This is a genomic window from Micromonospora noduli, assembly GCF_003264365.1.
GTDB classification, from domain to species: Bacteria; Actinomycetota; Actinomycetes; order Mycobacteriales; family Micromonosporaceae; genus Micromonospora; species Micromonospora noduli.
Genome location: NZ_PYAK01000042.1, coordinates 1 through 51,378 on the forward strand (window position 1 = coordinate 1; position 51,378 = coordinate 51,378).

At 71.7% G+C, this 51,378-nt stretch carries 44 protein-coding genes; 20 read left to right on the forward strand and 24 right to left on the reverse strand.

The window, feature by feature from the left end:
* On the reverse strand, window positions 1-2,376 hold a 2,376-nt coding region (locus GUI43_RS24600), incomplete at its 3' end, for a Tex family protein (protein ID WP_249037839.1).
* A 155-nt stretch (window positions 2,377-2,531) separates the two neighbouring features.
* Here GUI43_RS24600 and GUI43_RS24605 point away from each other — a divergent pair.
* Window positions 2,532-4,043 carry a deoxyguanosinetriphosphate triphosphohydrolase family protein gene (locus GUI43_RS24605; RefSeq protein ID WP_112584707.1) on the forward strand — a complete coding sequence of 504 codons (1,512 nt, stop codon included), beginning with the start codon at window positions 2,532-2,534 and terminating at the stop codon, window positions 4,041-4,043.
* 106 nt (window positions 4,044-4,149) lie between these two features.
* Here GUI43_RS24605 and GUI43_RS24610 read toward each other — a convergent pair whose 3' ends face one another.
* The 7 genes from GUI43_RS24610 to GUI43_RS24640 all read right to left on the reverse strand — a co-directional run bounded on the left by GUI43_RS24610 (window position 4,150) and on the right by GUI43_RS24640 (window position 12,682).
* Window positions 4,150-5,298 carry an MBL fold metallo-hydrolase gene (locus GUI43_RS24610; RefSeq protein ID WP_112699886.1) on the reverse strand — a complete coding sequence of 383 codons (1,149 nt, stop codon included), beginning with the start codon at window positions 5,296-5,298 and terminating at the stop codon, window positions 4,150-4,152.
* Between the two features lie 124 nt (window positions 5,299-5,422).
* Window positions 5,423-6,427: a serine hydrolase gene (locus GUI43_RS24615; RefSeq protein WP_181541905.1), complete on the reverse strand. Its 1,005-nt coding sequence runs from the start codon at window positions 6,425-6,427 to the stop codon at window positions 5,423-5,425.
* Window positions 6,428-6,539: 112 nt separating this feature from the next.
* On the reverse strand, window positions 6,540-7,460 hold the full coding sequence (locus tag GUI43_RS24620) for an SDR family NAD(P)-dependent oxidoreductase (protein ID WP_249037840.1): 921 nt from the start codon (window positions 7,458-7,460) through the stop codon (window positions 6,540-6,542).
* A 182-nt stretch (window positions 7,461-7,642) separates the two neighbouring features.
* Window positions 7,643-8,827 carry a zinc-dependent alcohol dehydrogenase gene (locus GUI43_RS24625; protein ID WP_112584674.1) on the reverse strand — a complete coding sequence of 395 codons (1,185 nt, stop codon included), beginning with the start codon at window positions 8,825-8,827 and terminating at the stop codon, window positions 7,643-7,645.
* Window positions 8,828-9,298: 471 nt separating this feature from the next.
* Window positions 9,299-10,063 carry a succinate dehydrogenase/fumarate reductase iron-sulfur subunit gene (locus GUI43_RS24630; RefSeq protein WP_112584673.1) on the reverse strand — a complete coding sequence of 255 codons (765 nt, stop codon included), beginning with the start codon at window positions 10,061-10,063 and terminating at the stop codon, window positions 9,299-9,301.
* Window positions 10,060-11,997, reverse strand: a complete 1,938-nt coding sequence (locus tag GUI43_RS24635) for a fumarate reductase/succinate dehydrogenase flavoprotein subunit (RefSeq protein ID WP_112584672.1) — start codon at window positions 11,995-11,997, stop codon at window positions 10,060-10,062. The genes GUI43_RS24630 and GUI43_RS24635 overlap by 4 nt, the downstream gene beginning before the upstream one ends.
* A 1-nt stretch (window position 11,998) precedes the next feature.
* The gene (locus GUI43_RS24640; protein WP_084597936.1) at window positions 11,999-12,682 is read right to left on the reverse strand and encodes a succinate dehydrogenase cytochrome b subunit; all 684 of its coding nucleotides are present in this window, start codon (window positions 12,680-12,682) and stop codon (window positions 11,999-12,001) included.
* A gap of 83 nt (window positions 12,683-12,765) precedes the next feature.
* On the opposite strand from GUI43_RS24640, the gene GUI43_RS24645 reads away from it, so the two are divergent.
* Both GUI43_RS24645 and rfbB read left to right on the forward strand, forming a co-directional pair.
* Window positions 12,766-13,695, forward strand: coding sequence for a LysR family transcriptional regulator (locus GUI43_RS24645; RefSeq protein WP_112584671.1), 930 nt, complete (start codon window positions 12,766-12,768; stop codon window positions 13,693-13,695).
* Between the two features lie 253 nt (window positions 13,696-13,948).
* Window positions 13,949-14,989 (forward strand): dTDP-glucose 4,6-dehydratase, encoded by a 1,041-nt coding sequence (gene rfbB / locus GUI43_RS24650; RefSeq protein ID WP_112584670.1) that lies wholly within the window; start codon window positions 13,949-13,951, stop codon window positions 14,987-14,989.
* A gap of 40 nt (window positions 14,990-15,029) precedes the next feature.
* Here the strand turns inward: rfbB and hrpA are convergent, their stop codons facing one another.
* The gene (hrpA, locus tag GUI43_RS24655; protein WP_112699888.1) at window positions 15,030-19,100 is read right to left on the reverse strand and encodes an ATP-dependent RNA helicase HrpA; all 4,071 of its coding nucleotides are present in this window, start codon (window positions 19,098-19,100) and stop codon (window positions 15,030-15,032) included.
* Window positions 19,101-19,243: 143 nt separating this feature from the next.
* On the opposite strand from hrpA, the gene GUI43_RS24660 reads away from it, so the two are divergent.
* Window positions 19,244-19,636: a cytidine deaminase family protein gene (locus GUI43_RS24660; protein WP_112699889.1), complete on the forward strand. Its 393-nt coding sequence runs from the start codon at window positions 19,244-19,246 to the stop codon at window positions 19,634-19,636.
* 11 nt (window positions 19,637-19,647) lie between these two features.
* Here the strand turns inward: GUI43_RS24660 and GUI43_RS24665 are convergent, their stop codons facing one another.
* The gene (locus GUI43_RS24665; RefSeq protein WP_112584667.1) at window positions 19,648-20,007 is read right to left on the reverse strand and encodes a YciI family protein; all 360 of its coding nucleotides are present in this window, start codon (window positions 20,005-20,007) and stop codon (window positions 19,648-19,650) included.
* A gap of 141 nt (window positions 20,008-20,148) precedes the next feature.
* Between GUI43_RS24665 and GUI43_RS24670 the strand changes: the two genes are divergently transcribed.
* The 4 genes from GUI43_RS24670 to GUI43_RS24685 are packed head-to-tail and all read left to right on the forward strand — an operon-like array spanning window position 20,149 to window position 24,188.
* Window positions 20,149-21,195 (forward strand): FecCD family ABC transporter permease, encoded by a 1,047-nt coding sequence (locus GUI43_RS24670; protein ID WP_112584666.1) that lies wholly within the window; start codon window positions 20,149-20,151, stop codon window positions 21,193-21,195.
* Complete coding sequence (locus GUI43_RS24675; RefSeq protein WP_249037841.1) at window positions 21,192-22,328, forward strand: FecCD family ABC transporter permease; 1,137 nt, start codon at window positions 21,192-21,194, stop codon at window positions 22,326-22,328. Before GUI43_RS24670 ends, GUI43_RS24675 begins: the two co-directional genes overlap by 4 nt.
* A 19-nt stretch (window positions 22,329-22,347) precedes the next feature.
* Complete coding sequence (locus tag GUI43_RS24680) at window positions 22,348-23,241, forward strand: ABC transporter ATP-binding protein (RefSeq protein ID WP_112584665.1); 894 nt, start codon at window positions 22,348-22,350, stop codon at window positions 23,239-23,241.
* On the forward strand, window positions 23,241-24,188 hold the full coding sequence (locus GUI43_RS24685) for an ABC transporter substrate-binding protein (RefSeq protein ID WP_112699890.1): 948 nt from the start codon (window positions 23,241-23,243) through the stop codon (window positions 24,186-24,188). The genes GUI43_RS24680 and GUI43_RS24685 overlap by 1 nt, the downstream gene beginning before the upstream one ends.
* 135 nt (window positions 24,189-24,323) lie before the next feature.
* Here GUI43_RS24685 and GUI43_RS24690 read toward each other — a convergent pair whose 3' ends face one another.
* From GUI43_RS24690 to trmB, 4 genes are all read right to left on the reverse strand, one after another.
* The gene (locus GUI43_RS24690) at window positions 24,324-25,217 is read right to left on the reverse strand and encodes a type IV toxin-antitoxin system AbiEi family antitoxin (RefSeq protein ID WP_146765952.1); all 894 of its coding nucleotides are present in this window, start codon (window positions 25,215-25,217) and stop codon (window positions 24,324-24,326) included.
* 213 nt (window positions 25,218-25,430) lie between these two features.
* Window positions 25,431-26,075 (reverse strand): hypothetical protein, encoded by a 645-nt coding sequence (locus tag GUI43_RS24695; RefSeq protein WP_112584662.1) that lies wholly within the window; start codon window positions 26,073-26,075, stop codon window positions 25,431-25,433.
* Window positions 26,076-26,231: 156 nt separating this feature from the next.
* Window positions 26,232-28,745: a DEAD/DEAH box helicase gene (locus GUI43_RS24700; RefSeq protein WP_112584661.1), complete on the reverse strand. Its 2,514-nt coding sequence runs from the start codon at window positions 28,743-28,745 to the stop codon at window positions 26,232-26,234.
* A 112-nt stretch (window positions 28,746-28,857) separates the two neighbouring features.
* On the reverse strand, window positions 28,858-29,565 hold the full coding sequence (trmB, locus tag GUI43_RS24705; RefSeq protein WP_428842228.1) for a tRNA (guanosine(46)-N7)-methyltransferase TrmB: 708 nt from the start codon (window positions 29,563-29,565) through the stop codon (window positions 28,858-28,860).
* Window positions 29,566-29,695: 130 nt separating this feature from the next.
* Here trmB and GUI43_RS24710 point away from each other — a divergent pair, with 130 nt between their 5' ends.
* Window positions 29,696-30,466, forward strand: a complete 771-nt coding sequence (locus GUI43_RS24710; RefSeq protein ID WP_211326756.1) for a hypothetical protein — start codon at window positions 29,696-29,698, stop codon at window positions 30,464-30,466.
* A 250-nt stretch (window positions 30,467-30,716) separates the two neighbouring features.
* Window positions 30,717-31,382: a class F sortase gene (locus tag GUI43_RS24715; protein WP_112699893.1), complete on the forward strand. Its 666-nt coding sequence runs from the start codon at window positions 30,717-30,719 to the stop codon at window positions 31,380-31,382.
* A gap of 19 nt (window positions 31,383-31,401) precedes the next feature.
* On the opposite strand, the gene GUI43_RS24720 is transcribed toward GUI43_RS24715, so the two are convergent.
* The 4 genes from GUI43_RS24720 to GUI43_RS24735 form a co-directional block, all read right to left on the reverse strand.
* Window positions 31,402-32,277, reverse strand: coding sequence for an alpha/beta fold hydrolase (locus tag GUI43_RS24720; RefSeq protein WP_112699905.1), 876 nt, complete (start codon window positions 32,275-32,277; stop codon window positions 31,402-31,404).
* Window positions 32,278-32,528: 251 nt separating this feature from the next.
* Complete coding sequence (locus tag GUI43_RS24725) at window positions 32,529-32,846, reverse strand: antibiotic biosynthesis monooxygenase family protein (RefSeq protein ID WP_112699894.1); 318 nt, start codon at window positions 32,844-32,846, stop codon at window positions 32,529-32,531.
* Between the two features lie 17 nt (window positions 32,847-32,863).
* Window positions 32,864-33,661, reverse strand: coding sequence for an exodeoxyribonuclease III (locus GUI43_RS24730; protein ID WP_112584656.1), 798 nt, complete (start codon window positions 33,659-33,661; stop codon window positions 32,864-32,866).
* 37 nt (window positions 33,662-33,698) lie between these two features.
* Window positions 33,699-34,619: a proteasome assembly chaperone family protein gene (locus GUI43_RS24735; protein ID WP_091401570.1), complete on the reverse strand. Its 921-nt coding sequence runs from the start codon at window positions 34,617-34,619 to the stop codon at window positions 33,699-33,701.
* Between the two features lie 420 nt (window positions 34,620-35,039).
* Between GUI43_RS24735 and GUI43_RS24740 the strand changes: the two genes are divergently transcribed.
* From GUI43_RS24740 to GUI43_RS24745, 3 genes are all read left to right on the forward strand, one after another.
* Window positions 35,040-35,900, forward strand: coding sequence for a peptidase M23 (locus GUI43_RS24740; RefSeq protein WP_112699895.1), 861 nt, complete (start codon window positions 35,040-35,042; stop codon window positions 35,898-35,900).
* Window positions 35,901-36,006: 106 nt separating this feature from the next.
* On the forward strand, window positions 36,007-36,153 hold the full coding sequence (locus tag GUI43_RS33985) for a hypothetical protein (protein WP_167457721.1): 147 nt from the start codon (window positions 36,007-36,009) through the stop codon (window positions 36,151-36,153).
* Window positions 36,154-36,202: 49 nt separating this feature from the next.
* On the forward strand, window positions 36,203-36,958 hold the full coding sequence (locus tag GUI43_RS24745) for an EcsC family protein (protein ID WP_112699896.1): 756 nt from the start codon (window positions 36,203-36,205) through the stop codon (window positions 36,956-36,958).
* A 19-nt stretch (window positions 36,959-36,977) separates the two neighbouring features.
* On the opposite strand, the gene GUI43_RS24750 is transcribed toward GUI43_RS24745, so the two are convergent.
* Window positions 36,978-37,829 (reverse strand): GDSL-type esterase/lipase family protein, encoded by an 852-nt coding sequence (locus tag GUI43_RS24750; RefSeq protein WP_112584653.1) that lies wholly within the window; start codon window positions 37,827-37,829, stop codon window positions 36,978-36,980.
* 120 nt (window positions 37,830-37,949) lie between these two features.
* On the reverse strand, window positions 37,950-38,543 hold the full coding sequence (locus GUI43_RS24755) for an antibiotic biosynthesis monooxygenase (protein ID WP_112584652.1): 594 nt from the start codon (window positions 38,541-38,543) through the stop codon (window positions 37,950-37,952).
* A gap of 122 nt (window positions 38,544-38,665) precedes the next feature.
* On the opposite strand from GUI43_RS24755, the gene GUI43_RS24760 reads away from it, so the two are divergent.
* The 5 genes from GUI43_RS24760 to GUI43_RS24780 are packed head-to-tail and all read left to right on the forward strand — an operon-like array spanning window position 38,666 to window position 43,232.
* Entirely contained in the window at window positions 38,666-38,929 is a 264-nt protein-coding gene (locus tag GUI43_RS24760) for a DUF6343 family protein (RefSeq protein WP_091401582.1), read from the forward strand.
* A gap of 12 nt (window positions 38,930-38,941) precedes the next feature.
* Window positions 38,942-40,357, forward strand: coding sequence for an NADP-dependent succinic semialdehyde dehydrogenase (locus tag GUI43_RS24765; protein ID WP_112699897.1), 1,416 nt, complete (start codon window positions 38,942-38,944; stop codon window positions 40,355-40,357).
* Between the two features lie 52 nt (window positions 40,358-40,409).
* Window positions 40,410-41,375, forward strand: a complete 966-nt coding sequence (locus GUI43_RS24770) for a TIGR03885 family FMN-dependent LLM class oxidoreductase (protein WP_112699898.1) — start codon at window positions 40,410-40,412, stop codon at window positions 41,373-41,375.
* A gap of 31 nt (window positions 41,376-41,406) precedes the next feature.
* Entirely contained in the window at window positions 41,407-42,978 is a 1,572-nt protein-coding gene (locus GUI43_RS24775) for a Na+/H+ antiporter (RefSeq protein ID WP_112584649.1), read from the forward strand.
* Window positions 42,975-43,232, forward strand: coding sequence for a UBP-type zinc finger domain-containing protein (locus GUI43_RS24780; RefSeq protein WP_091401591.1), 258 nt, complete (start codon window positions 42,975-42,977; stop codon window positions 43,230-43,232). The genes GUI43_RS24775 and GUI43_RS24780 overlap by 4 nt, the downstream gene beginning before the upstream one ends.
* Window positions 43,233-43,236: 4 nt before the next feature.
* Here GUI43_RS24780 and GUI43_RS24785 read toward each other — a convergent pair whose 3' ends face one another.
* Complete coding sequence (locus GUI43_RS24785; RefSeq protein WP_112699899.1) at window positions 43,237-44,487, reverse strand: HNH endonuclease signature motif containing protein; 1,251 nt, start codon at window positions 44,485-44,487, stop codon at window positions 43,237-43,239.
* Between the two features lie 210 nt (window positions 44,488-44,697).
* Window positions 44,698-45,627, reverse strand: a complete 930-nt coding sequence (locus tag GUI43_RS24790; protein ID WP_112699900.1) for a hypothetical protein — start codon at window positions 45,625-45,627, stop codon at window positions 44,698-44,700.
* 280 nt (window positions 45,628-45,907) lie between these two features.
* Between GUI43_RS24790 and GUI43_RS24795 the strand changes: the two genes are divergently transcribed.
* On the forward strand, window positions 45,908-46,564 hold the full coding sequence (locus GUI43_RS24795) for an HAD family hydrolase (protein WP_112699901.1): 657 nt from the start codon (window positions 45,908-45,910) through the stop codon (window positions 46,562-46,564).
* A gap of 66 nt (window positions 46,565-46,630) precedes the next feature.
* On the opposite strand, the gene GUI43_RS24800 is transcribed toward GUI43_RS24795, so the two are convergent.
* Window positions 46,631-49,240 (reverse strand): glycoside hydrolase family 9 protein, encoded by a 2,610-nt coding sequence (locus GUI43_RS24800; protein WP_112699902.1) that lies wholly within the window; start codon window positions 49,238-49,240, stop codon window positions 46,631-46,633.
* A gap of 275 nt (window positions 49,241-49,515) precedes the next feature.
* On the opposite strand from GUI43_RS24800, the gene GUI43_RS24805 reads away from it, so the two are divergent.
* Window positions 49,516-50,241 carry a PP2C family protein-serine/threonine phosphatase gene (locus GUI43_RS24805; RefSeq protein ID WP_112583436.1) on the forward strand — a complete coding sequence of 242 codons (726 nt, stop codon included), beginning with the start codon at window positions 49,516-49,518 and terminating at the stop codon, window positions 50,239-50,241.
* 8 nt (window positions 50,242-50,249) lie between these two features.
* Here GUI43_RS24805 and GUI43_RS24810 read toward each other — a convergent pair.
* On the reverse strand, window positions 50,250-51,378 hold a 1,129-nt coding region (locus GUI43_RS24810; protein ID WP_283016242.1), incomplete at its 5' end, for an ATP-dependent helicase C-terminal domain-containing protein.

Genomic DNA, 51,378 nt, shown 5'->3' on the forward strand with positions numbered 1-51,378 from the left:
CCCGCCACGACCGCCCTGTCCGCCGCCGCGACCGCCCTGCCCGCCACGACCGTCCTGCTGCCCGGTGCCGCGACCACCCTGCGGGCCACCGGATGCGCTCTGCCCGCCGCGACCACCCTGCGGCGCGCGCTGCGCCGGGCCGCCACGCCCCTCCTGGCTCGTCCGACCACCGCCGCCACCACCGGCGGCGGGCTCGTCGTCCAGGCGCAGGGTCAGCGAGATCCGCTTGCGGGGTACGTCCACGTCGAGCACCCGGACCTTGACCACGTCGCCGGACTTCACCACCTCGCGAGGGTCCTTCACGAAGGTCCGGGACATCGCCGAGACGTGCACCAGCCCGTCCTGGTGCACCCCGACGTCGACGAACGCGCCGAACGCGGCCACGTTGGTGACCACGCCCTCCAGCACCATCCCCGTCGTCAGGTCGCTGATCTTCTCCACCCCCTCGACGAAGGTGGCGGTGCGGAACTCCGGGCGGGGGTCCCGGCCGGGCTTCTCCAGCTCGGCGAGGATGTCGGTGACGGTGGGGAGGCCGAACCGGTCGTCGACGAAGTCGGTGGCCCGCAGCCCGCGCAGGATGCCGCTCTTGCCGATCACCGAGCGCAGGTCCTGCCCGGTGGTGGAGAGGATGCGGCGCACCACCGGGTAGGCCTCGGGGTGCACGCTGGAGGAGTCCAGCGGGTCGTCGCCACCGGGGATGCGCAGGAAGCCGGCGCACTGCTCGAACGCCTTCGGCCCGAGCCGGGCCACCTTCTTCAGCTCGGTACGCGTACGGAACGGCCCGTTGGCGTCCCGGTGCAGCACGATGTTCTCGGCCAGGCCGGCGCCGATCCCGGAGACCCGGGTCAGCAGTGGCGCGGAGGCGGTGTTGACGTCCACCCCGACCGCGTTCACGCAGTCCTCCACTACCGCGTCCAGCGACCGGGACAGCTTCACCTCGGACAGGTCGTGCTGGTACTGACCGACGCCGATCGAGCGCGGGTCGATCTTGACCAGCTCCGCGAGGGGGTCCTGGAGGCGGCGGGCGATGGAGACCGCGCCGCGCAGCGACACGTCCATCCCGGGCAGCTCCTGCGAGGCGTACGCCGAGGCGGAGTAGACCGACGCGCCGGCCTCGGAGACCATCACCTTGGTCAGGTTGAGCTGCGGATGCCGGGCGATCAGATCACCGGCGAGCTTGTCGGTCTCACGGGACGCCGTGCCGTTGCCGATCGCGATCAGCTCCACCCCGTGCGCCCCGGCCAGCCGGGCGAGGGTCTCCACCGACGCGTCCCACTGCCGGCGCGGCTCGTGCGGATAGATCGTGTCGGTGGCGACCACCTTGCCGGTGGCGTCCACCACGGCCACCTTCACGCCGGTCCGCAGGCCCGGGTCCAGGCCCATGGTGGGCCGGGTGCCGGCCGGCGCGGCGAGCAGCAGGTCCCGCAGGTTGGTGGCGAAGACCCGCACCGCCTCCTCCTCGGCCGCCTGCCACAGCCGCATCCGCAGGTCCGCGCCGAGGTGGATGAGGATCCGGGTACGCCACGCCCAGCGGACCGTGTCGGTCAGCCAACGGTCGGCCGGGCGGCCCGCGTCGGACACTCCGAACCGGCCGGCGATGGCCGCCTCGTACCGGGTCGGGCCGGTCGGTACGGCGTCCGCCTCGCCCGCCTCCTCCGACTCCATGGTCAGGTCGAGCACGCCCTCCTTCTCGCCCCGGAACATCGCCAGGATCCGGTGCGAGGGCAGCTTCGGGTACGGCTCGGAGAAGTCGAAGTAGTCGGCGAACTTCGCGCCGGCCGCCTCCTGACCCTCGCGTACCCGGGAAACCAGCCGGCCCCGCGACCACATCTGCTCGCGCAGCGTGCCGATCAGGTCGGCGTCCTCCGCGAAGGTCTCGATGAGGATGGCCCGGGCGCCCTCCAGCGCGGCGGCGACGTCGGCGACGCCCTTCTCCTCATCGACGAACCCGGCGGCGGTGGCCCGTGGGTCCTGACCCGGGTCGGCCAGCAGCGTCTCGGCCAACGGCGCCAACCCGGCCTCGCGGGCGATCTGCGCACGGGTTCGCCGCTTCGGCTTGTACGGGAGGTAGATGTCCTCCAGCCGGGACTTCGAGTCGGCGGCCATGATCTGCGCTTCCAGGGCCTCGTCCAACTTGCCCTGGCCGCGGATCGACTCCAGCACCGCGGCCCGCCGCTCGTCGAGCTCGCGCAGGTAGCGCAGCCGCTCCTCCAGGGTGCGCAGCTGGGTGTCGTCGAGCAGGCCGGTGGCCTCCTTGCGGTAGCGGGCGATGAACGGCACTGTGGCGCCGCCGTCGAGCAGCTCCACGGCCGCCCGCACCTGACGCTCGGCCACGCCGAGCTCGTCGGCGATCCGCTGATGAACAGACTGGGTCACGATCTCGATCCGCCTTCGGGAGTGGGTACGCCTGCATTCTGCCGGGCGGGTCGGGGCGCTGTCGCCGCGCCCGGCCGGGCCGGGTTGACCGAACCAGCGCGTCCGGCCGGGGTGACCGGCGGCGGTCCCGTCGGGCCTGCGCTAGCGTGGCGATCATGGAATCTGCTGCGGAGCCGCGCGCCCGGCGGCTCTTCGGCGGCAGCGCCCGGGCCCTCGGAGACCTCACGGCCAACCCGTTCCGGGCCGACCGGGACCGGATCGTCGGCTCGCCGTTCTTCGCCCGCCTCGGTGGTGTCACCCAGGTGATCAGCCCGGTCGGCTCCGGGCTGCTGGTGCACAACCGGCTCACCCACAGCCTCAAGGTGGCCCAGGTGGCCCGGGCGGTCGCCGAACGGTTGAGCGCCGACGAACGGTGGCGTGACCTGCTGGACAAGCTCGGCGGCTGCGACCCAGACGTGGTGGAGGCGGCAGCGCTCGCCCACGACCTCGGCCACCCACCGTTCGGGCACCTGGGGGAGCGGGTGCTGGACCGGCTGGCCCGCCAGCGCCTCGGCCTCTCCGACGGTTTCGAGGGCAACGCACAGTCGTACCGCATCGTCACCAGCACCGAGATCCGCGGCGCGGCCACCACCGGGTTGGACCTGACCGCTGCGGTCCGCGCGGCCATGCTGAAGTACCCGTGGACCCGCCTGGACCACCCCGACCCGCACCCGCGCACCATGGACCCGCCGCCGCGCGGCGCCACCCCGCCGCCGGACGACCCGGAGAGCGGCTCGTCGAAGTTCGGCGCGTACCGGACCGAGCTGGACGACCTGCGGCAGGCCAGGGCGCCGTTCGCCGGTCGCATTCCGGACTGGCAGCAGACCGTGGAGGCGTCCGTGATGGACACCGCCGACGACATCGCGTACGCCATCCACGACGTGGAGGACTTCTACCGGGTCGGGGTGCTCCAGCAGGGTTCGGTCTCCGCGGAGTTGATGGCCTGGCAGCGCGAGAGCGGGCAGCTGCGGGCGATCACCGACGCGGCGCTGGCCACTGCTGCCCGGCGACCCGGGGCAGCGATTGAGCGGCTACGCCGGCAACTGCACCGCAAGGACGCCTGGATCGCCGACGACGACGCGTTCGCCGCCGCCGTCGAGCACGTCCGCGAGGAGTTGGTGGACGGGCTGCTCGCGATGCCGTTCGACGGCTCGATCGAGGCCGAGCAGTACGTGGCCCGGTTCTCCGCCCGCTGGTCCACCCGCTTCGTCGAGGCGATCACTGTCACCGAACAGCCGTCGGTGCGTTCCGGGCACGTCCTGCTGGGCTGCGCGCAGTGGCACGAGGTGCAGGTACTCAAGTTCGTCCACCACCGGTTCGTGCTGGCCCGCCCGGATCTCGCCCTGCACCAGCGCGGCCAGGCCCGGCTGCTGGGCACCCTGGTCGAGGCGCTCTGGGAGTGGCTGCTCGACCCGGAGGAGGAGTCCCGGCTGCCCCGGCGGCTGCACGACCTGGTCGAGCTGGCCGAGGCGGAGCTGCACCCGCGTACCCCGGACCGGATCGGGCGTGCCCGGGGCCGAGCCATCGTGGACTTCGTCGCCCAGCTCACCGACGGTCAGGCGGTGGCCATGCTGGACGCGCTCTCCGGCCGGTCGGGCGCACTCTGGACCGACGCGTTCGTGCTCTGACCTGACTCAGGCGATGCCTGCCTGGCCCGGCTCAGGCGATGCCTGCCTGGCCCGGCTCAGGCGATGCCTGCCTGGCCCGGCTCAGGCGATGCCTGCTTCGCCTGGCTCAGGCGACGGACTGCCACCAGCCGTCGACGGCGGGCGGGTCGTCGACCACCACCCGCTCGCCCGGCCGGGGAACGGCGAGCCGCACGTCGCGGGCCTTCGCCTCGGCCCACAGCCGGTCGACCGGCTCGGACCAGTCGTGCAGGGCCAGGTTGAACGTCGCCCAGTGCACCGGCACGAACAGCCCACCGCGCAGGTCGAGGTGGGCGCTGACCGCCTCCTCCGGGAACATGTGGATCGTCGGCCACGCCCGGTCGTACGCGCCGATCTGCATCAGCGTCACGTCGAACGGCCCGTGCTCGGCACCGATCTCGGCGTACCCGTCGAAGTAGCCGGAGTCGCCGGTGTAGAAGACCTTGCGGTGCGCCCCGGCCACCACCCACGAGCTCCAGAGCGTGCCGTCGCGGCGCAGCCCTCGTCCGGAGAAGTGCTGGGCGGCGGTGGCGGTGATCTCCAAGCCGGCCACCCGGTGCGACTCGGACCAGTCCAGCTCGATGATCCGTTCGGCGGGTACGCCCCAGCGGTCCAGGTGTGCGCCCACGCCGAGCGGCACCAGGAACGGCGCGGACTGCCCGGCGAGCAGCGCCCGCACGGTGGCCATGTCGAGGTGGTCGTAGTGGTCGTGCGAAATCAGGATGGCGTCCAGCGGGGGCAGCTCGTCGATGCCCACCGGTGGCTCGTGCAGCCGGCGCGGGCCGACCAGGCCCGAGGGAGAGCACCGCTCGCTCCAGACCGGGTCGAGCAGCACCCGCCGGCCCTCGATCTCGATCAGGGTCGAGGCGTGGCCGTACCAGACGATGTTGAGCTCGCCGGCGCTGTCGGCGGCCTCCGGCCCGCCGGCGCTGGGGCGCAGCAGCGGGACGGCTGCGGTCGGACGCCGCTTCTGCTTGCCGAAGATCAGCTCGCGGACCAGGTTGCGCCCCGGCTCGGCGATCATCGTGCGGGTGCCGGCCCGGTTGTGGAAGGTGCCCTCGCGGAACTGCGGCGAGCGGGCCGCCCGTTCGGCCCGCGCCCCGCTGAGCCGGCCACCCAGGGCCGCCGGCACATCCCGGGCGACCCACGCCAGGCCGGCCAGCGCGGCCAGGCCAGCGGCACCCCGCATCCGTCGCCCGAGCGACCGTTCGACGTCCGTGTTCTGCGCTCGTGCCATTGCCGTCCCTCCGACGTGTCCGCCCTACACGGTAGTCACCCGGACCGACCCGTGCCTCGGTGGTCGCCACGCCGGGTCGGTCGCCGGCAGCGGCGACCGACCCGGGACGGACTCACTGGGTGCCCTAGCCGCCGTTGCTGGGACGTCGGGCGGTGATCCGGAACGTCCTGCCCACGCCCGCGATCCGGTCCACAGCGGCCAGGAACTTCGGGCCCATGGCGGCCCGGGCCTGCACCGCCGGGTGGGTCGCCCCGAAGTCCTCCGGGTTGGCCTGCCCGTCGGCGAAGAGGGCGTAGGTGAGCACCGCCGCGCCGGAGCGGTCGAAGATCACCCCGGCCTCGTGCCGGGCGTCGGCGTACCAGCCGGCCTTGGTGGCGATCCGGGCCCGCTCGTCGGAGGACATGGTGCGCCGGATGCCGTCGGTGAACGCCACCGGGGAGCGCAGGATGCCCAACAGGTACGTCGTCGAGGCGGGGGAGAGCAGCGTGCCAGCGACCAGGGCGCGCAGCAGGTCGTGCGTCTCCCGGGGCGTGCTGGTGCCGAGGAAGAACCGGTTTGGGTTCGCCACCGGCTGCACCTGGGTGTTCGGGAAGCCCTTGGCGACCAGGATGGAGTTGATCTCGGCGGCCGGGGCGACCAGCCCGCACAGCCGCACCGCCGTGTCGTCCGAGACGGTCAGCAGGTTGGCCAGCACGTGCCCGATGGTCACCAGGCTCGGGTACGCGCCGTCCAGGCTGAAGATGCCGTCACCGCCCGGCACGACGATCGCCGCGCTCACCTCGACCTGCTGGTCCAGGGTGAGCAGCCCCCGGTCGACCTTGTCGAGCACCGCCGTGGCGACGGCGATCTTGTTGACGCTGTACGCCTCGATCCGCCGGTCCGCGTCGGTCTCGACCGCGACCACCGGCGCACCGGCCGGGTCGGCGACGCTGACGTACGCCTGCCAGTTGCCGCCGGCCTCGGCGCTGTGCTTGGTGAAGACGGAGGCGACCCGGCGGGCGGCCCGAGCGGGGGTGGTCGGCGACGCCTCGGTGGTCTCGGCGGCGCTCGCCGGGGCGGCAGCGCCCAGCACCGTGCCGGCGGTGGCCACCGTGCCCAACCCGAGTGCCGTTCTGCGGTTCAGTCGCATGGTCAATCGTCTCCCCGATCGTGGTGTGCCAGAGCGCTTGCTGGCCCACCACCCTAGGCGAGTTGATCGATGCACGATGCCCCCGAATTTGTCCCGAACAGTCCCGAACAGGTCAACCGAACCGTCGACGCAGCGCGGCGCCCACCGCAACCACCGGCCCGGACACGAGTTGCCGCAGGTCGGGCAGGTGGCCGCCGCGTACCGCCTCGCCTGCCGGGTTCGCGGCGAAGACCGAACCGTCGTGCGCGGCGACCGACCGTCCACTCAGGCCCGCCGCCCGCATCAACGGCCCGACCAGGATGTCGTAGACCCCCGGCAGTACGGTGAACCCGGCCCGCAGCACCACGTTGAGCCGGCCCACCGACACCTCCCGGCGCGGCCGGTCCACACAGTCCACGATGGTCCGGGCCACCCGCTGCGGGCCGGCGACCGGCGGCGGAGGTCGCCCGATCCGACCCAGATAGTTGGCCGCCTGCTGGTACACCGGTGTGTCCACGCTGCCCGGGTTGACCAGACACAGCCGGATCTCCGGGCTGTCACGCAACTCCTGCTGCACCGTCCGGACCAGACCCTGCAACCCCCACTTGCTCGCCACGTACGCGCTCATGTACGGCGCGGTGATGTGCCCGAGCACCGAACCGGTGAGGATCACCGTGCCGGCCCCGGTGGCCCGGAAGTGTCGCAGCGCCACCCGCACCGAGCCGGCGGCGCCGAGCAGGTCGGTCCGCACCACCTGGTCGAAGACCCGTTCCGGCAACTCGTCGAAGCGGCCGTAGGCCATCACCGCCGCCGTGTGCACCCACACGTCGATGCGGCCGAAGCGGTCGATCGCGGCGCCCGCGAGCGCGTCCAGCGCGTCCGGCTCGGTCACGTCGGTCGGCACGGTCAGCACGTCGACGTCGGCGCACTCCTTGCGTACCTCGGCCAGGGTCGTGGTGGCGCGAGCGGCGAGGACCAGGCGGTCGCCGCGCTCGGCGAACGCCCGGGCCGTCGCCCGGCCGATCCCGCTGCTCGCGCCAACGATCACGACCACCCGGCTCACGGTGCCACTTGAATTCGTGACTGCGGGGCTCGCAACCCCGGCTCACTCCTCGCACTCACGGTGCCACTTGAATTCGTGACTGCGGGGCTCGCAACCCCGGCTCACTCCTCGCACTCATGGCACCGGCTGCATTCGTGACTGCGGGGCTCGCAACCCCGGCTCACTCCTCGCACTCATGGTTCGAGCACGACCTTGATGCAGCCGTCCTCCTTCTTCTGGAACATCTCGTACGCCTGCGGCGCCCGGGCCAGCGGCAACCGGTGGGTACGCAGGTCCTCCACGCCCAGCGGGTCGTCGTCGCCGGAGAGCAGCGGCAGGATCTCGTCGGTCCACCGGCGCACGTGACACTGCCCCATCCGCAGTTGGATGCCCCGGTCGAACATCTCCATCAGCGGCATCGGGTCCGCCTCGCCGCCGTACACCCCGGAGAGCGACACGGTGCCGCCACGACGAACCGCCTTGAGCGCGGCGTGCAGCACGGACAGCCGGTCCACCCCCACCCGGTCGGTCATCGTCTGGGCCAGCTTGTCCGGCAACAGCCCGGCGGCGGTCTGGGCCAACTTCCCGGCCGGCGAACCGTGCGCCTCCATCCCGACCGCGTCGATCACCGCGTCCGGGCCGCGCCCGTCGACCAGATCGATCAACGCGCCCGGCACGTCGGACAGCTGGCTCACGTCGAGCACCTCGATGCCGTGCCGGCGGGCCAACTCCAGCCGCTCGGGAACCAGGTCCAGCCCGATCACCCGGCCCGCGCCGAGGTGGCGGCCGATCCGCGCGCAGAACTGCCCGACCGGGCCCAGGCCGAAGACCGCCAGGGTGCCACCGTGTGGGGTGTCCGCGTACTTCACCGCCTGCCAGGCGGTGGGCAGAATGTCGGACAGGTAGAGGTAGCGCTCGTCCGCGCCGGTCTGCGGGATCTTGATCGGCCCGAACTGGGCCTGCGGGACGCGCAGGTACTCGGCCTGCCCACCCGGCACCGAACCGTAGAGCGAGGTGTAGCCGAACAGGGACGCTCCCTTGCCCTCGCTGGTGACCTGAGTGGTCTCGCACTGCGCGTAGAGCTGGCGCTCGCACATCCAGCAGCTGCCGCAGGCGATGTTGAACGGCACCACCACCCGGTCGCCCGGCTTGAGCCCGGTCACCTCCGACCCGACCTCCTCGACGATGCCCATCGGCTCGTGGCCCAGGACGTCACCCGGCTTCAGGTACGGCCCGAGCACCTCGTAGAGGTGCAGGTCAGAACCGCAGATAGCGGTCGAGGTGATCTTCACGATCGCATCGGTCGGCTCCTCGATCCGAGGGTCCGGGACCTCCTCGACCCGTACGTCCCGCTTGCCCTGCCAGGTGAGCGCCTTCATGTCCCTCATCCCTTCTCACTGCCGTCTCAAGAGACTGCTACCCGGGCTCGGGCACTTGAACCGGCGGCGTGTCCCTGGCGTGGGTGGTTGCGGCTTGATCCACTCGGGTTCCTTGAAGTCGCGGTATCCGACGCCCGGTGACAGGCCGACTTCCTGAAACCCGAGTGGATCATGCGATGCGAGACGGGTGAGGCGGCTGCGCGACGGGCCGGGCGCGCGGGCCGGGCGCGATGGGCCGGGCGCCACGGGGAGGCCGGGCGCGACGGGTGCGGAGCGGTCGGCGTACCCCAGCAGGAGCGCAAGGTGCGGACGAGGCGTGACCAGGGTCAGGGCTGGGTGACCGTCCCCGGCGCAGGGATCAAGCCTGACCGCCCGGAGCCGGGGACGGTCGCCCCAGCCCTCACCGCGAGCAGAGACCGCCGTACCCCCGGGAAAGCGGGATACGGCGGTCTGGCGTGGTACGGCGGACCGTCAGGAACCGGGGGTGTTGTTGGCTCCCTTGGCGGTGGCCGCGAGGTAGTCGCGGTTGAGCCGGCCGATGGTGTTCAGCGGGATGCCCTTCGGGCAGGCCGGGGTGCATTCGCCGGCGTTGGTGCAGCCGCCGAAGCCGGCCTCGTCGTGCGCGTCGACCATGCCGATCACCCGGGTGTAGCGCTCGGGCTGGCCCTGCGGCAGCAGCGAGAGCTGGGTGAGCTTGGCGGCGGTGAAGAGCATGCCGGAGCCGTTCGGGCAGGCTGCCACGCAGGCGCCGCAGCCGATGCAGGCCGCCGACTCGAAGGCGGCGTCGGCGTTGGCCTTGGCCACCGGGGTGGAGTGGGCTTCGGGTGCGCTGCCGGTCGGCGCGGTGACGTAGCCGCCAGCCGCGATGATCTTGTCGAAGGCGCTCCGGTTGACGACCAGGTCCTTGACCACCGGGAAGGCGCTGGCCCGCCACGGCTCGATGTCGATCGTCTCGCCGTCCTTGAACTGCCGCATGTGCAGCTGGCACGCGGTGGTGCCGCGCTGCGGCCCGTGCGCGTCGCCATTGATCATCAGGCCGCACATGCCGCAGATGCCCTCGCGGCAGTCGTGGTCGAACGCCACCGGATCCTCGCCAGCGAGGATCAGCCGCTCGTTGAGCACGTCGAGCATCTCCAGGAACGACATGTCCGGGGACACGTCGTTGACCGGGTAGGTCACCATCCGACCCTTGTCCTCAGGGCCCTTCTGGCGCCAGATGCGCAGGGTCAGGTTCACTTGTAGCTCCGCTGCGTGGGGTGGACGTATTCGAACTTCAGGTCTTCCTTGTGCAGCACCGAGGGCTCGCCGTCGGCGGTGAACTCCCAGGCCGCCACGTACGCGAACCGGTCGTCGTCGCGCTGCGCCTCACCGTCTGGGGTCTGGTGCTCGGCCCGGAAGTGGCCGCCGCAGGACTCCTCGCGGTGCAGGGCGTCGATGCACATCAGCTCGGCCAGCTCGAAGAAGTCGGCCACCCGGCCGGCCTTCTCCAGCGACTGGTTGAGCTCCTCGCCGGTGCCGGACACCTTGACCCGCTGCCAGAACTGCTCGCGCAGGGCACGGATCTCGTCGATCGCCTTGCGCAGCCCGGCCTCGCTGCGCTCCATGCCGCAGTGTTCCCACATGATCTGGCCCAGTTCCCGGTGGAACGAGTCCACGGTCCGGTCGCCGTCGACAGCGAGCAGCCGCTGGACGCGGTCCTCGACGTCGGTGCGCGCCTCGACGGCCGCCGGGTGGCTGGCGTCGACCTTCTCCAGCGGACCGGAGGCCAGGTAGTTGGCGATGGTGGTGGGCAGCACGAAGTAGCCGTCGGCGAGGCCCTGCATCAGCGCCGAGGCGCCGAGCCGGTTCGCGCCGTGGTCGGAGAAGTTCGCCTCGCCGATCACGAACAGGCCGGGGATGTTCGACTGGAGGTCGTAGTCGACCCACAGGCCGCCCATCGTGTAGTGCACGGCGGGGTAGATGCGCATCGGCACCTCGTACGGGTCCTCGCCGGTGATCCGCTCGTACATCTCGAAGAGGTTGCCGTACTTGGCCTCGATGGCCTTGCGGCCGAGCCGGCCGATCGCGTCGGCGAAGTCGAGGTAGACGCCGAGCTTCGTCGGCCCGACGCCCCGACCCTCGTCGCACACGTTCTTCGCGGCGCGGGAGGCGATGTCGCGGGGGACCAGGTTGCCGAAGGAGGGGTAGATCCGCTCCAGGTAGTAGTCCCGCTCGTCCTCCGGAATGTCCTTCGGGCTGCGGTCGTCACCCTTGGTCTTCGGCACCCAGACCCGGCCGTCGTTGCGCAGCGACTCGCTCATCAGGGTCAGCTTCGACTGGTGGTCGCCGGAGACCGGGATGCAGGTCGGGTGGATCTGCGTGTAGCAGGGGTTGGCGAAGTACGCGCCCTTGCGGTGCGCGCGCCAGGTGGCGGTGACGTTGCAACCCTTGGCGTTGGTGGAGAGGTAGAAGACGTTTCCGTAGCCGCCCGAGGCGAGCACCACGGCGTCGGCCATCTCGGTGCTGATCTCGCCGGTGACCAGGTCCCGGACGACGATGCCCCGGGCCTTGCCGTCCACCAGGACCAGCTCCAGCATCTCGTGCCGGGCGTTCATCTCCACGTTGCCCAGGCCGATCTGCCGCTCAAGGGCCTGGTACGCGCCGAGCAGCAGCTGCTGGCCCGTCTGGCCCCGGGCGTAGAAGGTGCGCTGCACCTGGGCGCCACCGAAGGAGCGGGTGTCCAGCAGGCCGCCGTACTCGCGGGCGAACGGCACCCCCTGGGCGACGCACTGGTCGATGATGTTGACCGACACCTCGGCGAGCCGGTGCACGTTCGACTCCCGGGAGCGGAAGTCGCCGCCCTTGACGGTGTCGTAGAAGAGCCGGTGCACGGAGTCGCCGTCGTTGCGGTAGTTCTTCGCCGCGTTGATGCCGCCCTGTGCGGCGATGGAGTGCGCCCGCCGCGGGCTGTCCTGGTAGCAGTAGGACTTGACGTGGTAGCCCTGCTCGGCCAGGGTCGCGGCGGCCGAGCCGCCGGCCAGGCCGGTGCCGACCACGATCACCGTCATCTTGCGGCGGTTGGCGGGGTTGACCAGCTTGGCCTCGAAGCGCCGGGTCTCCCAACGCTTCTCGACCGGGCCGGCGGGAGCCTTGGTGTCGGCGATCGGGTCGCCCTCGGTGAAGAGTTCCATGTCAGGACACCAATCCGGTGAGTACGGCGAACGGGACCACCAGGTACCCGGCGCAGAGCAGCACGGCGAAGATCAGAGCCGCGGTACGCGCCCTGCGCTCGCCCCGGGGCGTCTGCTGGCCGAGGCTGCGGAACGCGCTGAACGCGCCGTGGCGCAGGTGGAAGCCCACCGCGAGGATGGCCAGCGTGTAGAAGAGCGTGACGTACCAGCGCTCCGGGGCGAAGTCGGCGACGACGTTGCCGTACGGCTTGCTGGCGTCGCCGACCGGGTTCAGCGTGCCGGTGGTCAGGTCCAGCAGGTGGTAGATCACGAAGAGCAGGATGATCACTCCACCCCAGCGCATCGTGCGGGCCGCGTAGCTGCCGTTGACCTTCTTGCGGTGGGCGTACTTGACCGGGCGGGCGGCGCGGGCCCGTCGGGCCAGCACGGTGGCGGCCACGATGTGGGCGACGACCGCCACGACCAGCACGGTGCGCAGGATCCAGAGGAACCAGACGCCGGGCAGCAGTGGCTTGCCGATGTCGCGCAGCCAGTGCGCGTAGTGGTCGAACGAGGTCTCCCCCGTGAACACCTTCAGGTTGCCGAGCATGTGGGCGATGAGGAACAGCGCCAGCAGGATGCCCGTCACCGCCATGACGGCCTTGAGGCCGACGTTCGAGCGGATGGGCGACCGAGTCTTCGTGATTACCACAGGACCGACGCTAGGAGCACTTTGATCAGTCGTCCAATGCATCAAACTCGCAGTGTTGATAGCCGTAGGCTATGTAGATGCAGCTCCATCAGCTCCGGTACTTCGTCGCGGTGGCCGAAGTACGACATTTCACCCAAGCCGCCGACCTCGTGGGCATCACTCAGCCTTCTCTCAGTAAGCAAATTCACGCTCTGGAGGCCGACCTCGGAGCACCACTGTTCGAGCGGGTAAGGGGCAACATCGCACTCACCGCGGCGGGTGAGGTGCTGCTGCCGTTGGCCACCCGGATCCTCGCCGACGTGGAGACCGCGACCCGGGAGGTCCAGGAGTTGGTCGGGCTGCGCCGGGGCCGGGTCCGGCTCGGGGCCACCCCCAGTCTGGCCACCTCGCTCGCCCCGCCCGTGCTGCGCCGCTTCCGTGACGCGCACCCCACAGTCGACCTGCGGGTCGAAGAGGGCGGTTCGCAGGACCTGGTCCGCGACCTGCTCCGCGGCGACCTCGACCTGGCCCTCATCATCATGCCGGCGCAGGGGGCCGACCCGGGGCTGCGGGTCGACCCGATCCTGCGCGAGAGCCTGGTGGTGGCCTCGGTGGGGGAGGTGGCCACCGCGTCGCTGACCGGGGAGCTGCGCATCACCGACCTGCGGGACCAGCCGATGGTGATGTTCCGGGAGGGGTACGACCTGCGCGACGCGACCATCCAGGCGTGTCGGGAGGCGGGCTTCGAACCCACCTTCGCGGTGGACGGCGGCGAGATGGACGCGGTGCTCAGCTTCGTCGAGGCAGGGCTCGGCATCGCTCTCGTGCCCGGGATCGTGCTGGCTCGCCGGCCGGGCGTGCGGATCACCCCTCTCGCCCCGCCCGGGGTGCGCCGGACCATCGCGGTGGCCCGCCGGCGCGACGTCGTACCCACCCATGCCGGTCGGGAGCTTCGGCGCATCCTGCTCGACTACGTGCAGTCTGCGATCGACGAAGCAAAGCTGCCTCCCGGGGTCGAGCCTCGTTGAGGGGGTGGGTGTCGGGCTGGGCTCACGCACCGATGTGCCCCGGCGACCGTCGGCTGAATGGTTCGTATCGCCCAGCCGACCGTTCGGCGTTGATCATCCCGTTCGTCCTTGCTGGGTTAAATCAACCTTAAGCTCGGGATATAGGACTCGATGTCCGATCACGTCACCTAAAGTGGATCCTTGCACGGGTCAAATTACTCATTCATCTCGTAACAGCTCACCGGCGGGCATTTCGCCGGCAGGGAGGCTAGACATGAGGATCCTGGTTACCGGCGGCGCTGGCTTCATCGGGTCGCATTTCGCGCGCAGTCTGCTCGGCGGACGCTACGTCGGGTTCGAACACTGCGACGTCACGGTGATCGACAAGCTGACCTACGCCAGTGATCGGGCCAACCTGCCGGCCGCGCACCCCCGCCTGACGTTCGTCCGTGGGGACATCTGCGACCGGCAGTTGCTCGCCGACCTCGTGCCAGGGCATGACGCGGTCGTGCACTTCGCCGCCGAGTCGCACGTCGACCGGTCCATCGACGATCCGGCGCCGTTCTTCGAGACCAACGTGATGGGGTCGCACCACCTGATGTCCGCCTGCGCGCGTGGCGGGGTCAGCCGGGTCGTGCACGTCTCCACCGACGAGGTGTACGGCTCGATCAACGAGGGCTCCTGGAACGAGTCCTGCGTGCTGGAACCCAACTCCCCGTACGCGGCATCCAAGGCGGCCAGCGACCATGTGGTCCGCTCCTACTGGCGCACGTACGACGTGGACGTCTCGATCACCCGCTGTGCCAACAACTACGGGCCGTACCAGCACGTGGAGAAGGTCATCCCGCGCTTCGTCACCAGCCTGCTCAACGGTCAGGACATCACCCTGCACGGCGACGGCAGCGCGGTGCGCGAGTGGCTGCACGTCGACGACCACTGTCGGGCCATCGCGCTGGTGCTGGCCAAGGGCCGCGCCGGCGAGGTCTACAACATCGGCGGCGACCTTGAGCTGACCAACCGTGCTCTCACCGAGCGGATCCTGCGGCTGTCCGGCGCGGGCTGGGACCGGGTCCGGCACGTGCCCGACCGCAAGGTGCAGGACCAGCGTTACTCGCTGGACTTCCGCAAGATCTCCGAGGAACTCGGCTTCGAGCCGCAGATCCGGTTCGAGGACGGGCTGACCGAGGTCTTCCACTGGTACCGGGAGAACCGGGCCTGGTGGGCGCCCACCGCCACGGAGCCCCGCAGCGCGGCGCTGACCAGCTCGGTACGCGGCGTTCCGGCCAGCCGGGCGCTGTCCGTTCAGGCACGCTGACTGGCCCGCGACCCGGCCCGGCCGACGCGGCCGGGCCGGGTCAGCGGCCCTCGGCGTCGTCCATCGCCCGGTAGATCCGCTGCTCGGAGACGGGGTACGGAGTGCCCAGCGCCTGGGCGAAGACGTTCACCCGTAGCTCTTCGATCATCCAACGGATCTGCCGGACGGCCGTCTCCTGGCGGCGGGCCGGCGACAGGTTGGCGAGCAGGTCGGCGTACTCCTTCTGCACCACAGCGATCCGGTCCTGCTGCTGGCGGTCCCGCTGTGGGTTGCCGCCCAGCCGCTCCAGTCGACGCTCAATGGCGGTGAGGTAGCGCAGCAGGTCGGGCAGGCGCGCGTACCCGGTCTCGGTGATGAAACCGGCGTGCACCAGCCCGGCGAGCTGGCTGCGGATGTCGGCCAGCGCCGCCACCACGGCGAGGTTGCGGGTCGCGCCGAGCCGCTGCTCGACGGCGTACGCGGCGGCGAGGACCTTGCGGACCCGGTCCATCACCTCGACGACGGTGTCGACCAGGTCGGCGCGGACCTTCTCGCGCAGGGCCGCGAAACCGTCGGCGTCCCACGCCGGCCCGCCCGCCACACCGATCAGCCGGTCGATGGCGGCGCCCGCCGCGTCCTCGATCAGCTCCTGCACACCGCCGTGCGGGTTGCGGCTCAACGCCAGCTTCGCCTCGTTGTCCAGCCGACCCTGCAGGAACCGCGCCGGGGACGGCACGGTGAGCCGCAGCAGCCGGCGGGTGCCGGCCCAGTGCGCCGCCTCCGCCTCGGCGGGGGAGTCGAACACCTTCACCCCGACCGTGGCGCCCTCGTCGACCAGCGCCGGGTACGCGGTGACCGCGTAACCGGCGCGGACCTGCTCGATGGTCCGGGGCAGCGTGCCGATGCTCCACTCGCGCAGCCCGGTACGGGCGACCTCCGGTGCGGCGGCCGCCACCACCTGGCGTACCTCCTGGCGGAGTTGGCGTTGCAGGGCCGGCAGGTCCTTGCCCTCGGCGACCGGCTTCTCGTCGTCGCCGAGGACCCGGAAGGTCACCCGCAGGTGCGCCGGGAGCTTGCCCGGCTCCCAGGCGGCGCGGGGCACTGTCACCCCGGTCATCCGGCGCAGCTGCCGGGTGAGCGCGTCCAGCAGCGACTCCTCGCCGGGAGTGATCGCCGCCAGGGCGGCCCGGGCATAGTCCGGCACCGGGACGAAGTTGCGGCGGATCGCCTTTGGCAGCGAGCGGATCAGCGCGATCACCGTCTCCTCGCGCAGCCCCGGCACCTGCCAGTCGAAGGTCTCCGCCGGCACCTGGTTGAGCAGCGGCAGCGGGATGTCCACTGTGACGCCGTCGTCCGGCGTGCCCGGCTCGAACCGGTAGGTCAGCGGCAGGCGCACCCCGTCGGCCTGCCACTCGTCCGGGTAGTCGTCCTCGTCCACCCCCGGCCGACCGTCGTTGATCAGCAGGTCACGGGTGAAGGTGAGCAGGTCGGGTTGCTCGCGGCGGGTCTTCTTCCACCAGCTGTCGAAGTGCCGGCCGGAGGACACGTCGGCCGGGATCCGCTGGTCGTAGAATCCGAAGATGGTCTCGTCGTCGACCAGGATGTCCCGGCGTCGGGCCCGGCTCTCCAACTCCTCGATCTCGGCGAGCAACCGTTTGTTGTCCGCCCAGAACTGGTGGTGGGTCTGCCAGTCGCCCTCGACGAGGGCGTGCCGGATGAACAGCTCCCGGCTCAGCGTCGGGTCGATCCGCCCAAAGTTGACTTTGCGGGAGCTGACCAGCGGGACGCCGTACAGGGTGACCTTCTCGTAGGCCATCACCGCGGCCTGCTTCTTCTCCCAGTGCGGTTCGCTGTAGCTGCGCTTGACCAGGTGCTGCGCCAGCGGCTCGACCCACTCCGGCTCGACCCGGCCGGCGATGCGCCCCCACAGCCGGGAGGTCTCCACCAACTCGGCGGCCATCACCCAACGCGGCGGCTTCTTGAACAACGCCGACCCGGGGAAGATCCCGAACTTCGCGCCCCGCGCCCCCAGGTACTCGTGTTTCTGGGCGTCCTTCAGGCCGATGTGCGACAACAGGCCGGGCAACAGAGACTGGTGCACCTTCGGGGTGTCGATCTCCTCCGGCAGGTCCGCGCCACCCCGGCGGCCTCGGCCGGCGTCCGCGTCGTCCGAGCTGTCGCGCGCCGGCCGCCCGCCACGCCGGTCGCCGTCGGACGGGGTACGCAGCACCTGGCGCAGCTGGCTGACGATGTCCTGCCACTCGCGGATGCGCAGGTAGTTCAGGTACTCCGCCTTGCACATCCGGCGGAACGCGCTGGAGGACAGCTCCCGCTGCTGCTCGCGCAGGTAGCGCCACAGGTTGAGGAAGGCGACGAAGTCCGACTCCTTGTCGGCGAACCGGGCGTGCGCCTGGTCCGCCTGGGCCTGCTTCTCCGCGGGCCGCTCCCGCGGGTCCTGGATGGAGAGCGCGGCGGCGATCACCAGCACCTCGGTGGCGCAGCCGTTGCGTTCGCCCTCGACCACCATCCGGGCCAGGCGCGGGTCGACAGGCAACTGGGCCAGCCGCCGGCCGAGCGCGGTGAGCCGCTTCGCCGGGTCGGCCTCGGTCGGGTCCAACGCGCCCAGCTCGTGCAGCAGGTTCACGCCGTCGGTGATGTTGCGCTTGTCCGGTGGGTCGATGAACGGGAACGCGGCGAGGTCGCCGAGCCCGATCGCGGTCATCTGGAGGATGACCGACGCCAGGTTGGTCCGCAGGATCTCCGGGTCGGTGAACTCGGGCCGGGAGAGGAAGTCCTGCTCGTCGTAGAGGCGGATGCAGATGCCGTCCGACGTACGACCGCAGCGGCCCTTGCGCTGGTTGGCCGACGCCTGGGAGATCGGCTCGATCGGCAGCCGCTGCACCTTGAGCCGGCTGGAGTAGCGGGAGATGCGGGCGGTGCCCGGGTCCACCACGTACTTGATGCCGGGCACTGTCAGCGAGGTCTCCGCGACGTTGGTGGCGAGCACCACCCGGCGCGAGGAGTGCGCGGCGAAGACCCGGTGCTGCTCGGCGGAGGACAGCCGGGCGTACAACGGCAGGATCTCGGTGCCGAGCAGCGAGCGCTTCTTCTGCACCAGCTTGCCCAGCGCGTCGGCGGTGTCCCGGATCTCCCGCTCACCGCTGAGGAAGACCAGGATGTCGCCGGGGCCCTCGGCGGCCAACTCCTCGACGGCGTCGCCGATCGCCTGGATCTGGTCGCGGACGGTTTCCTCGTCGCCGTCGCCGTCGCCGTCCTCCTCGCCCTCGGCGAGCTCGACGAGGGGCCGGTAGCGCACCTCCACCGGGTAGGTACGCCCCGAGACCTCGACCACCGGCGCGGGCACGCCCTCCGGCTCGTCGGCAGTGGGTGGCCCGGCGAAGTGCCGGGCGAACCGGTCGGTCTCGATGGTCGCCGAGGTGATGATCACCTTGAGGTCGGGTCGTCGGGGCAAAAGCTCCCGCAGGTACCCGAGGATGAAGTCGATGTTGAGGCTGCGCTCGTGCGCCTCGTCGATGATCAGCGTGTCGTACTGGCGCAGCATCCGGTCGGTCTGCAACTCGGCCAGCAGGATGCCGTCGGTCATCAGCTTCACCAGACTGCGCTCGCTGACCTGGTCGGTGAAGCGCACCTTGTAGCCGACCACGTCGCCCAACTCGGTGCCCAGCTCGTCGGCGATCCGGTCGGCCACCGTCCGGGCGGCCAACCGCCGGGGCTGGGTGTGCCCGATCAGGCCGTGCACCCCACGCCCCAACTCCAGACAGATCTTGGGGATCTGGGTGGTCTTGCCGGAGCCGGTCTCGCCCGCCACGATCACCACCTGGTGATCGCGGATGGCAGCGGCGATGTCGTCCTTGCGCTCACTGACCGGCAAGCCCGCCGGGTACGTGATCACGGGCACCGCCGCCTGCCGGGCGGCGAGCCGTTGCTCGGCCCGGACCAGGTCGGCGGTGATCTCGGTCAGCGCCGCTTCCCGACGCTGCGGGTCGCGCAGCTTGCGGGCACCGTCCAGTCGCCGCTGGAGCCGGCGCTGGTCGCGGAACATCAGAGGTGTGAGGCGGCGGTGCAGCTCGCGAACGGGGTCGGACGCGACGGAGGCGGTTGGATTCTGCATGTCGTGCCCAAGGATAGGCAGCCGGGCGGCGCACCGCCCCTGGGTTACCGAGCGACCGGCTCCCCGACGGCCACCTCCGGTCCCTTGACGGCCACGAGCGGGCCCTAGAGTTGGCGGCCGACGTCGAGCGCTGGGGGAGCCGGATGGAGATGCGCGACACCGACCGTGCGTTGGTGCAGGCCGCCACGGCGGTCTCCAAGCTGCGCTGCCGCAGCCAGCACCACACTGTCGCGTCGGCGGCCCGGACCGCGGACGGGCGGGTCTTCACCGGCGTGAACGTCCAGCACGCCACCGGAGGGGCCTGCGCCGAACTTGTCGTGATCGGCACGGCCGCCACCCAGGGCGTCACCGCGCTGGAGACGATCGTCACGGTCGCCGACCGTGGCCGCGAGATCGTCGCGCCCTGTGACCGGTGCAAGCAGGTGCTGCGGGACTACTTCCCGGAACTGCGGGTCGTCGTCGGCCCGATGGACGCCCTGCGGGTGGTCCCGCTCGGTGAACTGCCGGCGGAGGCCGGCAGCGGCTCGGCCGGCTGACCGGGCCCGGGTCAGTCCCCGGAGGCCGCCTCCAGCATCGACTGCGGCACCGGCACGCTCTCGAACCGCAGGGTGCCCTCCGGAAGCAGCCACGACGTGACCCGCGCGACCAGGCGACCGGCCCGCACGGCGGGGTCGTTGGCGAACAGCGCGCGTGCCTCGTCCGGGGCGATGGACAGCACCACGAAACCCCTCAGCTGCTCGTCGTCGGGGTGCAGGAACGGGCCGGCCGCGAGCACCAGCCCCTGCTGCACGAGGCCCGCCTGGTGGGCCAGGTGCGCGTCCCGCAACCGGTCGATCGCGTCCTGCGGCAGGTCCGGCGGGTCCGACGGCCGGGTCAGCAGGACGACCGTGTGCTGGTCGAATCGCATGAGCCAACCCTAGGTGCGCCGCCCTCTTCGCGCGGGCGTCTGCCCTGCTCAGCCTGTCGCGGATCGATAAGTGCCAGTTAGGTGACCCTCAACTGAGCGGCTAAGGTTAGGCGAACCTAAGCGTGAACGTGCAGGAGACTCGTGACCACCCTCACCACCCGGCCGACCCCGGCCCGCAACCGGTCCGGCACCCGCACCGGCCGCCGGGTGGCAGTCACCGTCGGGGCCGCGCTGGTGCTGCTGCTCACCGTGCTGGCCAGCTTCGCGCTCGGCAGCCGACAACTCGGCGTCGACCAGGTCTGGCACGCGCTCGTCGCGCCGGACGGCGGCGACGCCAGCACCATCGTCCGTGAGCTGCGGATGCCCCGGACCGCGCTCGGCCTCGCGGTAGGGCTCGCGCTCGCCGTGGCCGGGGTGCTGTTCCAGGCGCTCACCCGCAACCCCCTCGCCGAGCCGCGCATCCTCGGCATCAGCGCGGGCGCGTCGTTCGGGGTGGTGCTCGCGATCTCCGTCTTCGGCGTCGGCACGCTCGCCGGGTACGTCTGGTTCGGCATCGCCGGGGCCCTGATCGCCGGGCTGCTGGTCTTCGCCATCGCCACCCGCGCCCGCGAGGGCGCCAGCCCGGTCACCCTCGCGCTGGTCGGCGCGGCGCTCGACGCCAGCCTGGCCTCCGGGGTGTACGCGCTGCTCAGCATCGACGCCCGCACCTTCGAGGAGTACCGCTTCTGGGTGGTCGGCGGGCTGGCCGGACGGGACCTGTCGGTCGCCGCACAGGTGCTGCCGTTCGTCCTCGTCGGGTTGGTGCTGGCCGCCCTGGTGGCCCGGGGCCTGGACGCGCTGGCCCTCGGCGATGACGTGGCCCGTGGTCTCGGCCACCGGATCGGCCTGGTCCGCCTCGGTGGTGGCCTCGCCGCCGTGCTGCTGACAGGTGCCGCGGTGGCCGCCGCCGGACCTGTCGCGTTCGTCGGGCTGGCCGTGCCGCACCTGGCCCGCGCCCTGGTCGGCGCGGACCACCGCTGGACCCTCGCCGTCTCCGCCCTGCTCGGGCCGGCGCTGCTGCTCGCCGCCGACATCGTCGGTCGGCTCGTCGCCCCGCCCGGCGAGATCCCGGCCGGAATCGTCACCGCGCTGATCGGAGCGCCACTGCTGGCCGTGCTGGTCCGCCGCGCCAAGGTGGTGACCGCGTGACCACCACCCGCCGTCCCTCCGGCCCCGCTGACCCGACCAGCCCGGCTGGGTCCGCTGGCCTGTCGACCGTCGCGGACGCCGGCTCGCCTGGTGCCGACGGTGCTCGGCTGTCCGGGCGGTCGCTGCTGCGGGTCGGCCCGGTCAGCCTGCTGATCCGCCGTCGCGCGGTACTGGTGGCCGCCGTGCTGACCGTGCTGCTCCTGCTGGCCGTCGTGCTCAGCCTCTCGCTGGGCACCCCGTACGTCGCCCCGGCGGACGTGCTGCGCGCCCTGTCCGGAGCTGGCACCCCGTACGACCTCGTGGTCTTTGATCTTCGGCTGCCGCGGGTCGTGCTGGCGGCCGTGGCCGGCGCCGCCTTCGGCGTGGCCGGCACGCTGATCCAGAGCGTGGCCCGCAACCCACTGGCCAGCCCGGACGTCATCGGCATCACCCAGGGCGCCGGCCTCGCCGCGACCGTGGCCCTGACCAGCGGAATGGCCGCGGTGCTGGTGGCGCCCACCGCACTGGTGGGCGGGCTGCTCGCGGCGGTGCTGCTGTTCGCCCTCGGTGCCCGGCACGGGCTGGCCGCGCAGCGGTTCGTGCTCGCCGGGGTGGCGGTCGCCTTCGGCTTCCGGGCGCTCACCGAGGTGGTGATGCTCACCGCCGATCCGATCGACGGACTGCGCGCGCAGATCTGGCTGATCGGCACCCTGGCCGGCAAGGGCTGGACCGAGGCCGCCTGGATCGCCGGCACGCTGCTGGTGCTACTGCCGGTGCTGGCCTGGGCCGGCTGGGCGCTGAACAGCACCGCCCTGGACGACGACACCGCCCGGGGCGTCGGGCTGCGCCCGGTGGCCCGTCGGATCGGCCTCGCCGGCACCGGCGTACTCGTCGCCGCGATGGTCACCGCCCAGGTCGGCGCCGTCGACTTCGTGGCGCTGGTCGCTCCGCAGGTGGCCCGTCGCCTGGTACGCGCCGAACGACCGCCGCTGGTCTGCGCGGCGCTGCTCGGCGCCCTCCTGCTGGTGCTGGCCGACCTGGCCGGCCGGCGCCTGTTCGCACCCACCCAACTACCCGCCGGTGTGCTGACCGCCGCGATCGGCGGCCCGTACCTGATCTTCCTGCTGCTGCGTGGCCGGCGGCGGTCGTCGTGACGCCTCAAGGAGTCGTGTGATGCTCTCCACCCGCGACCTGGTCGCCGGCTACGACGAGCGAACCGTGCTCGACGGGCTCGACCTCGACCTGCCCACCGACGCGTTCACCGTGATCGTCGGACCCAACGCGTGCGGCAAGTCCACCCTGCTGCGCACGATGGCCCGGCTGCTCACCCCCCGCCGCGGCACGGTGCTGCTGGACGGCACCGCCATCCGCGACCTGCCGACCCGGGAGGTCGCCCGCCGCCTCGGCGTCCTGCCGCAGAGCCCGCTGGTGCCCGAGGGCGTCACTGTGGCGGACCTGGTCGGGCGCGGCCGACAGCCCTACCAGCGGTGGTGGCGGCAGTGGTCGTCGGAGGACGGCGCCGCGGTGGACCAGGCGATGGCGCTCGCCGACGTCACCGACCTGGCCGACCGACCGGTGGACAGCCTCTCCGGGGGTCAGCGGCAACGAGTGTGGATCGCCATGACCCTCGCCCAGGACACCGACGCCCTGCTGCTGGACGAGCCGACCACCTTCCTCGACCTGGCCCACCAGGTGGAGGTGCTGGACCTCCTGCACCGGCTGCGCTCCGAGCGGGGCCGCACCGTGGTCGCCGTCCTGCACGACCTGAACCAGGCCGCCCGCTACGCCGACCACCTGGTCGCCATGCGCGCCGGCGCGGTGGTCGCCGCCGGCCCGCCCCGGGAGATCCTCACCGCCGACCTGGTCCGCGACGTCTTCGGGCTGGCCTGCGTGGTCGTGCCCTGTCCGGTGACCGGCGCGCCGCTGGTGGTGCCCGCGTACACCGGTGGCAACGCTCCGGCTGTGAAAGACCCCGATTCGTCGACGGCGTCCGTGCCGGACGCCCGACCCTCCACCGGCGACGCGGCCAACCCGCTCGCCGGCTCGCACCCCTCGAAAGGACTCTGATGCGTCGTCTCGTCGCAGCTCTCGCCACGGCCGTCGCCCTCGGCGCCGGCCTCACCGCCTGCGGTGAGAGCGACCCGGTCGCCGGCTCCACCACCGGGGACACCCGGGAGATCACCCACGCCATGGGCACCACCAAGGTCCCGGCCGAGCCCAAGCGCGTCGTCGTGCTCGACACCGACAAGATCGACACGGCGCTCTCGCTGGGCATCACGCCCGTCGGTGCGGCCACCGCCGGTGAGGCGAAGAGCTGGCCCACCTACTTCGGCGCGGACAAGCTCGCCGGCATCAAGGAGGTCGGGGTGCTCACCGAGCCCGACCTGGAGGCGATCAACGCGCTGAAGCCGGACCTCATCCTCGGCAGCAAGTTCCGCCAGGAGAAGTTCTACGACGAGCTGGCCGCCATCGCGCCGACCGTGTTCACCGAAAAGGTGGGCATCACCTGGAAGGACAACCTCCTCCTCGACGGCAAGGCGCTCGGCCGCGAGCAGCAGGCCAAGGATCTGCTCGCCACGTACGAGAAGCGGGCCAAGGACTTCGGTGCGACGCTCGGCGACGCCGCCGCGCGCAAGGTCTCCATCGTGCGGTTCCTGCCCGGCAACATCCGGGTGTACGGCCCGGACTCGTTCTCCGGCATCGTCATCGGCGACACCGGCCTGGGCCGCCCCGAGCGGCAGCTGCTCGCCAACAAGGAGGACAAGCGCTTCGACCTGGTCAGCCCCGAGCGGATCAACGAGGTCGACGGTGACGTCATCTTCGTGACCGCGTACGGCGACAAGGCCGCCGCCGAGCAGACCAAGGTCGCGGGCGGGACGCTGTGGAAGGGCCTCGGCGCGGTCAAGGCCGGCAAGGCGTACCCCGTCTCCGACGAGGTCTGGATGACCGGCATCGGCGTCGGCGCCGCCAACAAGATCCTCGACGACCTGGCCAAGTACCTCCCCGCCGCCTGACACCCCGCCCGCGCACCCGCGCCGTTCCTTCCAAGATCCGCGCAAGTTCGGTGAAACTGCTGCCTCGCGAGCTGTTCAGGCAACAGAATCCCCGAAGTTGCGCGGATCTTGGTGTGTCTGGGTCCCGAGGCAGAGTCAGCGGGAGCGGGACCGGAGGGCTTGACGAAGTTCGGCGAGGAAGCCGTCGAAGTCCTCGCGGAACCGCTTCGCGGTGACGTGCAGGACGATCCAGTCCTCACCGAGCAGTCGGTTGAGGCGGCGTCGGTCTCGATGGAACTGGTCGGGATCGTCATGCCACAACCCGTCGTACTCGACGGCGACCTTGAGGTGTGGCCACGCCAGATCGAGACGGGCCAAGAACCTCCCATCGCGCTCCACCACGAACTGCGTCACAGGCGTCGGCACCCCGGCGAGCACTATCCGCACGCGGAGCCGGGACTCTGGGATCGACTCCGCGCCCGCGTCGGCCAGCTCAGCCACGCGCGCCATCCGCTTCCAACCCCGGTTGCCGATCCATGTTCGGGAGTCCGCGCGCAGTTGAGGTAGCGCCACCAGCCGTTGGTTGGCAAGGCGATCCACGACGGCGACGGCGTCCTCCGTTGGTAGCCACTGGGCCAGGTCCCAACAGGTGCGCGTCGGCGTGGTCACCGGGATGCCCTGACGTACCGCTACGTCGGTCGCGGCGATCGCACCGGTGTGCACGACGAGCCCTGAGACCGGACCGAACCGCGTGCCAGCGGGCACGAGCACATCGATGGGCTCATGGTCGGCGACCGGCGCCGCGCCGTACAGCGCCGCCGCACTGCGACCAGCGATCGCTGCACCCGGTGGCAGAACCCACCGTGCCGCGGCGGCACAACGAGTGCGGTGGGTGACCGCCAGCCGGGCATCGGCGTAGACATCCCGGAACAGCGGACGCCACGCCCTGCTGCGCAGCTCCGTCCGGGTCAACAGGCCTTGGGCAACGACGCGGGAGCCGCGAAAGACGCGTCCCTGCAGGCTCGCCGGCCGTCGTGGGGGAACAGGCATGACAGACACCATGACCGGCGTTCGCATTCGCCCGCAGCCCCTGTGGATAACCCTGAACCAGGGCCGGAACGCCAAGATCCGCGCAACTTCGCTGTTCTTGCTGCCTTCTCGCGACGCGAGACAGCAGCATCCCTGAAGTTGCGCGGATCTTGGGCGGATGGAGAGCGATCTTGCCGGGCAGGCGCGTGGAGGGCGTGGGGCGTGGAGGTGGGGTTAGGCGGCGGTGGACCAGATGGCGCGGAAGGCGGCGGCCTCGCCGGAGAGCCATCGTTCGATCTGGTCGGGCTTGGCATCGGTGGGCATGCGGTGGGCCAGGCCGCGGCGGACGTCGACCAGGACCGGCTCGGCGTGCGGGAGCACCGCGTCCATGTGCCGGGCCATCAGGTGCAGGGTGGCGAGCACCGACTCCTCGCTCGGTGGGGCCTCGTCGAAGTGCAGGCGGACCGCTTCGGCGCGGCCGTCGGCGTGGCGTACCCCGAAGTGAGGGTTGATCTTGACGGGCAGGTCGCCGAGCATGGCCAGGGCGTCACGGGTCTGGGCGAGATCGACGGCGGTCGGCTCGCCGAGCGAGTGCAGCCAGGTCGTGGCACCGGGGACGAGCGCCTGGTAGAGCGGGCGCCATCGTGGCTTGACGATGTCGGCCACCCCGGCCAGGTGGGTGCCGCCGGTGTGGAAGGCGATGTCGGCCTTGAGCGCCTTGACGAACTGGCCGTGCGGGTTGAAGCCGGACCGGCTGGCGCGCTGCTTGCGCAGCCCGCCGACGAAGGTCGCCTTGGTGGGGCCGGTGCGGTCGACGTAGCGGGTGAAACCGAGCAGTGTCGCGTAGGGGGTGAGGGGCGTGGAGGCGGGCGCGGTCACGGGCGTCCTCCCGGATCGTAATCCTGCAGGTCAGGAACTCGATTAGTACATACATTCTAATCGACAGGTCTGACATCGCCCAGCCAAAGAAGGGGTGCGGAAGACGCGACAAAGGGGGCCGTCCGGCGTACGGACGACCCCCTGTCGAGGCGCTCGCTAGAGCTGGCCGACGTCGGTGATCCGCACGACAGCCGCGCCGACCTCGTCCGAGGCCACCAGGTCGATCTCGGCGCTGATGCCCCAGTCGTGGTCGCCGTCCGGGTCGTCGAAGATCTGCCGTACGGTCCACCGCTCCCGGCCCTGCTCGATCATGAGCAGCGCCGGACCGCGGGCGTCCGGCCCGACCCCGATCGAGTCGTACGCCTCGAAGTACGGCGCCAGGGCGTCGGCCCACGCGTCGTAGTCCCAGCCGTCCTCGGCGTCCAACTCGGCGAGCAGGTCCCAGCGGCGTAGAGCGGCCAGCTCGACGCGTCGGAACAGCGCGTTGCGCACCAGCACCCGGAACGCCCGCGCGTTGCGGGTCACCGCCGGTGGCCGATCGGTCAGGGCGGCGTGCGCCTGGGCCACCTCGGCCACGTCGGACGGGTTGCGCAGCCGCTCCCACTCGTCGATGAGACTGGAGTCGACCTGGCGGACCAGCTCGCCCAACCACTCGATGAGGTCGATCAGTTCCTCGGTCTTGGCGTCCTCGGGCACGGTCTGGCGCAGCGTCTTGTACGCGTCGGCCAGGTAGCGCAGGACGAGACCTTCCGAGCGGGTCAGCCCGTAGAACTGCACGTACTCGGTGAAGGTCATGGCCCGCTCGTACATGTCGCGGACGACGGCCTTGGGGGAGAGCTGGTGGTCGGCGACCCAGGGGTGCCCCTGCCGGTACATCTCGTACGCGGCTTCCAGCAGCTCGGCCAGAGGCTTCGGGTGGGTCACCTCGTCGAGCAGTTCGAGGCGCGCCTCGTACTCGATGCCCTCGGCCTTCATGGCGGCGACCGCCTCGCCGCGCGCCTTGAACTGCTGCGCGGAGAGGATCTGCCGCGGGTCGTCGAGGATCGACTCGATCACGCTCAACACGTCGAGCGCGTACGACGGGGACTCGGCGTCGAGCAGCTCGATGGTGGCCAGCGCGAGGGGGGAGAGCGGCTGGTTGAGGGCGAAGTCGAGCTGGAGGTCGACGGTGAGCCGGATCCGCCGGCCGGTCTCGTCCGGCTCGGGCAGCTCTTCGACGACCCCGCCGGCACGCAGAGCCCGGTAGATGGCGATTGCGCGGCGGATGTGCCGGCGCTGCGCGGCGGGCTCCTCGTGGTTGTCCGTGAGTAGGTGCCGCATCGCGGTGAACGCGTCCCCGGGCCGGCCGATGACGTTGAGCAGCATCGAGTGGCTGACCTGGAAGCTGGAGGTCAACGGCTCCGGCTCGGCGTCGACAAGTCGGTCGAAGGTGGGCTGGCCCCAGCCGATCGAGCCCTCCGGTGGCTTCTTGCGGACCACCTTGCGCCGCTTCTTCGGGTCGTCGCCGGCCTTGGCGAGGGCCTTCTCGTTGTCGATGACGTGCTCCGGGGCCTGCACCACGACCCGGCCGATGGTGTCGTAGCCGGCCCGGCCGGCCCGCCCGGCGATCTGGTGGAACTCCCGGTTCTTCAGCAGCCGGGTGCGGACCCCGTCGTACTTGGACAGGCCGGTGAACAGCACGGTGCGGATCGGCACGTTGATGCCGACGCCGAGGGTGTCGGTGCCGCAGATGACCTTGAGCAGGCCGGCCTGGGCGAGGGTCTCCACCAGTCGGCGGTACTTGGGCAGCATGCCGGCGTGGTGCACGCCGATGCCGTGCCGGACCAGCCGGGACAGCGTCTTGCCGAAGCCGGCGGTGAACCGGAAACCGCCGATCGCCTCGGCGATCATGTCCTTCTCGGCGCGGGTGCAGACGTTGACGCTGGTCAGCGCTTGGGCGCGTTCCAGCGCGGCGGCCTGGGTGAAGTGCACCACGTACACCGGGGCCTGCTTGGTCTCCAGCAGCTCCTCAAGCGTCTCGTGCAGCGGCGTCATCGCGTACGAGAAGATGAGCGGGACCGGCCGCTCCGCCGTGCGCACGACGGCGGTGGGCCGCCCGGTGCGCCGGGTCAGGTCGTCGACGAAGCGGGTGGTGTCCCCCAGAGTGGCGGACATCAGGATGAACTGGGCCTGCGGCAGCTCGATGATCGGCACCTGCCACGCCCAGCCCCGGTCGGGCTCGGCGTAGAAGTGGAACTCGTCCATGATCACCTGGCCGACGTCGGCCTTCGTGCCCTCTCGCAGCGCCAGGTTCGCCAGGATCTCCGCGGTGCAGCAGATGATCGGGGCGTCGGCGTTGACGCTGGCGTCGCCGGTGAGCATGCCGACGTTCTCGGCGCCGAAGACCTCGCAGAGCGCGAAGAACTTCTCCGACACCAACGCCTTGATCGGCGCGGTGTAGAAGGTGGTCCGACTGTCGGCGAGGGCCGCGAAGTGCGCGGCGATCGCCACCAGGCTCTTACCCGAGCCGGTGGGCGTGTTCATGATCAGGTTGGCGCCGGAGACGATCTCGATGACCGCCTCTTCCTGATGGGGGTAGAGGTCGAGGCCGCGCTCCTTCGCCCAGCCGGCGAACGCGTCGAAGAGGGTGTCGGGGTCGGCGCTTGTCGGCAGCGCGGCGGTGAGCGTCATAGCCTGTCCATGGTGCCTGGATCATGCCCCGGTACGCCAACCCGGCCCGCACCGGACCCCCGTCCGGGCGTCCCGGACGCGCCGCCGCGTGCCGGTTCGGGCGTTTCGCCGGTCACCGTCGGCGGTACAGCAGGTCGGCGACCGGCCGACCGGCCCTGATCGCTCGCCGCTCGAACTTTGTCACCGGCCGGTGCGCCGGCCGCGGTGCGAAGCCGCCGTACGCGTCCACCAGCTCCGGGTCCGCGTCGAGGGTCTCCCGCATCACGTCGGCGTACTCGGCCCAGTCGGTCGCGCAGTGCAGCATGCCGCCGGAGCGCAGCCGGGACCGCAGCAGCGCCACGTGCGCCGGCTGGATGAGCCGCCGCTTGTGGTGGCGGGACTTCGGCCACGGGTCCGGGAAGAAGACGTGCACGGCGTCCAGCACGCCCTCGGGCAAGCCGCTGACCAGGGACAACGCGTCACCCTGCGCTACCCGCACGTTGCGCAGGCCACCGCGCTCCACCAGGTCGAGCAGGTTGGCGATTCCCGGCGTGTGCACCTCGACCGCCAGATAATCTCGATCCGGGTCGGCAGTAGCCATCGCAGCGGTGCTGTCGCCCATGCCCGAGCCGATCTCGAGCACCACGGGCGCCCGGCGACCGAACAGGTCGGCCAGGTCGACGGGCACGACAGGTCCGTCCGGCACATCCAGGCCGTACGCGGGCCAGAGCCGGCTCAGCGCGTCGGTCTGCCGGTCGCTCATCCGACCCCGGCGGGGGTGGAACGTGCGGATCGTCCGGCTCGCGGGCGGGACGGCGGGGTCATGGTCGGTGGCGGTCACAGCGACCCGAGCGTACGCGACGTCGCCGGCGGATCGGATGTGATGTGCGACCGGAAATGAGAGGATCCAACTGGTACGGCAGGTCGGGTGCTCCACCGCCCGACCCGGCCGCACGGCGTCGAGAGGGGGCATCGTGACAGTGACCCGCGGCGTCGTGACCCTGTCGCTGGTGACCGTGCTGGCCGGCCCCCTGCTGGCCGCCACGCCCGCCCTCGCCACGTCCGCCCTCGCGGTGCCTGAGTCTGCCGCCGTTGCCCTTGCCGCATCCGAGCCTGCCGTCGCCGTCTTTCCCGTGCCCGAGCGGCCTGGTGCCGTTCTTGCCGTGCCCGAGCACGCTGTTGCCGTCGCGCCCGTGCAGGCCGTTGCCGTCGCGCCGGTGCAGGCCGTTGCCGTCGCGCCCGTGCCCGAGCGGGCTGTTGCCGTCGCGCCCGCGCCGCAGCCCGAAGGGCCGCCCGGCGGAGCGCCCCAACCGTCTCCGGCGGTGGACATCTTCGTCGAGGTGAGCCCCAGCACTGTGCAGCCCGGTTACCTGGTCGGCATCCGGGCCAGTTGTCGGGACAACTCGGTGGGCGCCACAGTGGTCTCCGACGCTTTCGGGGCGGTCGGCGTGCAGCCGCAGCGCGGGGTGCTCACCGCCGCGCCGATGGTCCGCGAGCGCACCCGTCCCGGCAACTACCGGGTCAAGCTGGAGTGTCGCGACGGCGAGACCGCCTCGACAATGCTCCAGGTGGTCAAGAAGATCCCCAACCAGCCGAGTCGGGGTCCGGCGACCGGCTTCGGTGGGAGCAGCGGCGGGATCACCGGCAAGCTGCTGCTGCCCGGCGGCGCGGCACTGATCATCACCGGGCTGGTCCTCGCCGTGATGGCGCTGCGCCGCCCCCGAGCCGCCACGCGTCGCTGAGCCCGCCATGACGATCTTCCGCCCCACGCCGCCACCGGCCGGTTCACGCCCGCCGTCGCCCGGTCGTCCCGCGTCGCCGCCGGCCGCTGCCCGCCCGCCGTTCGCCGGCCGCCCCGCCTCGCCGCCCGATGACGTTCGGCTGCCCTTGGACGACGGTTGGCCGGGCGACCGCCCGCCAAGGCCCCACCGCCCGCCGGATCCAACCCGCCCGCCGGATCCAACCCGCCCGTCGGATCCCGACCGCCCGTCGGTGGCCGCGCGCCCGCCGACCGCCGTCGCCCCCCGGCGTAGTCGTCCCTCAGGTCGCAGCCCCTGGTCCGTACCGTTGGCAGTGGTGTTGGTGTTGGCGGGGGTCTTCGCCACGGGGGCCGGGCTGGGCCGTTCGGTAGGCCCGTTCGACCTGGCCCCGACCGGCGGTGACCGGCCGGCCCGCAGTGAGTCGGTCGGGTTGTCGGCCAGTCGGCCGGTGCGCCTCTCGGTGCCGGCGATCAAGGTGACCGCGCCGGTGGCGCCCGTCGGGCAGGCGCGGGACGGCTCGATCGCCGTACCGCCGCTGGAACGGCACAACGAAACCGGCTGGTACGACCGGGGGCCCACCCCCGGTGAGCCTGGCCCCGCGGTGATCGTCGGGCACGTGGACACGAAGACCGGCCCGTCGGTCTTCTACGACCTGGGCAAGCTGCACCCCGGCGACCTGATCGAGGTGGCCCGGGCGGATGAGTCGGTGGTGGTGTTCCGGGTCGACACCGTCGAGCACTTCCCGAAGGACCAGTTGCCCGCCGAGCGGATCTACGGCCGTGACGGGCCACCCGGGCTGCGGTTGATCACCTGCGGTGGGCAGTTCATCGGGGGCCGCACCGGCTACGCCGACAACGTCATCGCGTTCGCCACCCTCCAGTCCTCCCGCAAGTCCTGAGCCGACCCTCGGCCCGGCGTCAGCTCAGGAAGGCCAGGAGTTGGCGGGTGGTCTCGTCGGGGGCTTCCTCCGGAATGAAGTGCCCGACCCCGACCGGCTCGCCGCGTACGTCGTCGGCCCACTCCCGCCAGATCGCGAGCGGGTCGTCGTAGAGCTTCGCGACCTGGCCGCGTTGGCTCCAGAGAAACAGCACCGGACAGGTGATCTTCCGGTTCCCGTGATCCGCCTCGTCCTGCTGGTAGTCCAGCGTCGCGGCGGCGCGGAACTCCTCGCAGATCGCGTGCACGGTAGCGGGGTCGCTGAACTGCTTGACGTACGCCGTCCGGACCTCGGCGGGGAAGGCGTCCTGCACCTCGGGCCAGGTGTCGAGCATGAAGTCGACGAGCACCGCCGGCGCCGCGTCGATGAACTGTTCGGGCACCGGTGCGGGCGCCGCCAGGAAGGACCAGACCCAGTAGGAGAGGCTGAACGTCCGGTCGGCGCGGTCGTAGACGTCCCCGATGGGCACCACGTCCATCACGGCTAGCCGAGTGACGACGTCCGGCTCGTCGAGTGCGAGACGGTACGCGCAGCGCGCCCCGCGATCGTGGCCGACGAGTCCGAACCGCTCGTGGCCCAGGCTCCGCATCACCGCGACCTGGTCGCGGGCGATGGCTCGCATGCTGTACGGCTCGTGATCCGGACTGCTCGGAGGTTTGCCGCTGTCGCCCCAGCCCCGCAGGTCGGTGGCGACGACTGTGTAGTGCTCGGCGAGCCGTGGCGCGACCTGATGCCACATGAGGTGCGTCTCGGGGATGCCGTGCAGCAGCAGAACGGGCGGCCCACTCCCGCCGCGGCGTCCGTGGATCGTCGCGCCGGGCGTGTCGATGTCGAACTCTTCGAAGCCGTCGAACATGGCCGGACCCCGCACCTTCCTGGGACCGCCCAGCGTGAACGGCCTGTGCCGGCGGGCAGGGCGACTGGTGCCCGGCTACCGCTCGGGCCGCTTCGACGCTAGCAACGGAAACGTCCGGCCCGGCGTCCTTTGGCTGAGGCGCGGCCCAGCCCCGCGGTGGTGATCGACAAGGGATCCCTGATGTCGCGGTGTCCCACGGACTCGGACACCCCGGTTTCACTGGACCAGAGTGGATCAGGCCGCGTGGATGGTCAGGGCTGGGGGACGTGCAGCGCCACCTCGAACTCCAGCAGGGTGGCGCCGGTGGAGACCGGGGGACGGGGCTTGTCGCCGGGAGCGGTGGCGTGGGCGGCGCGTGAGGGGCCGGCGGCCCACGCCTGGAACGCTTCTTCGCTCTCCCACTTCGTGTAGACGAAGTAGCGGGTCTCGCCGGCCACCGGGCGGAGGAGTTCGAAGCCGAGGAAACCGGGGGAGTTCTCCACGGTGCCGGCCCGGGCGGCGAACCGCTTCTCCAGCTCCGCGCCGCCACCGGGCGGGACGTCGATTGCGTTGATCTTCACGACTGCCATCTGCCCACCCTAGCCACTCAAAACGTCTCGACCGCCGGGACCAGGTCCACGTCGACCACGATCGGCGCGTGGTCGGAGGGGCCCTTGCCCTTGCGGGCCTCGCGGTCCACGTACGCGGAGCGGACCGCTCGGGCGAACGGCGCGGACGCGTACACCAGGTCGATTCTCATGCCCTTGTTCTGGTGGAACATGCCGGCCCGGTAGTCCCAGTAGGTGAAGGGGTGCGGGCCCTTCATCGGGGTGGGCACGACGTCGCTGAGGCCCAGGTCGCGCAGCGCCGCGAGGGCTGCCCGCTCGGCCGGGGTGACGTGCGTGGAGTGGGTGAAGACCGCCGGGTCCCAGACGTCGGCGTCGGTCGGGGCGACGTTGAAGTCGCCGCAGACCGCCAGCGGCACCCCGCCGGCCAGCTCCGCGTCCAGCGCGTCACGCAGCGCCGCGAACCAGGCCAACTTGTACGCGTAGTGCGGGTCGTCCGGCGTCCGGCCGTTGGGCACGTACACCGACCAGACCCGCACCCCGTCGCAGGTGGCGGAGATGGCCCGGGCCTCGGGCTCGGGGAAGCCGGGTTCACCGGCGAACCCGACCCGGACGTCGCCCAGCCCCACCCGGGACAGGATGGCCACCCCGTTCCACCGGCCGTCACTGTGGCTGGCCACGGTGTAGCCCAGCGCGCCCACCTCGGTCGCCGGGAAGGCGCCGTCCGGGCATTTCGTCTCCTGCAGGCAGACGACGTCCGGCCCGGTGTCGGCCAGCCACTCCAGCAGCCGGGGTAGGCGGGCCTTCACCGAGTTGACGTTCCAGGTCGCCAGGCGCATGCCCCCAGCCTGCCGCATCCGCCGCCGCGACGCCCTGTCAGCTGCCCGGGGTGTCGCCGGGACGGGTCTGTTCGGCCAGGAACCGTTCCAGTTCGGCGCCGAGTTCGTCGGCTGTGGGCAGCGGGCCGGCATCCGGGGCGAGCAGGCTCTTCTCGCCCCGACCTCGGGCGAACGCGTCGTACTGCTCCTCCAGGGCCTGGACCAGGGCCGCGGCGTCCTCGGTCTGCGCGACCTGCCGGTCGATCTCCACCCGGACCACCTCGGCGGCCGAGCGCAGCCCGTCGCCGGGCAGCAGCAGCCCGGTGCTGCGCGACACCGAGGTGAGCAGCACCTCGGCGGCTGCCGGGTACTCGGTCTGCGCCACGTAGTGCGGCACGTGGGCGGCGAAGCCCAGCGCGTCGCGGCCCTGCTCGCCGAGGCGGAACTCCAGCAGGTGACCGACGCTGCCGGGCACCTGGACGCGTTGCAACCAGGGCTCGTAGCCGGCGATCAGTTCGGGGCGGGTGGCGTGCGCGGTCACCCCGGTCGGCCGGGTGTGCGGGACCGCCATCGGGATCGAGTTGAGCCCCACGGTGAGCCGGACGTCCAGCCGGGCGGCGAGCCCGGCGACGGCGGCCACGAAACGCTCCCACTGCAGGTCCGGTTCGGGGCCGGTGAGCAGCAGGAACGGGGTCTCGTCGTCGTCCTGCAGCAGGTGCAGCTCCAGCTTGGGCGCGTCGACGCTCTCCCAGTGGTCCTCGACGAAGGTCATCACCGGTCGTCGCGATCGGTAGTCGAAGAGCTGGTCGACGTCGAACGTGGCGATCGGCCGACCCTCCAGCGAGGTGAGTAGCTGCTCACGCGCCAGTCGGCTGGCGTTTCCGGCGTCCACGAACCCGGTGAGGGCCTGGATCAGGACCGGCTGCCCGAGGTCGGGCAGATCGTCGGTGAGCTGGTAGAGCTCGTGTGGGTCGAGCACCGGTGCGGACCTCCCTGAAATGTGCCTGCGGGGCGCCGTCGCGACGGAGGGCACCCGTTCGGGCAACGTACCCGCCATCCTGGTGCATTCCTGCGTCGGGCGATCCGTTGGCCGGGTGGTGGGCGTGACCGGACCAATCGGCTGTTTACGCCACCAGGCCGAGCCTCCTGGCCGATCGGCCGAGGGGCGGTTCGGCCCAAAGGCCGAGTTTGTCGATCATGTCAGGCTCGGCGGTGGAATGGCCGGCCTTGTCCGGGCCCGTGCCGGTCCGCGTGCGGCGCCAGCTTCATCCGGTACGCGAGGTCCGTTCCCCGGGCGGGTCACCCCGCCCGGGTCGTCCACCAGTGCGGCTCCGATCTGTGTCGAGCGCCACGTGATCACCGTGCGTGATCAGGGTTTTCACCTGCCTAGCCTCGGTTGATGCGTGACGACGGCACCCTCGACGACCCGTACGCCCCGAGTAGGCCCACTGCCGATACGGAGGATGGCACCTCAACCGAACGGACAACCACCGCGAGCCGGCTCCGGGCGTACGCCCGGGACCTGACCGGTCGACGCCGGGCACAGATGGCGCTGGCCACCGGTGTGGTGTGCTGCCTCGGTCTGACCGCCGTCGTCCAGGTTCGTGACGAGAACGCCGATGCGGCGACCCGGAGTGGATCGCTCTCCAGCTCCGAGCTGGCGCAGCGCGCCGAGCAGCAGCGCGCCTCCCGTTCCCTCGACCGCACGGCTGCCCCGAGCGCCTCCGCCGCCGCCCAGTCCGCCGCGGCGAGCCCCGCCGACCCGGACACCAGCGCGCCGGCCCGCAAGGTCGCCCCCGCTCGCCCGACCGACCCGGCGCCCGTCGCCGGGCTGGACGAGGACCAGATGGAGAACGCCGAGGCGATCGTCCGTACCGGCCGCAAGATGGGTGTGCCGCGCCGGGGTCTGGTGATCGCGGTGGCCACCGCCATGCAGGAGAGCAACCTCTACAACGTGGCCAGCGGCGTGTTGCCCGAGTCGCAGGACTATCCGCACCAGGGCGTCGGCTGGGACCACGACTCGGTCGGGTTGTTCCAACAGCGTTCCAGCAGCGGCTGGGGCCCGGTGGAGCGGCTGATGGACCCCGAGTTCGCCACCCGGCAGTTCCTCAGCGCGCTGGAGCAGGTGCCCGGCTGGCAGCGGATGCGGCTCACCGACGCCGCCCAGGCGGTGCAGGTCTCCGCGTACCCGGAGCACTACCAGCAGCACGAGTGGAGGGCCACCCGGGTCGTTGACGCCATCGTGCCGGCGGGGCGGTAACCTACCGCCCACTATGGACGGTCAGGGTTGAGGCTGTCGCATCCCGGGTACATGTGTTGCGGGTTCGGGGTACACATGACTACGGGACCATCGACAGGAGGACGTCATGTCACTGATGCAGCGGATCACCACGTTCCTGAGATCGCCGAAGGGGCAGCAGTTGGTCGAGCGAGGTCGTCGAGAGATGGCCAAGCCGGGCAACCAGCAGAAGCTGAAGGGGTTGGCGGCTCGGCTGTCCAACCGCCGCCGCTGACCGCTCCATCGGCCGCCCTGTCCACCGTTTCCACCCCTGGGGAGACCTGGTGACCGACACTCCGCCCGTCGGCGGTCAGCCCGCCGTCCCTACTCCGCAGCCGTCCGTCGACCTGCCGGCCGGGTCGGTGGACGCCCCCGAGGGTCCGCCGGCCCGACTCTGGGACCGGATGCGTGACGACCCGCAGTACGCGCCGGAGCACCTTGCCCTGGAGGCGGTTCGCCGCCTCGGGCCGGAAGCCGTGCAGTGGGCCGCCCGTGCCCGGGCCGAGCAGCCCGGGGCTTCCGCCGATGTCCTGGCCGACCAGGCGGCCCGCAAGTTCGTCAACCTGGCCCGGCTGTCCGGCGCGGTCTCCGGCGCCGCCGGGCTGCCCGGCGCCGTGATCGACGTGGGCGTGCTGGCCTGGACCCAGGCGCGGATGGTGCTGCACATCGCCGCCGCGTACGACGTCGACCCCCTGCACAATGACCGGGCCACCGACCTGCTGGTGCTCCAGCGGGTGCACAAGGTCGCCGAGAGCGCCCGGCTGGCGCTCGGCGTGGCCGCCGGCCGGGAACGCGCCGACGCGCTCTTCGGCCTGGGCGGCCAGCGTCCGCTCGGTCGGGTCATGCTGCAGCTCGGCATCCGGCTGGCCCAGATGGCCGGCGTCCGGGCCGCGAAGCGGATGGTCGCCAAGATCGTCCCCGGTGCGGCCATCGTGCTCGGCACCTGGGCCAACTCGTCGGCTACAAAGGATCTCGCCCAGCGATCCCGGGCCCTCTACGGCTCCCGCGGCAACGCCGTCCCCGAGCCGCGCCAACCCTGACGGCCCCGTCCGGGCTCGTTCAGCTGGCCAGGCCGGAGGAGCGCCAGGTCACCTCGGCGATGCGGCCCTGACCGGTGGCGTTGGGGTGGAACCAGTCCAGCGGGTTGAGCAGGTCCAGGGTGAACCGGACCTTGTGCAACGCGCCGCCGTCGTGCCGGCACCGTGATCCGTACGCCCGGCAGGCCGCCTTCAACTCGGCGTTGTACGCGTCGATCCGGTCCCGGACGGCGGCCCGGCGGGCCCGGTCGGCGGGTGCGGTCGAGGTCGCGTCGGCCAGCAGGGCGGGGCAGATACCCCGCCGCCACGCGCGGGTCGCCCGGGCGTCGTCGTGCCCGACCTCCCAGAGCCGGTACAGGTCGGGGATGCTCACCACCAGCACCCGGGCTTTCGGCCGGCCGGTCCGCAGGACCCGCAGCCCCCGGTCGACGTCGGCCCGGAACTGGGCCACCGGCGTCATCGCGTCCACCCCACCCCGACAGACGTCGTTGGCGCCGATCAGCACTGTGACGTAGTCGGCGCGGTCGCGTACCGCCGCCTGGGCCTGACCCGCCAGGGCGTCCGCGCGGGCGCCGGGACGGGCATGGTTGTACGTCCGGTCGCGGATCGCCGCATTCTGTTCGAGCAGCCGCCGGTAGTGGCTCTGCACCCGCAGCCCGTCCCCGGTCGACCAGGAGTTGCGCTCGCAGGAGGTGAGCACCAGGCAGGAGGCGAAGCCGGTGCTGATCGAGTCGCCGAGGGCGGCGATGCCGCCCGGCCCGCTCGACGGCGGGGCGCTCGTGGTGGGGCGGGGTTCCGCGGAGTTGCCGCCCTCGCACGCCAGCGCGACCAGCGCCGCGAGACAGGCCAGCGCGGCGACCCAGCGTCGAGGCATGACGTCTCCCGTTCCCGCAGCACAGAGCGACAGCGCGGTAACTCTATGCGCAGGATGTGGTTTGCCGGGAAGTTGCTGTCGGGTATGCGGCAGAGTGCCGACGCGGAAGCCGTGGGGGTGCTATGCGTCCCGCCACGGTGCCCGCTGACCGTGCAGCCACCAGTGCAACGCCCGGGTGATCCGGGGCAGCACCAGATAGGTCATCAGCGGGGTCAGGCAGAGCGTCATCAGCAGCACCCGGGCCGCCAGCGGCACCGCGTCGAGAAAGCGGCTCGTCAGCAGGGTGGCGGTCAGGCTCAGGGGGAAGAACGCCAGCCAGATGGTCACCGCCTGCTTCCAGCGGGGCGGCGACGCGGGCGGGGCCGGCTCCACCGGGTCCACCGAGTGCTCCAGCGGCCTGTCGAACCAGCCCTCGATTCCGGTACGCCGTTCGACACGGGTGTGCTCGACGATGCCCTGCGCCGAGCTGAGCCACCAGTGCCGCTGCGGCGATTCCTCCCACCGGCGCAGCGTCTCGGCGTCGGCGAAGCGGTAGAGCATGTGCCACTCCGGCGAACCGGGGCCGCTCTGCACCCAGCCGGCGCCGAGGAAACCGGGGAACGCCTCGGCCAGCGCCGTGCCGGCCCGCATCCAGGCCACCATCTCGCTGGCCCGGCCGGGATCGACGCGGCGGGCGATGGAGACGGTCACCGGCACGGCGAGGGTCATTGACATGCGCCCATCCTGCGGTCGACGAGGCCGCGGCGCGAACGGATGTGCCGGAGCACACCGGCAGGTGCGGGTGTGCGGGCGCGCGGTACCGGTTAATCCGGCCGATCGGGGGTAGATCGGTGGGTATGACGAGATCGCAGCCCCGGCGCGCCCGTGGCACGGTCGGCCACGCGAACAGCGCGTTGAACCTTCGGCTCACCCTCGCCAGCTTCGGGCTGGTGATCATGGTGCTCTTCGCGGTGCTGGCGTTCTGGGCCGGTATCGCCTGGCTCGGCGTACTCTGCGCGATCTTCGCCGTGGTCGCCGTGGTCGACCTGGTCGTGATCCAGCGCCGCCGCGCCGCCCGCCGCCGCGAGGAGCCGGGCGTACGACACTCGTTGTTCGAGTGACAGGAGGACGGAATGCCCCACATCGCCACCACCAACCCCGCCACCGGACAGGTGCTCAAGACCTATGAGGCGATGTCCACCGAGCAACTCGACGACGCCATCGAGCGCACCGACCTCGCGTTCCACCAGCTGCGGGCGACGACCGTCGACCAGCGCGCCCAGTGGATGAACGCTGCGGCCGACCTGCTCGACGCCGAGCGCGACGAGATCGCCCGGATCATGACCACGGAGATGGGCAAGACGTACGTCGCGGCGCAGGCCGAGGTGACCAAGTGCGCCTCCGCCGCCCGCTTCTACGCCGACAAGGCCCCCGCGTTCCTCGCCGACGAGCCCGCCGACGCCGACGCCGTGAAGGCCACCCGGGCCTTCATCCGCTACCAGCCGATCGGCGTGGTGCTCGCGGTGATGCCGTGGAACTTCCCGCTCTGGCAGGTGATGCGTTTCGCCGCCCCGGCGCTGATGGCCGGCAACACCGGCCTGCTCAAGCACGCCTCGAACGTGCCGCAGACCGCGCTGCTGCTGGAGGACGTGTTCCGGCGAGCTGGCTTTCCCGAGGGGGCCTTCACCACGGTGCTGGTCGACTCGGAGGCCGTCGACCACATCCTCAGCGACCCCCGGGTACGCGCCGCGACGCTCACCGGCAGCGAGCCCGCCGGCCGGTCCATCGCGCAGATCGCCGGGCGGGAGCTGAAGAAGACAGTCCTCGAACTCGGCGGCAGCGACCCGTTCGTGGTGATGCCCTCGGCCGACGTGGACCGGGCCGCCGAGGTCGCCACCACCGCCCGCTGCCAGAACAACGGCCAGTCCTGCATCGCCGCGAAGCGGTTCATCGTGCACACCGACGTGTTCGACGCCTTCGCCGAGAAGTTCGCCGCCAACATGGCCGCGCTGCGCGTCGGCGACCCGATGGACCCGAACACCGACGTCGGGCCGCTGGCCAGCGAGCGTGGCCGCGACGAGGTGCACGCCCAGGTCCGCGACGCGGTGGACAACGGCGCGACAGTGCTCTGCGGCGGCGAGCCGCCGGCCGGCGACGGCTGGTTCTACCCGCCGACAGTGGTCACCGACCTCACCCCGAAGATGCGGATGTGGTCCGAGGAGGTCTTCGGCCCGGTGGCCGGCCTGTACCGGGTCTCGTCGTACGAGGAGGCGATCGAGGTCGCCAACGGCACCAGCTTCGGGCTCGGCTCGAACGCCTGGACCCGGGACCTGGCCGAGCAGGAGCGCTTCGCCACCGACCTGGACGCCGGCAACGTCTTCATCAACGGAATGACCACCTCATACCCCGAGTTGCCGTTCGGCGGTGTGAAGAACTCCGGGTACGGGCGGGAGCTGTCGGCGCTGGGCATGCGGGAGTTCTGCAACACCAAGACGGTCTGGGTGGGCGAGGGCGCCGCCTCGGCCGGCGCCGGCGCGCACGCCGAGTAGTTCGGGGCGCGGCACGCGTCAGCCGGTGCCGTCGTGGGTAGGAAGTGTGCCCATGACGTCGTTCGGGTTTCACGCCTCGCATGAGCAGATCGGTCCACGCGCCCTGTTGGAGGCGGTGATCCACGCCGAGCGGGCCGGCTTCGACGCCGCCATGTGCTCCGACCACTTCTCCCCGTGGAGCGCCCGGCAGGGCGAGTCCGGCTTCGCCTGGTCCTGGCTGGGCTCGGCGTTGCAGGCCACCGGCATGCCGTTCGGCGTGGTCAACGCGCCCGGCCAGCGGTACCACCCGGCGATCATCGCGCAGGCGATCGGCACCCTCGGCGCGATGTACCCGGGCCGGTTCTGGGCGGCCCTGGGCACCGGCGAGGCCAGCAACGAGCACATCACCGGCGACCCGTGGCCGCGCAAGGACGTACGCAGCGCCCGGCTGCGCGAGTGCGTGGACGTGATCCGGGCCCTGCTGGCCGGCGAGGAGGTCAGCCACGACGGCCTGGTCCGGGTGGATCGGGCCCGGCTGTGGACCCGCCCAGAGCAGCCGCCCGCGCTGGTCGGTGCCGCCGTCAGCGTGGCCACCGCCCGCTGGTGCGCCGAATGGGCGGACGGGCTGATCACCGTGAACGCCCCGGTGGCGCACCTGCGCGAGATGATCGACGCGTACCGGGACGCCGGCGGACGTGGGCCGCTGCACCTCCAGGTGCACGTCTCCTGGGCGCCGGAGCAGGCCCAGGCCGAGGCGCTCGCGTACGACCAGTGGCGCAGCAACGTCTTCGCCCCGCCGGTCTGCTGGGACCTGGAGACCGTCGAACACTTCGACGTGGTCTCCACCGACGTGCCGGCGCAGCGCGTCGCCGAGGTGGTGAACGTGTCGGCGGACCTCGGTCGGCACGTCGGCTGGCTGGAGGAGTACGTGGAACTCGGCTTCGACCAGATCGCCCTGCACCACGTCGGGCAGGAGCAGCGCGGCTTCATCGACGCGTTCGGGGCGGAGGTGCTGCCGAAGCTGCGCCCGGGCGGCTGATCGAACAGGCGTACCCCTAGGCTCGTACCCCATGGAAAGCCTGTTTCCGGTCGTCGTCTTCCTGGCGATCGCCACCCTGGGCGCCGCGTTGGCCCGCCGGCTCGGTCTGCTCGCGCCGATCGTGCTGGTCGTCTTCGGCCTGGCGCTCTCGTTCGTGCCAGGCTTCCCGCAGATCGAACTCGACCCGGAGTTGGTGCTGGTCGGCATCCTGCCGCCGCTGCTCTACGTGGCCGCGCTGGAGACCTCGGTGCCGGCGTTCAAGAACAACATCCGGCCGATCCTGCTACTCGCGGTCGGCCTGGTGTTGTTCACCGCGTTCGTGGTCGGGTTGGTGTTGCACCTGCTGTTGCCGCAGCTGCCGTTCGCGATCTGCCTTGCCCTCGGCGCGGTGGTCGCCCCACCGGACGCCGTGGCCGCCACTGCCGTCGCCCGTCGGGTCGGGCTGCCCCGCCGGGTCGTCACCATCCTGGAGGGCGAGAGCCTGGTCAACGACGCGACCGCGCTGGTGCTGCTGCGGGTCGCGACGATGGCCACCGTCGGCTCGGCCGTCGGCGCCGACAAGATCGCCATCGAGGTGCTGCGGTCCACCGGCGGCGGCATCCTGATCGGGGCGCTCGGGGCGCTGGTGTTCGGTTTCCTGCATCGGCGGATCACCGACCCGCTGCTGGACAACGCGCTGTCGCTGATCATCCCGTTCGCTGTGGTGTTCACCGCCGAACACCTGCACGCCTCCGGTGTGGTCGCCGTTGTCGTCACCGGCCTGGTGCTCGGGCACAAGCTGCCCCAGCTGCTGTCCGCGGCGTCCCGGTTGCAGATCGGCGCGTTCTGGCGGCTGGTCCGTTTCCTGCTGGAGGGCCTGGTCTTCCTGCTGGTCGGGCTGCAACTGCGGGAGGTGCTGCGCGATCTCGACGAGCCGATCGGCTCGCTCATCCTGATCACCTTCGCGGTGCTCGGCACCGTCTTCCTGACCCGGTTCGTCTGGCTCTTCCCGGCCACCTACCTGGCCCGGTTGGTGCCCCGGGTCCGCCGCCGTGACGCTCGGCCGTCACCGAAGTTCCCGATCATCATCGGCTGGGCCGGAATGCGGGGCGTGGTGACCCTGGCCGCCGCGCTGGCCCTGCCGCTGACCCTGGCCGATGACGAGCCGTACCCCAGGGCGTTGCTGATCTGGCTGGCCTTCGCCGTGATCGTTTTCACCCTGGTCGGCCAGGGCGCCACCCTGCCGCTGGTCGCCCGTAGGTTGAAACTGCCACCGGACGACCCGGTGCAGGACGCGCTCTCCGCAGCCGCCGTGCAGCAGCAGGCCAGCAGGGCCGCCCAGGACCGTCTCGACGAGTTGGCCGCCAGCGCACCGGATGCGGTGGTGGACCGGCTGCGCCGAGCGGTGGAGGACCGCACCAACATGGCGTGGGAACGACTCGGCGGCGACGAGCGGGAGACCCCGTCGCAGGCGTACGGTCGGCTGCGGCAGGAGATGATCGACGCCGAGCGGGATGTGTTCCGGGCGGCCCGGGACTCCGGCCGGATCCCTGAGGAAGTGTTGGTGCAGGCCTACCGTGACCTGGACCTGGAAGAGTCGTTGCTGCGAGAGGTTGAGAAGTGAGCTGTCAGCACCTGACCGAGGCCGGTGCCGCCGAGCCGCGTACCCCCGACGAGTGCGCGGACTGCGTCGCCATCGGTGACACCTACTGGGTGCACCTGCGTACCTGCCTGAGCTGCGGGCAGGTCGGCTGCTGTGACTCGTCGCCGAACCAGCACGCGAGCAAGCACTTCGCGTCCACCGGCCACCCGGTGATCCGCTCGGCGCAGCCGGGCGAGGCCTGGCGCTGGTGCTTCGTCGACGAGGAGATCGGCTGAGAGGTCACGTTCGTCGGTGGTACTGGTTGCGGCGGGGGAGCCGGTCGGAATCGAGCCAGGCCGGTGGGACGAATTCGGGGTGGCCGTCGCCGCCGAGCCGGACGGTCCACTCACCACGGTGGACGTGTCGGTGATGGTGGCCGCAGAGCAGCACGGCGTTGGCCAGGCTGGTGTCGCCGCCGTCGGCCCAGTGCCGGATGTGGTGGGCGTCGCACCAGCGCGGTGGGCGGTCGCAGCCCGGGAAGGCGCAGCCGCGGTCGCGCAGGACCAGAGCGCGTCGCAGGGGACCGGTGATGAGCCGGCGTTGCCTGCCCACGTCGAGCGTCTGGCCGCTGCCGCCAAGGACGGCGGGCAGGATCGCGGCGTCGCAGGCGAGGCGGCGGACCGTCTCCGGGGTGAGTTGCGGGCCCGTGTCGAGAGTGCCGGCGCCGAGCCGCCGGGCCAACGTTTCGAAGCTGGTGGTGACGACGACCTGGGCGGGTTCGCCGCCGTGCTCGGGCAGCTCACCCGTGCGCAGGGCAAGCCGGCAGAGGTCGGCGAAAGCATCGTGCCGGCGTTGCCCGGGAGAACGCGGATCGTCTGGGCCGGACGGTGCGGTCATTGGGTCGATCGCGGCGCGCAGCAGACCGGCCGCCTCGCCGTCGAGGATGCCGGACAGTCGCAGTCGGCCGTCCCGTAGCTCGGACAGCGTTACATGGCGGTCTCGGTAGGCTCGGCGGGCCTCGGCCTCCATCGCCGCCTCGGCGGCGGCATCGGCGATCTCTGGGGCGACGTGGTCGAGGATCCGGGTGCCCAGCTTGCGAAGCAGGGTCGGCTCGAACTGCCCGGCCCACTCGACCAGGACGCCCACAGCCTTCTCGGCAGCCTCGGCGCCAGCGGCCGTGTGCACTGCGCTGACCGTGTCGGCGATGACCCGGACCTGCTCCACGTCGACCGCTCCGCCGGCCAGCGCGTCCCGCACACCGGCCGGGGCGGCATCGAGCGTCGCGGCCAGCTCGACCAGACGGCGGGCGGCACCAACCCCGAGGCGCAGCCGGTCCCGTAGCCACACGTCCGTCGAGGACGCGCCCTGCGCGGTCGCGATGCCTCGACCCTCCAGCTCCCGCACGAGGGCCAGCTTGACCATGGCCAGGCGTTGTTCGAGTCGGTGCGTGGCGTCGAGTGCCGCGACGAGGTCGTGCTCCGGAAGAGCCCACGCCGACGCGCCAACGCAGCCGGCTACTGCCGCCTCCGCCTGCGCCAACTCCTCCAACATGGACCAACAATAGAACAGGTGTACGACGATTTTCCGGCCCGCGGTGGGCGAGGTTTGGCGGCTCCGGGCGACGACGATGAGCGGCGAGGGTGGGCGGTGACGATGAGCGGCGAGGGTGGGCGGTGACGATGAGCGGCGAGGGTGGGCGGTGACGGTGGGCGGCCCGCCCGGGAGCGACAGCTGATCTTCGGAGGCGCCGGCGTGCCGGGCTCAGCGGCTGGTGCCGTCGACGAGACGTTCGGTGGCGAGGCAGGAGACGAGGCAGCGTTCCTTTGCGTCACCGCTCAGCCGGGCGGTCCAGTCGGTGAGGCCGCCGTCGCCAATCTCCAGGCTGCCGCCCAGGACGGTGATCCGCAGGGCGCAGCCCGTGTAGTAGCCGCGACCGCGAGACCGCTCCGGTTCGTCCACGAGCGGCACCACACCTTTGTCCAGTGCTGGTCGGACGGTGTCGGCCAGCCGCTCCCGGACGGCCTGATCGTCGAAGATGGTGACGTGCAGCTGAGGCGCGGCGGCCGGCGCCAGCTCGGCGAGGACGGTCCGCCAGTAGGTGAGGTGCCGGACCAGCAGCCGGGCCTGGGTGCCTCCCGAGCCGGTGTCCCGGGCGCTGGACACGAGGGCGAAGAGCCGGAAGTGCGCCGACGCGTCGCCGCCGAAGTCCTGCGCCCGCAGCACCCGGTGGGCAGCGGCCAGGTGCACCTCGCTCTGTCGGCGGCGACGTACGGCCGCCTCGATGGCGAGGGCGTTGGTGGGGTCGCTCAGCACCTCGCTGGCGCGCATCGTGGTGACGATCCTGTTCTGGCTGACCGGCGCGACCGCCGAGCAGGTGCCGACCGGTACGACCGGCGACAGCTCCACTCCGGCGACGTCGGCGGGCAGCAGTTGCCACATCCGGGCCTCCACCCGTGCGAGCGCGCGCGGGTCGGCGCGGGCTGGTCGGACGAAGCGGTCCTCGCGCCACCGTCGCACCACCTCGGACGGGCGCGCGGTCGCCACCCGGTCGCGGGCCACGCTCAACAGCAGACTGCGCAGGTCTGCGCTGGACAGCCCGGACAGTGCGCTGCGGGTCCCCGCCGGCATCGCCGCCCACACTCGACGCTCCGCGCCAGGCAGTTCGTCGCCAACCAGATCACCACCACCCATGGCATTACCATGGCTCACTCGGCGCGACCGATCCATCGGTTTGCGGCGGGCCCGATGATTCGTCCACGTCATCAGCTCGACAGCGTCAGCCGCAGACACGCGGCCCGACCGCTCCGAGCGGCCTCCTGGCGGCGAGCGGCATGCCCTCGATCACTTGATGGGCAGTAGCGGAAGCCTCGGCGTTCCAGCTACCCACCATCAAGTGATCATGGAAGCCTGCTGGCCGCATGTACCCCCGTCTATGCTTCACCGATGGTGCGAGCGTCAACGGGGGACGGACATGATCGACACGGTGATCTTTGATGTTGGTGGGACCATTCTCGACGAGTCCCACGAGTTCGCTGCCTGGGCCGACTGGCTCGGCGTGCCCCGGCACACCTTCTCGGCGGTCTTCGGTGCGGTGATTGCCCGGGGTCTGGACTATCAGGAGACGTTCCGGGTCTTCCGGCCCGACTTCGATCTCACCGTGGAGTTGGAGCGTCGGGCGGCTGCCGGCCAGCCGGAGTCGTTCGCCGAGGAGGATCTCTACCCGGACGCGCGGGGGTGCCTGGGGTCCTTGAAGGACCAGGGTCTGGTCGTGGGCCTGGCCGGTAACCAGCCAGCTCATGCCGAGGCGACCCTGCGCGATCTCGACCTTCCGGTGGACGTGATCGGCACGTCGCACGGGTGGGGCGTGGCGAAGCCGTCACCGGCGTTCTTCGAGCGGGTCGTCGCCGCGGGCGGTGGTGTCGCGTCGTCGATCCTGTACGTCGGCGACCGGCCGGACAACGACGTGCGCCCGGCCCTGGAGGCGGGCATGAAGACGTGCCTGATCCGACGCGGTCCGTGGGGGCACATCCTCGACCCCTCCACAGTGGCAGAGCGGTGCCTGTTCCGGATCGACTCGCTGGACGAACTCCCGAGCCTGGTGGCGAAGCACAACGCGACCGGCGGTTGACCCGCCGGCCGCGCTGATCGTGCGGTCCCGGTGACCGCCCGGGAAGGGCGGCCACCAGGACGTCGGTCAGGTCAGCGAGCAGGCCGCTCCGTTGACAGTGACCAGGCCGGGCCTCGGGTTGGCGCCGCCGCCTGTCGTCGCGTTGAAGCCGAACGTCACAGTGCCGCCGGGTGCGATCTTGGCGTTGTACGACTCGTTGCGCGCGGTCACCGTCGCGCCGGACTGGGTGACCTTCGCCAGCCACGCCTCGCGCACCCGCTGGTCACCGGTGAACGCGAAGCGCACGCTCCAGCCGTTGACGGCGGTGGCGCCCGTGTTCTGGATGGTCAGCTGCCCGGTGAACCCGGTGCCGCCCTGCCAGGCGCCGTAGTTGGAGTAGCGCGCCGTGCAGGTGGTGGCCGGCACCGCCCCGGCGTCACCCTGGTCGGCCAGGAACGAGGAGATCCAGGCCAGCGCCGAGTTCCAGTTGATCGCCACCTCGTTGGTCGAGTACGAGTTGATGTCGTCGACGTAGCAGAACATCGGCTCGCAGCCGGCGAGCAGTTGTGCCACGAACGGGTCCTGGAGGGCCGCGTTCGGGCCACCGGCGAGGGAGCCGGCGGGCGGTCGGGGCAGGTTCGGGTCGAGCTGGTGGCCGAAGATCCGGCTGTGCTGGTTCTGCGCGGCGTGCTCACCCCACCCGGTGACGTAGGAGATGTTCAGGGCGTTGCGGCCGAGGATGTAGTCCATTGCCTGCACGGCGCCGTCGCGGTAGACGGGGTTGCGGGTCAGGTCGAACGCGGTGGCCAGCACCACCGCGTTGTTGATGACGTTGCTGTTGCCGCCCCAGAAGTAGCTGTTGGCGTCACCGGGCATCGGCAGCCCGTACGCCTGCCGGCGCAGCTCGGCGAGGTACGTGTCGGCCGCGGCGGTGACCGAGGCGCGGACCCGGGCCAGATCGGCGGCGGGCAGCCCGTTCGGCACGGTGGCCAGATCGAGTCGGCCCAGCGCGGCCACGCTCTGCCAGCCGAAGCCCCGGGCGTCGAACACGTTCCCGGTGTGGTGCGGTGAGGCGGTCAGGTCGGCCAGGTAGTTCTGCGCTCCGGTGGTCAGGTACAGCTCGGCCGCCGCCCAGTAGAACTCGTCGGTGACGTTGCTGTCGTCGTACGCGCCGCCGCCGGTGCCGTCGGTCGGGCTGGCGTACACCGCCGGGTGGGCCTTGGCCGCGGCGTAGGCGGTCTTCGCGGCGGTGCCGCAGCGGGTCGCGAACGCCGCGTCGTAGGGGGCGAAGAGCCGGGCGCACTGGGCGGCGGTGGCGGCCAGGTTGAGGGTGGCCGCGGTCGACGGTGGGTGCAGCTCGCGCGGCTGCGGGTCGTCCTGCGGCGAGAGGGGCAGTCCGGTCCAGTTCTGATCGTGGATCTTGTGGTGGACCATGCCGGCGAGCGGCTTGCCGGCGGGCACCTGCATGCGCAGCAGGAACTCCAGCTCCCAGCGGGCCTCGTCGAGGATGTCCGGCACCCCGTTGTCGCGCTCGGGCACCCGCAGCGTGCTGTCGGCGAGTTCTGCGCCGCCGTTGGCGGTGGCCGCCGTCTTGGTCCGCTCGAAGGTGTTCAGCAGCTGGTAGGTGGCGATGCCGCCGTTGACCACGTACTTGCCGTGGTCGCCGGCGTCGTACCAACCGCCGCGCACGTCGAGGGAGTAGTCGCAGACACCCGGCTGGCAGGGCACGTTGGTGTCGCCCTGGTTGGGTGCGACGCCGAGGTGGCCGGCGGGTCGGGCGTACTCGTCGCCGATCAGGTCACCGTCGATGGCGATGCCGCTGCGCTGGGCGTAGAAGAACTGCAACGAGTCGGAGCGCAGCTGGTCGTAGAGGGCGCCGGAGATGTCGAACGGGTGGCTGGTCTCGCCGTCCACGGTGAGCGTGAGCCCGGTGCCGGGGGTGCGGTAGCTGGAGAAGTCGACCGTCTGCACGTTCTGCCCGGAGGCGGCGTCGACACCGCGAGCGGTGGTGGTGCCACTGGCCACGACGGCGCCGGCGGCGTTGCGCAGCTGCCAGGGCAGCGCTTCGGTGGCCTCGGTGACGACAGTGGCGTTCTTCGGGCCGCCGGGGAGGTAGCCGACCTGGTTGACGCGCACGCGTGGCCCGGTGTCCGGCTCGTACGGCTCGGGTGGCTCGCCGCCGCGCAGCGAGACGTCGTCCAGGCAGATGGTCTGCGCCTGGACGGAACCGCCGACCTGGAAGATCAGTTGGGCGCTGGGGTTGTCGTCCGGGACGGTGAAGGTCTGCTCGACCCGCTGGAGGGTGCCGGTCGCGGTGGCGTCCACTGCCGCGTACGTGGTGTACGGGGCGCTGCCGAGCTGCAGCACGGCCTTGACCGCGGCGCCGGGGGTGGCGGAGACCGCGAAGCCGAGGGTGTATTCGGCGCCGGCGATCAGCGGTACGCCGTCCTGGCCGATGCCGGCGTCCCACGGGTTGGCCAGCCCGCCCGCGACGGTGGTGCAGAGCTGGCCGTCGGTGACCGCCAGCGCGCCGGTGCCGAAGGAGAACCAGGGGCTGACCCCGGCGCTGAAGTCGCCGTTGTCGATCTGCTCGGGGGCGTCCGGTGGTGGGTCGGCGTGGGCCGCGCCGGCGCCCGCGCCGGTGAGGGCCAGAGTGGTCGCCGCAGCCAACAGGAGGCGGCGTCGGGATGGCGTCACGGGGAGTCCTTCCGGGACGGAAAGTGGGACGTTGGTGGTGGCACTGTGATGCAAAGGGAAGCTGGGAGCGCTCCCAGGTATCGGCTCGATGTTTCCAGTGCCGGTACGCCATGTCAATTGATCTGGTTGGATGGGTTTCAGCATCCGACGAGGGCGGTCAGCCCGAGCGGCGCCTCCCGACGCGCCGCCTCCCGAACGTGAGATTGGCCGCGCCACGCGCCGTCGTCCTGATCTCCTAGAGACAACTGCGCCCTTCGCCTGGCAGGCTGCCTCCCATGACCCTGAAGCTGCGTTCCGTGGGAACGAGCGACCGTGGGCTGATCCGCAGCGGAAACCAGGACGCCCTGCACGCCGGCACCTGGCTCGTCGCCGTCGCCGACGGCATGGGCGGAATGGCCGCCGGCGACCTGGCCAGCGCCCTCACCATCGACGCGGTCGCCCCGCTGGACGTGGAGACACCCGAGGACGCCCTGGTGGCCGCGCTCGAAGGTGGCATCGCACTGGCCACCTCCCGGATCCGACAGGCGGTCGCCGAGGATCCCGAGCGCCAGGGCATGGGCACCACGCTGACCGCCCTGCTCTTCGCCCGTACCGGCAGCTGCCTGGCACTCGCGCACGTCGGCGACTCCCGGGCCTACCTGTTCCGCGAGGGCGTGCTCAAGCAGGTCACCCGGGACGACACGTTCGTCCAGATGCTGGTGGATCAGGGCGTGATCACCGCGGACCAGGCCAGCAGCCACCCGCGCCGGGCCGTGGTCACCCAGGCGTTGCAGGGTGACGAGGTCTCCCCGTCGTACGCGACCATGGTGCCCCGGGCCGGCGACCGGTGGCTGCTGTGCAGCGACGGCCTCTCCAACGTGGTCCGTCCGGACACCCTCACCGAGGTGCTCAGCGGCTATCCGGACCGGGACGCCTGCGCCGCCAAGCTCATCGACCTGGCCCTGCACGCCGGCGCGCCGGACAACGTCACAGTCGTGGTGGCCGACGTCGTCGAGGAGTAGGCCGGCGCTCAGCGCCGACGTGGCGTGGCGTGCCGGGTGGGTGTCGCCGTTCCCGGATCCTCCGGCCACGGGTGCCGGGGATAGCGCCCGCGCAGCTCGGAGCGGACCTGCGGATAGCCGGTACGCCAGAACGACGCCAAATCGGCGGTGACCGCCACCGGGCGGCCGGCGGGGGAGAGCAGGTGCAGCAGCACCGGCACCCGACCGTCGGCGATGCGGGGGGCCGCCGGCCAACCGAACGTCTCCTGGAGCTTCACGGCGAGCACCGGCGCGGCCGGGTCGCCGTAGTCCAGCCGGATCCGGGAACCACTCGGCACCTCGATCCGCTCCGGGGCCAGCTCGTCGAGGCGGGCGGCCTGCGCCCAGGGCAGCAGCCGACGCAGCGCCGACGGCACGTCCACTCGCGCCAGGTCGGCCCGGCGTCGTGCCGCGGCCAGCTCCGGGCCCAGCCAGGTCGGCGCGGCGTCGAGCAACGAGTCGTCGCCGACCTCCGGCCACGGCTCGCCCAGGTGGTGCCGGAGGAACGCGAGCCGCTCGCGCAGCGCCCGAGCCGCTGGCGTCCACGGCAACAGCCCCAGCCCGTCCTGGCGCAGGCCGGTCAGCAGCGCGGCGGCCACCTCCGCCCGGTCCGGCCGGTCCAGCCGCCGCTGGACCAGCTCGATCGCGCCCAGCCGGGTCACCTCCCGGGCCACCACGTCCCCGTCCGACCAGCCGACCTCGCGGCCGGTGCGCAGCAACGGGCCGGCCGCCTCCCGGGCCGTCGCCTCATCCACCGGGGAGGCCCGACGGATGCGGGCCGACGGCGCGCCGGGGGTGCGGTCCGCGACCGCCACCGCCAGCCAGTCGGACCCGGTCAGCCCCGAGCCGGCCGCCAGCTCCGCTGCGGTCCCGCCGGTCATCAGGTACGCCGAACCACCCGGCCGCCGCACCCGTGCCAACCGTTCCGGGTACGCCAGACCGACGAGCAGCCCGGCGGCGAGATCGTCGCTCAGTCCACCCGAGCCGGCGCGGCCGGCGGCGTCGGCGCGGCCCTTCGGCGGGGCGCCGGCAGGCAGCGCGGCGCGTAGCCGGCGTACCTCGGTGCGCCAACGAGCGGTTGCGCCCGCGTCCACGCCGGTGCGCAGCCGACGCCAACCG

Coding starts and splice junctions, on each gene's coding strand:
- GUI43_RS24690 (WP_146765952.1), bottom strand. CDS start 25,217: ATGCCTGTTCCCCCACGACGGCCGGCGAGCCTGCAGGGACGCGTCTTT.
- GUI43_RS24790 (WP_112699900.1), bottom strand. CDS start 45,627: ATGGGTGGTGGTGATCTGGTTGGCGACGAACTGCCTGGCGCGGAGCGT.
- GUI43_RS24605 (WP_112584707.1), top strand. CDS start 2,532: ATGGAATCTGCTGCGGAGCCGCGCGCCCGGCGGCTCTTCGGCGGCAGC.
- GUI43_RS24660 (WP_112699889.1), top strand. CDS start 19,244: ATGGAGATGCGCGACACCGACCGTGCGTTGGTGCAGGCCGCCACGGCG.
- GUI43_RS24755 (WP_112584652.1), bottom strand. CDS start 38,543: ATGTCAATGACCCTCGCCGTGCCGGTGACCGTCTCCATCGCCCGCCGC.
- hrpA (WP_112699888.1), bottom strand. CDS start 19,100: ATGCAGAATCCAACCGCCTCCGTCGCGTCCGACCCCGTTCGCGAGCTG.
- GUI43_RS33985 (WP_167457721.1), top strand. CDS start 36,007: ATGTCACTGATGCAGCGGATCACCACGTTCCTGAGATCGCCGAAGGGG.
- GUI43_RS24665 (WP_112584667.1), bottom strand. CDS start 20,007: ATGCGATTCGACCAGCACACGGTCGTCCTGCTGACCCGGCCGTCGGAC.
- GUI43_RS24615 (WP_181541905.1), bottom strand. CDS start 6,427: ATGCGACTGAACCGCAGAACGGCACTCGGGTTGGGCACGGTGGCCACC.
- GUI43_RS24720 (WP_112699905.1), bottom strand. CDS start 32,277: ATGTTCGACGGCTTCGAAGAGTTCGACATCGACACGCCCGGCGCGACG.
- GUI43_RS24805 (WP_112583436.1), top strand. CDS start 49,516: ATGACCCTGAAGCTGCGTTCCGTGGGAACGAGCGACCGTGGGCTGATC.
- GUI43_RS24770 (WP_112699898.1), top strand. CDS start 40,410: ATGACGTCGTTCGGGTTTCACGCCTCGCATGAGCAGATCGGTCCACGC.
- GUI43_RS24700 (WP_112584661.1), bottom strand. CDS start 28,745: ATGACGCTCACCGCCGCGCTGCCGACAAGCGCCGACCCCGACACCCTC.
- GUI43_RS24610 (WP_112699886.1), bottom strand. CDS start 5,298: ATGGCACGAGCGCAGAACACGGACGTCGAACGGTCGCTCGGGCGACGG.
- GUI43_RS24795 (WP_112699901.1), top strand. CDS start 45,908: ATGATCGACACGGTGATCTTTGATGTTGGTGGGACCATTCTCGACGAG.
- GUI43_RS24785 (WP_112699899.1), bottom strand. CDS start 44,487: ATGTTGGAGGAGTTGGCGCAGGCGGAGGCGGCAGTAGCCGGCTGCGTT.
- GUI43_RS24750 (WP_112584653.1), bottom strand. CDS start 37,829: ATGCCTCGACGCTGGGTCGCCGCGCTGGCCTGTCTCGCGGCGCTGGTC.
- GUI43_RS24625 (WP_112584674.1), bottom strand. CDS start 8,827: ATGAAGGCGCTCACCTGGCAGGGCAAGCGGGACGTACGGGTCGAGGAG.
- GUI43_RS24730 (WP_112584656.1), bottom strand. CDS start 33,661: ATGCGCCTGGCGACCTGGAACGTCAACTCGGTGAAGGCCCGCCTACCC.
- GUI43_RS24760 (WP_091401582.1), top strand. CDS start 38,666: ATGACGAGATCGCAGCCCCGGCGCGCCCGTGGCACGGTCGGCCACGCG.
- GUI43_RS24775 (WP_112584649.1), top strand. CDS start 41,407: ATGGAAAGCCTGTTTCCGGTCGTCGTCTTCCTGGCGATCGCCACCCTG.
- GUI43_RS24765 (WP_112699897.1), top strand. CDS start 38,942: ATGCCCCACATCGCCACCACCAACCCCGCCACCGGACAGGTGCTCAAG.
- GUI43_RS24685 (WP_112699890.1), top strand. CDS start 23,241: ATGCGTCGTCTCGTCGCAGCTCTCGCCACGGCCGTCGCCCTCGGCGCC.
- GUI43_RS24740 (WP_112699895.1), top strand. CDS start 35,040: ATGCGTGACGACGGCACCCTCGACGACCCGTACGCCCCGAGTAGGCCC.
- GUI43_RS24635 (WP_112584672.1), bottom strand. CDS start 11,997: ATGGAACTCTTCACCGAGGGCGACCCGATCGCCGACACCAAGGCTCCC.
- GUI43_RS24645 (WP_112584671.1), top strand. CDS start 12,766: ATGCAGCTCCATCAGCTCCGGTACTTCGTCGCGGTGGCCGAAGTACGA.
- rfbB (WP_112584670.1), top strand. CDS start 13,949: ATGAGGATCCTGGTTACCGGCGGCGCTGGCTTCATCGGGTCGCATTTC.
- GUI43_RS24725 (WP_112699894.1), bottom strand. CDS start 32,846: ATGGCAGTCGTGAAGATCAACGCAATCGACGTCCCGCCCGGTGGCGGC.
- GUI43_RS24680 (WP_112584665.1), top strand. CDS start 22,348: ATGCTCTCCACCCGCGACCTGGTCGCCGGCTACGACGAGCGAACCGTG.